The sequence below is a fragment of the Bacillus cereus group sp. BfR-BA-01379 genome (assembly GCF_022663605.1).
GTDB classification, from domain to species: Bacteria; Bacillota; Bacilli; order Bacillales; family Bacillaceae_G; genus Bacillus_A; species Bacillus_A mobilis.
Genome location: NZ_JAKUFT010000023.1, coordinates 1 through 57,671, shown reverse-complemented (window position 1 = coordinate 57,671; position 57,671 = coordinate 1). Strand labels below are relative to the sequence as shown.

Below are 57,671 nucleotides of genomic sequence, written 5' to 3'. Positions count from 1 at the left end.
TACTACATATTTATACGGTGTATTAGCCTTCAATTCCTTATCCATAAAGTTAGACTCTTTATTTTAATACTAGTAGAATCATTTCGTTCATAGAGACTATCTTCAATTAATATTAAAAGCTACTTTCTGGTTGCTGTTGTCCATCTTCACCTATACAGTTAGTTTGTAAGAACCCTCCTCTTAAGGAAGGCCCTATCTTTTATCAGAAGTAGAATTCAATTTAATGCTTAGGGCAAACATTTTATCGCAGACACTATCAAAGGTACATTGCATCATTTAACAAATATTTTAATCCTACCGCTAGACTTACAATAAGTATAGACAAATATCAATTTCCGCACCAATACTATTGATAAAACCAATAGTATGTTGATCAAAACATAAAGAAGGGACTTCATTATTTTCTATTTTTACAACAACAGATAATTTGCATTTTAGATTATGTTTACTTTGCATATTAATTATTTCATTTTTTTTATGTTCCAATATGGAAATTAACTTTTTTACAACCTCTTCTGCATTAAGAGATTCTTCATACCCTGTTTCAATACTCCAGTTTGTTTCTTCCCGAATAAATAACGAATTACCTCTAATAAAGTCACCTTTTTTATAAGTCATCGTTGGTTCTAAATTAAATTGTTTAGTTAGCTCTTCTGGATTAAATATTTCTCCGAAAATGGCTAGTTCTACATTTATTAATGTACTCAAATTATTTAACACATCCCTATTAATATTTGAAGTAAAGGATAATAAATTTTATCCTTTACTTCATACTTATAATTCATTATAACTAAAAATCTAAAGTCATTTTTTCACAAATGACTTTAGATTTTTTTATTTTATAAATGAATCAGTTGGTATCGGAGTTCCTTTTCCACCTTTTAGGTAAATCCAAAGTCTTCCTGTTTTCTTATCCACATAGATATCATATTTTGAAATACTAACACTTCTACCCAAGTAGTCTCTTTTTAATTCGTGAGCATCAATACCTTTTCTTTTAAGGAATTTATCATCAACCTTATTTATACTCTTGGGAACCTGTTTCATTGCTGAAGTTACTGCTTGTTTTCCATACTTTTTTATTGCATATTGTATACCATATCTAGCCACAGCCGCTACTACTACAGGCCAAATAGAAGCACTTGCTTTTAGGGTATTAACTTCATATTCTTTTCCTGTTTCTTGATCAACGAATGTAGCTATAAAGTCATTTCCTTCAACTTCTTGTACATAAACATCAAAGTTTTGTTGGGTTTCTTCACCATTTTCATCAACCGTCTTACCGAATACAGTAATTCCCCCTGTTTCAAGGTTCATGTCGATATCTGTTGAAACTGACAAATCTGTTGTGTCTAAAGTTGTATTAACTACGACCTTTTCGTCTGTTTCTTTTTCTATATTAATCTTTAATTCATTTGAAACTTCAATTCCTAATTCTTTATTTACTTCAGATTCCACTTTACTTACATCAACGGAAGTTACTTTATCTTGTATTCCTGTATCTGCTTTTACATATTGTATATTAGGAAGTAAAGTAAGTAACATAGAAAACACTAATATTTTAACAATTACGTTTTTCATTAATCGATCTCCTCTTTCAATCTATCATTATTAATCCAGAACCATATTCGGAATCATATCCTTTTTCACCTAGATCTTTAGTTTTATCATTTAAATAAGATTTAATATTCTGACCATTGAAAATTATATCTTTTTGTGCTAATAGGACTGCTACAGTACCCGTAACATACGCAGTAGCAAAAGAGGTACCACTATAATATGAATAGTCACCTTTATTATCAGTAGTTAAGATATTTATTCCGGGAGCTGCATAATCTATTTTCCCTTTTGCAGATACACCAGATCGTTTTAAATTTTCTTTTATTGCTGAAACAGATATTACATTTTCATATTTAGCTGGATAATCAACTGATAATCCTAATGTATTTCCTGAAGCTGCAACAATTATGATTCCCTTGTCTAATGCTTCATCTATAGCTTCTTTTAATTTCGGATTATCTGATTGTACACCGAAACTAATATTCATTATTTGCACATTTTCTTGAATGCACCATTGTATACCTTTAATTAATGTATCAATATCTGCTAAACCTTTGTCATCGAGAACTTTAACGTCATAAATCTCTGCATTAGGGGATATTCCAGTGAGACCTAAATCATCATCATGGGCGGCTATGATTCCAGCAACTGCAGTCCCATGTCCATAATTATCAACATTTTCGTTTCCTGGATTAATAGCATTATAATCTTTTACAATTTTTCCTTTTAAATCTTGATGATTTTTATTAATCCCACTATCCAATATTGCTACTTTGACTTTAGGTAATGACTTATAGTCATTAATCTTAGTCTCATCAGAATATATTGCTTTAAATCCCCAATTCTTTTGTTTAGTAATCTTTGCTTCGTCGCTCTTCTCTTTTTTAGATGCGGGTTTGCTGTTTGAGCTAAAACAAGAACATAAAAAAAAGAGACAAATTATACTGATGGAACAAACTTTTTTTATAAACATCACTCCTTTATCTTGTATGTCCCCAAATATTTTTTCTCCTAAAATGAAAGGGCATACATTTTGTAGTAAAGTTAAAGTTCTTATGACCCTTTAAATACTAAGGTCAATAGAAATTAATAACAAGCCTATTATTCTCTTTCTTTTTTTTGTATAATCAATATGAATAATCGGAATATTACACCTCGTTTAATATTGTTTAATTTAAATATACAGTTTTTAATTATTTGTAAATGTACTATTTTCATATAGTCTTTAACATCAGAATTAATGAGAAATTTGCAACTATATATTATGCAACCTTTATTTTCCGACCATTTATGATGTGCTAAAAACCGAGTTTAATTTAACCTATTCCCCGAAAGAATTCTCCTTCCTCAAGGAACGCGAAATGGGTAAGTGGGAGATACAATGACTTCGGACATGTGATGAAATAAAGCCATTTTAGTTGTCCTCCATACATGGGGTACCGGCCCATTCCCATCAACCTAAGAAAACAAATGTGGGATACTTCAAAATATTAGCTTGATGCACATGGATCAGCACCCTAATAGGCTTGGATTAAAATCATAACAACCAGCTAAAAAAAGATTGCTGTAATAGAAGTTATGCATATAATCAAAAAAGGACAAACTATCCCAGATGAATAGTTTGTCCAAAACCAGAATCTCTTTGGTTTAACACTATATAATTTAGTTCCGCTAGGAATCTTTCATTCTCATTTCATATCCTATTATTTTTGCATCAGAACTAACTACAGTAAATTAGAATAATGACTTAATACTTGCTAGAACAGTAAGTATCCCTATAACAATTACAAATACATTACTCATTTTCCCTCTGTATTTTGCTAGTACTGGTACTTTACGAATCGCATACATCGGTAATAGACATAAGATAGCAGCGACTAACGGACCGCTAAGGGCATCAATGATTCCAAGAATACTTGGATTTGTATAAGCAACATACCAACATGTTAATACAACAAAAGTAAGAATCATTGTCTTAACTGTTTTTTCTCCTATATCTTTCCCACGTTTTTTACTGGACTTGATAATCATGTCACGCATTACCTCATACGCTCCTATATAATGGCCAAGTAAAGACTTTGTAATAGCCACAAATGCAATCATAGGAGCTGCAATAGTGATTACTGGCGAATTAAGCTCATTAGCAAGATATGATAGGATTGACAAGTTCTGTTCTTTTGCCACCTTAAGATCATCTGGAGTCAAACTTAAAGTACTGCTCCAAACAAAAAACATAACAACAGCGAATGTCATAATATAACAAACTTTTTGTATTTGAGCACACTTGGCATCAGTAGCGTCTATTCCATACGTAGCTCTCTGTTTCATAACAAATGACGAAATCATAGGAGAATGATTAAACGAGAATACGATGATTGGTAGTATCATCCAAACCGTTCCGAAATACCCTGTTCCAGCTGAAACAGTAGAAACACTTGAAAAACTTAGCATTGAAGTATTCCATTGTGGAATTAAAGATATTGCAATAAAAAGTAGAGAAGCAATGAAAGGATATACTAGCATGCTCATTATCTTTACAGTAATATCCTGACCAAAATTTAGTATAGTGATAAGACCGAGTACTAATACAAGTGATAAAATAGCCCTTGGAGGCTCCGGCATGTGCAATTGGTGTACAATAAAACTACTTGCCGTATTTGTAAGTGCGACCGAGTACATCAGCACGATCGTATAAATGGAGACGAAATATACGATGTTAAAAATGATACTTGCTTTATTTCCGAAATATTCTCTTATTGTACCTGTAATCCCCTCATCGGCAGAATTCGAAGCGTAAATCATTTTAGCAAGCGCCCTATGTGAGTAGTACATAACTGGATATGCAAGTATGGTAATTAACAGCAATGATAATAAACCACCTGAACCTGCATTAATCGGTAAAAAGAGTACCCCTGCTCCAATTGCTGTTCCAAAAAGGCTCAATGCCCAGGTAGTATCCTGTTTATGCCATTTTTTAGGGTCTAGGTATTTTTCATTTTTTACTGCCGTATTATCAGCTTGAAATTCTATGTTTTTTGCAGTATTCCCATTCATATATTAATTCCTCCTTGTTTCCTATTCTTACGTCTTTATTTAAGGTATAGGAATATAGACCGTTCTTTTTGTTTATAAAGTGCGCCACATCGTATATCCTTCTTCTAAGTTGATCAGACTCAAAAAATTAACGAAGCATCAACCTGACGAGTTTGTTACCACTTACAAAATGTTTCAATTATATAGTAGGATATTTTATTGATAATTCCCCCAATATCCAGAAATCCTTAAGCGAACAATAGAGAATAGATTGTTAACCTTTTCACAATGTAGACGTTAACTGTTCATTGATTTGATTGTTTCTCCCCAAATATTTTATTTTTAATGGCAATCCCTGTAGGTGTAGCCGCAATTCCACCTAAACCTGTCTCTCTTAATTCGCGAGGAATCTGTCTTCCAACTCTATACATCGCTTCAATAACTTCGTCAGCATTGATGATATTGTTTACGCCGGCTAATGCAATGTCCGCTGCTGCTAAAGCATTTGTCGCTCCAATGGCGTTTCTCTTTACACAAGGAATTTCTACCAAACCAGCGACCGGATCACAAACTAAACCGAGTAAATTTTGTAATGCAATCGAAAAAGCTTCAGAAGATTGCTGTGGCGTTCCACCTGCAGCTTCTACCGCAGCTGCAGCCGCCATTGCTGAGGCACTGCCTACTTCAGCTTGACATCCTCCATACGCTCCTGAAATACAAGCGTTGTTTGCTACTATCGTTCCAAATAACGCTGATGTGAATAGAAAATGTATCATATCTTCATGACTTAACTGCAACGTATCCTTAATACTAAATAGGACTCCCGGAATCGTCCCACTCGCACCCGCTGTTGGAGTTGCACAAATAGCTCCTAATGCAGCATTTACTTCATTAACACCGATAGCACTTTGAATCCCTAACACCATCAAATCTCCAGAAAGAGTTTTCCTATTTTCTCGATAGTTTTTAATTTTAACTGCATCACCTCCGGTTAAACCGGTTGGAGAAAATACACCGTCGCCCTCGATACTTTTATTTATAGCATTTTGCATAGTCGCTAAATTTTGTTCCATTTTACTCCAAACTTCTTCATAAGAAGTTTTAGTTTGTTCGATTTCCTGTTCAATTGCTAATTCATGAATTGTCTTTTGACTTTTATTAGCTGCATCCACAATTTCTTTTATGGCCATATACATATTTTTTCTCTCCTTAATGTAACTAAAGAATAATAAGATTAGCTATATTGCTTAAATTCCCTAACTCCTTCTGAGCATTACCAGGCAATAGCGAATCCAAAGCGAATGCATATAAATATTTTGTTTTATCTTTCAAACTATGAAAGTTGTTAATTTCAACATCATATTGTTTAAAGATCCTGCGTAAGACAAATTCAAAGTCAGCTCTTTCTGAAATTGCAATAACAACTGGCAATGGCCCCTGCAGTTCTAAGCTAAATCCGTCAATTTCAACATGTTTGACTTCGATCAATCCACCACCGACTGAAATACCCACCGTTCTAATACTTCGACTATCATCCTCTACATATACATCTGCCGTATTTGGATGACCGGCAGGACTATCACCTGATTTTTCAATAAAAGTAATGTCAATCCCTTTAGATTCTGCTATTTTAATAGCATCTGGCACTTTGCTGTCGTCGGCAGCAAAGCCTAATATACCAGCAATTATTGCAAAATCAGTTCCGTGACCTTTATGGGTTTCAGCAAATGATTCATAATACGTTACCACAACTTTTTTTGGAAGACCTTGAAATAATTTATTAGCAACTGTTCCAATAGACAAAGCACCTGCAGTATGTGAACTTGAAGGACCTATCATTATGGGCCCAATCACATCAAAACAACTTTTGTATTTAACAACCTTTTTTTCTTTAATAGATGCTACATTTATGTTCATATAAGCACCCCCATGGTTTATTATTTTTAATTGCTGTTGAATCTAAGTTATTAGCATAATCAATTTATAATAAGACCCTTTTTTGATAGCGCTTTCTTTCTTGGGTTGAATAAACTTTCCTTTTGTTCCACAACCCTCCATATAGTAATCATATCAGTATGTAAAATTTTAGAAAATTACTGGCAAGTTCTTTAGAATTTTCGAACCAAAACGAGGTTTAATATTTTCGCTAAAGGTCATATATTATCTCTCGACGCCCTCATTATAACTTGTATATTTATGAGTTCAATCTTTTTTTATTTTTAGAAAGATTGAATAGGCAGAATTTTGAATGGGTAATAAATTTCACTTAGTATGTAGCAATTATGTCCTTTGTTTGAAGCTGTATTAGTTAATAGAAAAGTAAAAATAACACAGAATTACTTTCATTAACACATTGATTATATTGAAAAATCATTATAAAGATACTTATATTGTCCTATGTTGGAACATCTTATTTTGGACGTTAAAGCTGTTGTAATAAATGATTATTGAAGATGGAAAGTAATAAGTTAATAAAATATAAAACCATTTTGTTTAATAATAAAATATCACGAATTTATATGCATTATTCAGAAAAAAAGAACTTTTCTTGATGAATCCTAAAGTACTAATTTATAACTATCCACTACTATAAAATAGGATGTTAACTCTTCTATATAGGTTATATATTATTTATCCCAAAACCCTAATGAAATTGGATATTTAGAAGTGTTATCTTCATAAATAGAAATTTCACTTGCTGTTTTAATAGTTGAATAGATCATTACAATTCAACTACCTTATATATTATTCCCTCATTTATTAATTCTCTCCCCACCTATCGATTTGAGGTAAAATAAGGGGATTATATATAAATAATATCATCATCAACGTGCAATTTATAAAAACAATTAAAAAAACAAATTCAAAACACCTTTCTTTAATGGTGAATGAAAGGTGTTTTGAATTTTAAAATATCATATATTATTTAGAATGATATACTAGCGAAAGAGATGCACTTACTTCTTCTGTGCCGGCAGATATCTCTTCTGTTAATGCAGAAACTTCTTGAATTTGACTTATTATTTTATCTAAATCTCTCATAATAGATGAGAATGTTAGATCCACTTTGTAGGCCGCTTCTTTTCCTTCTTCTACCGCAACTACTGCAAACGGTTCGCAAGGTTATTAAGTGCGAGTCGTTCAAACTTAGTGAGTTACCTCTTTTAAAATAGTAGAAATACTATCCTCTAACATTTCCAATCCTTTACTTAATCCTTCTAAGTCTATTGTTAAAGAAGGTAACAACTTAATAACTTCATCATTAGGTCCAGATGTTTCAATAATTAGACCATTTTCAAATGCAACTGAGCAAATCTTTTTAGCTATTCCAAAAGTATTACACGCTATGCCCTGCATAAAGCCTCTCCCTCGTACTTCTCCTTGAAGTTGGGGGTATTTCAAACAAATCTCATTAAGAAAGCTAGTGATTTTTTCACTTTTCCATTTTAAAGCATTAATAAACTCTATATCTTTCCAATAACTCAAAGCTTCTGTAGCTGCTAAAAATGCTAGATTATTCCCTCGAAACGTTCCATTATGTTCTCCTGGTTCCCACTTATCATATTCCGGTTTAATTAGTGTAATAGCCATCGGAAGGCCAATGCCACTTATAGATTTTGACAAACAAATTATGTCTGGTTTAATGCTCGCAGGTTCAAAGCTAAAAAATGTCCCCGTACGTCCGCACCCTGCTTGAATATCATCGACAATCAATAATATATTATATTTTTTACACAGTCTGTCAATTCCCTTTAACCATTGGGAACTAGCCGTATTTAAACCACCCTCACCTTGAACTGTTTCTAGAATAATTGCAGCAGGTAAATCCACTCCACTTCCACTATCGTCTAATACTTTTTCTAAATAGGATAAAGAATTAAGGGAATCTAAATAATTTTCATACGGCATGATAATACTATTATTTAGTGGTACTCCAGCCCCCTTTCTCTTAAAATGATTACTCGTTATCGAAAGTGATCCTAAACTCATTCCATGAAAAGCATTTGAAAAACTTATGATATTTGTTCGTCCAGTCACTTTTCGAGCAATTTTCAGTGCACTTTCAACAGAATTTGTACCTGTTGGACCAGGAAACATAATTTTATAGTTTAAATCACGTGGTTCCAAAATAATTTTGTTAAATTGCTTTAAAAAATTCACTTTAGCACTTGTTCCCATATCAAGACTATGAATAATACCATCTTCTAAAAGATAATCTATTAATACCTGTTTCATTTTATCATCATTATGTCCATAATTAAGAGCACCAGCACCTGAGAAAAAGTCAATATACTCTTTTCCATCTACATCCCATAATTTATATCCTTTAGACTTAGTGAAGATCGTTGGAAAGCTTCTGCTATAACTTCGAACTTGGGATTCTAGTTCATTAAATATATCCATTTTTGAACTAACTACCATAAAAGAGCACCTCCTAATTTTTCGTTTTTACTATACTCACAAAGAATAATGAAAAGTTATATAATTGCTATTGTAAATTTATACCGAATGCATATCTTTATAGCGATGAGCTGCTATTGCTGCTTGACCAAGAGAGATTCCCCCATCATTGGTAGGTACTTGTTTGTGCATGTAAACCTCGAATTTACAAGCCTTAAGTGACTTATAGGTTTCTACAAGTAAAAACTTATTTAAAAATACTCCCCCACTAAGAACTAGTTTATTAATCCCTGTTTCTTGACGAATTTGTTTACAGGTTTCTGTAATCATTTGAACCATTGTATAATGAAAACGATAGCTCAATTCACCCTTGGTATACTTATCTTTAAGTATCAAAGATACCAACTCTTTAAACATAGGTTTTATATCGATTTTTCTAATTCCATTCGAAGCAACTATTTCATATGATAATAAAGGATTGGAAGAATTATTGATATCAATCGCTTGCTCCAACTCAATAGCAGCCTGTCCTTCATATTGGACTGTTTCACGGACACCCAATAGTGCTGAAACAGCATCAAAAAGCCTTCCCATACTTGAAGTAAGAGGAGAATTAATTCCTTTTTGAATCATTTTTATAAGTACATCTAGTTCAAAACTATTTCGCTCTGAAATTATCTTTATTGGTAATTCTTTGACTTGTTCACCATATATTTGCGTCAATATTCCTAAAGCAATTCTATACGGTTCTTTAACAGCTTTATCACCGCCTGGCAGCTGAAAGTAATCGATATATGCCGCTCTTTGATAATTAAGAAAATCACCGATTAAAAACTCTCCACCCCAAATATTCCCATCATCACCATAACCCGTACCATCTAAAATAACTCCTAAAACAGGACCATCTAATTGATTATCAACCATACAAGAAGCCATGTGGGCATGATGATGCTGAACCTGTACAACTGGTAAAACTTTTTGATCAAATGCATATTTTGTACTATAAAAATCAGGATGAAGATCACTTGCAATTACAGAAGGACTAATTTCAAAGATTTTTTGTAAGTGAGCTATAGTATTTTTAAACGATTCATAAATTTTATAGTTTTTTAAATCACCAATATGATGACTAATAAAAGCTTTTTCGTCTTTAGTTAGGCAAATCGTATTCTTTAATTCTGCTCCTAAAGCAAGTACATTAGTTGATCCTTCTTTAAAATCAATTGGGTTTGGTACATAACCTCTAGCGCGACGAATTATTTGTAGTTTTATTACTTCATCATCTAAATCAATACCCCTAACAATAGAGTCATCTACTCTAGTGAATATCTCCCTATTGTGTACTAAATAATAATCTGCAATTCCCTTTAGCTGCTCAATTACATCTCCATCTTTATATACAATAGGTTCATCAGAAACATTGGCGCTCGTAGCTATTAATGCAATAAAATTCCCTCTTAAAATAAGATGATGAAGTGGTGTATATGCTAACATTACCCCATAATTATTATTATTTGGTGCAACATCTAAAGAAATAAACTCATTATCCTTTTTGTTCAATAACACAATTGGTCGTTCTTTAGAAACTAATAAAGTTTCTTCATTTTTTGTTATTTCAGCAAAATTTTTCACATCATCTAATTGAGATGACATTAAAGCAAAAGGTTTTTCATCCCGTTTTTTTCTTTTTCTTAATTCTTTTACAGCTTCATGATTCATTGGATCTACAACTAAGTGATATCCACCTAACCCTTTAATAGCTAGGATTTTCCCCTTTTTCAACAAATCAATTGTTTTTTCTATTGGATTATCAGTGGAGACATTTGTACCATCTGTTGTTTTCAATTGAACTTGTGGTCCACATTTCCAGCAAGCATTTGGTTGGGCATGGAATCTCCGATCCAATATGTCTTTGTATTCTTTATCACACTCTTTGCACATAGGAAATTTGGCCATTGTAGTATATGGTCTATCATAAGGAATATCTTTTATTATTGAATATCTAGGTCCACAATTTGTACAATTAATAAATGGATAACGAAACCTTCTATTCGTTGGATCAAATAATTCGTCTAAACATTCATTACATACATAAGTATCAGGAGATATTAAAGTTTGCCTACTACTATGTTTTTGGCTACTCAAAATATCAAAAGAGCTATAACGATTGTTGGATTCTTGTTCCTCTATTAATTTAACCTCTTGCACATAAGCCAATTCTGGGGAATTAAATTCAATATCATGAATAAAATGCGTAATATTATTTTGTTCCCCTTCTACTTCTATAAGCACTCCATTTGAATCATTTAACACCCATCCGTTTAGATGATACTTTTTTGCTATCCTATATACGAAAGGTCTAAAACCAACACCTTGCACAATGCCTTTAACTTGATACTTTTTTATAAACATATTTATTACTTTTTTCATAGATTGTCTCCTAACATAATCGAGGTAATTCTGCCCCATATAACAACTCAATGAGTTTCAATTCACCTGATTTTGCTTCCATGAGCACTTGTCTTTCTTTTGTTTGAGTAACTTTACCAATTACCGCAGCTTCTTTACCATATTTAGTATTTTTTAATACCCTCACGACTTCCTCACTTACCTCTGGAGACACAAACATACAAACATTGCCCTCATTAGCTAGATACATTGGATTAACACCTAACATGTCGGCAGCCATAATAGTTTCTGCTAACATAGGAATATCTCTTTCTTGTATTTTTATTCCAGTATTAATTGTTTCTGAGACTTCATTTAAAACTGTACCTAACCCGCCTCTTGTAATATCTCGCATACAATGTATAGAATCACCAAAATGATTTTTCAACTCTGATATCATATGATTTAATGGTGCACAATCACTATTTATTCTCTGTTCAAACCCTAATCCTTCTCTGATAGAAAGGATATGTATACTATGGTTTCCTAGTTGTCCTGTTATAATGATATCGTCACCTTCTTGAATAGAGTTTACCGAAAACGGTGATACATCTCCTTCAAAAACTCCTATTCCAGTTGTATTAATAAAGATTTTGTCTACTTCACCTTTTTTAACAACTTTTGTATCACCAGCAACAATATACACTCCACCTTCTTTCGCGGTCTCTCTTATAGAATCTAATATTTCTTCCAAATCTTTAATTGGAAAACCCTCTTCTAGTACTAATGCCAATGATAGATAAAGTGGTTTTGCACCACTAACCGCTAAATCATTAACCGTTCCACAAACTGCTACTTTACCTATATTCCCTTCACCAAAAAAGATAGGATCAATAACAAAAGAGTCTGTTGTCATCGCCAATCTTCTACTACTTACCTCAAGAATGGCACTATCCTCCATTTTTCCAAGGTGAACATCTTCTAGTTTTGCAGTAATAATTGAACTAATTAAATCCTGACTCAATAGTCCTCCTGTTCCATGGTCTAAAATTATATTTTCTAAATCTTTAGTTAATTTCATTTATTAAAACTCCTTTTCATTTTTATTTTTGAAAAATAATATCACTTGCTACATAGAACAAGTGATATTACAACGTATTTACTTACGGAATTGCAACTCCATCAAAAGAAATATCTTCATTTTTAGAAATTGAATTACAGATTTCCTCGATACTCATAATCTTTGCACAATATGAACCTAACCATTTTAAAGCTCGTTCCTTATCTTCAGCCTTTGCTGAAACAACTGCATCTTCTGGTACGATTACATTATAACCACGAAAAAATCCATCCGCTGCAGTTGTTTGGACACAAATTTGAGTTTGCATACCCGTAATAATAATTGTATCTACTCCTAATTTTTTTAAGGTTTCATCAAGATTTGTCTCAAAAAAGCCACTATCCTTATTTTTCTCCATAATAATATCTTTTTCATGAAGAAACTCAGGTAAGATTTCTGCACCTTTAGATCCCTTTGTGACTGGTAAAAAATCACCATATCGTTCAGCTTTCGGATCATCTTCTAAGTTAATTAACTGCAGGTGAATAATAGAAACATCATTTTCTCTCATAGTATCTAAGAAAGACACCATTTTAGGCGTAAACGCCTCCACAGCTGCAATTCTATCCTCATTTTTATTAACCAAATCGTACTGTAAATCATTTGTGAGCACTGCATATTTCATAATAATTCTACCTCCAATTAACTGAGAATTTAATTTTTCTAAAATACAATGTTCATTATTCCACCAGTAGTAAGAATATGTCAAATATTATTTTTTATCTAAATTTTCTAAATAATTTTCTGAAAATTAATACCTAATAGGACTCTATTTCCTATTAGGTATTAATTTAACGCTTTTTATTTTGAATAACCACTCATATGTAATTAAAGTTTTTCACTCTCTGTAAAAAATGATTTATGTTCTACTGGAGAAGAAAGCACTATTAAGGTTGTAGGCTTTCCATACTCTAAGCACAAATTAATATAGTCTTCGAGTGTATGTACAGATTCCGTGACTACCTTTGTTAGATAACTATACATACCGGCAATCCGGTGACATTCAACCACATCTGAATGTTCCATTGCAAACTTTTTATATTTATTGCAATCCCTTGGTTCCATCAAAACAAACGCAGTAATATGTTTTTTTAATTCTTTCGGATTAACAATCGTGCGATAACTTATAATTACCTCTTGTTCTTCTAGTCTTCTAACTCGCTCTGTAACAGAAGGAGAACTCAAACCTACCAGTTTTCCTATTTCAACCATACTTAAACGTGCATTTTCCTGAAGATGAGAAAGAATCTTTAAATCTGTATCGTCCATTGCTTGGCCTCCCCTTGATTAATTAAGAAAACATTTAATAATTCTTAAATTCTTTAAGAAAATTATAATTAATACATAAATTATAGCATGTTATCTTTTTTTTAAACTTTATATAATTAATATCAATTAACGAAAGAGAGGCTGAGAATCTTGACACAACAATCATTGAAACGTTCAATTAATTGGGTACAGGGGACCGCATTAACCATCGGAGCTGTGTTAGGTTGTGGAATCCTTATTTTACCTTCAATTACTGCGAATAGCGCTGGACCAGCTTCAATTTTATCTTGGGTTATCATGTCTATATTAGCTTTTCCTATTGTAGCGACTCTAGCGCGTCTTGCTAAAATGATTCCCAGTGCTGGAGGAATTACAGCTTATGTTCAAATGGCATTTAATGCAAATACAAGTGCCATCCTAGGCTGGATTATGTTAGGTTCTATTCCTATTGGAGTACCTATTATTGCTTTAACAGGTGCCCATTATATTGGATATGTTTTTCCAATAAGCAATCTTAGTGTTATAGGAATTGCAGCATTAATTTTAATTACCTCTTTACTCTTACATATAAAAGGGATCGAGCTATCATCAAAAGTTAGTGTGTTTGTAATTTGTATTATTTCACTTTTAATAGTTGTCGCTGTTATCGTTTCTATACCATATGTAAAATTAAGTTCTTTTACACCATTTGTACCAAACGGGTGGTCTTCCGTTGGCGCTTCTTCTGTAATTATCTTTTTCTCATTTGTAGGGTGGGAAATGATAACCCCATTAGCTGAAGAATTTAAAAGGCCCGCTAAGGATATTTCGATTAGTTTATTTTTAGGAGCAATTTGTATCTCCATTATGTACATTGCAATATCTTTTGTAACAATAGGGACCCACTCATATGGTGATAAAGATCAGATAGCTTCCCTTAGTATTCTAATATCAAAAGGATTAGGACCGATAGGTACATATATAACAACTATTTTAGCAATTTTCATTTCGTTTAGTGCTGTACATGCTAACATTGCAGGTTTTTCAAGAATGATTTACGCTCAAGCTAGAGAAGGACATTTCCCTTCCTTCTTTGCTAAGTTACACTCTCAATTTCAAACTCCAACTAGGGTATTACTAGTTCTAGGAGGCATTTTTAGTTGTATTTTAATTTTTTATGGTATGGCACGACCAAATTTAGAAATGCTTCTTAAAGGTCCTAGTGTAATATTTATTACTTCATATATTTTTACAATGCTAGCTGCTCTTAAATTATTAAAAGTGCGTGATATAGGTTGGTGGATGGCCTTCCTATCTCTAATTATATGTATTATTGTATACTCATTTAGTGGTTGGGCTATTTTCTATCCAGTTATCTTATCAGTTATTGGTTGGATTTATATAGTTATGAATAAGAAGTATAGTACTATAGCCAATCATTCAATAAATACATCAAATGAAAATTAGGTTCTACTCCTATAAACTAATACCACAACTTATATACTGTTATTAACACTATCCAAGTTGGAATAAGTACAGTTTCAGCTGACTTATAATTAGGTCAAAGTAATTTAATAAAATATGAATGATTAATAGAATTTATTTTTCAACTTTCAAATAAAAACCCTTTTTTATAACGTATCTCTGCAAAGAAATGTTATAAAAAAGGGTGATTGATTATGTGCAGACCCTCTTTCACCTTACTTCACATATACATAAGCTTCATTTGCAATTCCAAAGTAGGTTTTATCCTTATTGTTGTGTATTTTAACAATATAAATATAGGTTCTCGTGCAGCTTTTTTAAACTATAATAAACTCCGAAAAACCAACTAAGGAGCATAATAGATAAGATATGTTAAAGAAAAGTAGTTTGAAAAAGATAATATGTCTGAAATTCTAAAGGAACGTGGTATTCCAATTTATCCAACAATCATTATGCACTAAGTTCGTAAATATGAAAATTTTATCCGTTATTTTTGAAAAACAACAAAGCAAAAATACCTTTTTATCTTTATACTCAACATATTCTTTCCCCTCCACTACCGCTACCACTGCAAATTCATCATTTAAAACCAATGAACCCACATGTTTGCATTAACCACTCCACATATAGTGATATATTTTATGCTACCTAGCCTTATCTCCCCTTCATAACTTCTTTTTCAAGTTGATTCCTACATGTAAACATCGCAATAATCTTTGTGCGATTTTTTTCATCAGGCTCAAATTGTTCGATGGTTACGTCACAACGAATGGTTACTATTAATTGGTGACTTTCTATTAAATGAAAATCGCCTCTTATAGAGCGCAGTTTTACTTATATTCATTCTTATGCAAATTCTGAAGCATATTCTTCGTATGTCTTTAATGTATTAAGCAATCGAGCTGATTCAATCATGATTTCGTTCGATGAATCAGTTACACAAATGACAATAAATCGATTATCATTTCTGTCTCCAAACAATCCTTCTAATTCAAGTTCCATTAACACATTTAACGTTTCTTTCAACAGTGTATGTACTCGTATGTTAAAGTCATCTTCGACGATATTATGATATTTCTTAATAATTTTGTTCACTTCATCAAACATTCCAAAATCGTCCCATTCGCTCCACTCAATAGCTCCGTATCTATAATAATTGTATAAAGGGTCCGATTTATTAACTTTGATTAGTCTTTCTTCATTAGCCACTGGTCCAATGCTATTGACACAATCGTCTGTTAATATGGAGTACCCATATATTGTGTCAACACCGCATCTTGTTAAAAGTTCGTTATAATGACAACGAATTGCATTTTTCAATTCAACATAAAAACTTTTTTGCAGCTGTATTTTCATCGTATTTCCTCCGTTTTTTTGTAGCGACCTGTTGTTACATATTTCAATCTTAACATTAAAATCAACATGAAACGTTTACTGAGCCAAAATAAGAAAAACCGAAACTAAAAATCATTTCGGTTTTCCAAACTAAAGAAGTCTATCATTATTTTAAAGAATGTACAAACAACCCACTGCGCAGTTTCGGTTCAAACCACGTTGATTTTGGCGGCATAACTTCTCCGGCGTCTGCGATTGCTAATAAAGATTCCATCGATGTCGGATATAATGCGAATGCTGCTTTATATTCACCGCTCTTTACAAGGCGTTCTAGTTCTTCCAATCCGCGGATCCCTCCGACAAAATCGATGCGTGAATCAGATCGTGGATCGTGTATTTCAAGTACTTGGCTTAATAAATGATCTTGCAGAATAGATACATCTAAACCTTTCACAAGATCATTCGCATCAAACGTTTCCTCTTTCACTGTAAGCTTATACCACTTCTCATTTACATACATTCCAAAAGTTTTTGGCTCATTTGGTTTATACGGTGAAAGTGATGCTTCTTCTACATAAAAGTATTGCGTGATTTGTTTTAAAAACTGTTCTTCTGATAAGCCGTTTAAATCTTTTACAACTCGGTTATAGTCCCAAATAGATAACTCATCATGGGGGAATAAAACAGATAGGAAGAAATTAAACTCTTCTTCTCCTGTGTAATTCGGATATTGTTCTCTTCGCATTAGCCCAACTTTTGCCGCTGATGCTGAGCGGTGATGCCCATCTGCAATGTACAAATTAGGAATATCTTCAAATAAGTTTACTAAACTTGCAACTACTTCTTCATCAGCTATTTTCCACGCAACATGCCTAACGCCGTCTTCTGCTGTAAATGTATAGATTGGCGCATGTTCTTCTTTCCAGCTAGCAATGAAACGCTTTATCTCTTCTTTTGTACGATATGTTAAAAAGATAGGACCTGTATTCGCATCACACACATCTACGTGACGAATGCGATCTAGCTCTTTTTCATGACGCGTTCTTTCATGTTTTTTAATTGTATCATCTTCATACTCATCAATAGATGTACAAACGACAAGACCTGACTGCGTTCTCCCTTGCATCGTCAGTTCATAAATGTAGAGCGCTGGCTCTTCGTCTTGAATGAATACTTCTTCTCGTATAAATCGATTTAAATTTTCACCGGCTTTTTCATATACACGATCATCGTACGGCGAAAGTGCCGGATCTAAATCAATTTCTGCTTTATCAACGTGTAAGAAAGAATACGGATTCCCTTTTACAACCTCTCTTGCTTCTTCACTATTTAATACGTCATACGGTAAAGCTGCAACTTCCGCTGCTTTTTCTTCTACTGGACGAATGGCCCGAAACGGTCGGATTTTTGCCAAGTTTACCTCTCTCCTTTACACAATCATTCGAACGGCTACAACACCTGTAATTTTGCTTATATTTTCCACAATATTCTCTTTTATTATATCATCAATTCCGTTATCAATATCAATCATTGTGTACGCCCAAGAATGTTTACTGCGATTAATCATATCGGCAATATTAATATGATGCTCTGCTAAACATCCTGTAATTTGTCCTACCATGTTCGGAACGTTTTGATGCATAATCGTAATTCGTTTTTTCCCGATATACGGTAATTCTACGTTTGGATAGTTTACTGAATTACGAATATTTCCTGTCTCTAAATATTCACGTAATTGGCGTGCTGCCATGATTGCACAATTTTCTTCCGATTCAGATGTAGAGGCACCAAGGTGAGGCGTCGCTGTTACATTTTTCATCTTTATTACATTTTCATTCGGGAAGTCTGTTACGTAATGTGTAATAATATCTTCTTCTAACGCTGTTTGAAGAACTTTTTCATCTACAAGTTCTCCTCTAGAGAAATTGAATAAACGCATACCTTTTTTCATCTTTTCTACAGCGTGTTCACCAATAATCCCCTTCGTTTGATTCGTAAGTGGAATATGAAGTGTAATATAATCACACGTTGCGAAAATTTCATCTAAACTAAATGCCCTTTGCACATGTGTAGAAAGGCGCCATGCCGTTTCAACTGAAATGTAAGGATCATATCCGACAACGTCCATTCCTAAAGCTAACGCATCGTTCGCAACTAAAGCACCGATTGCGCCAAGGCCGATAACCCCTAGACGCTTCCCTGCAATTTCTGACCCAACAAATTGTTTCTTTCCAGATTCAACAAGCTGTGGTACTTCTTCACCTTCTAAATTTTTCGTCCAGCTTACGCCATTAATAATGTTACGTGAAGACATAATCAGGCTGGCGATAATAAGTTCCTTTACTGCATTAGCATTCGCTCCTGGTGTATTAAATACTACAATCCCTTTTTCCGTACATCGCTCAACAGGAATATTATTTACACCTGCACCAGCTCTTGCAATCGCCTTTAAGTCTTTTGAAAATTCTTCTTGGTGTAAAGAATAGCTGCGAAGTAAAATACCATCTGGGTGGTCCATTCTATCCCCTACTTCATAACGCTCTCCGTCAAGAACTTGCAAACCCTTTTCCGCAATTTGATTTAACGTTTGAACACGAAACATATCCCCATCTCCCTATCTATTCTCAAGCTCAAATTCCTTCATATAATTTACTAATTGCTGTACACCGTGTACTGGCATCGCATTGTAAATACTTGCACGCATACCACCGACTGAGCGATGTCCTTTTAACGTAACAAGACCGCGTTCTTTCGCTTTTTGTAAAAACTCATTGTTCAGCTCTTCTGACGGTGTTGTAAACGGAATGTTCATAAGTGATCGATACGTAGGATCAACTGGTGAAGTAAACAATTTTGATTCATCTAAGAAATTGTAAAGAAGTGAAGATTTCATTCTATTCTGTTCTTCAATCGCAGATACCCCACCTTGCTCTTTCAACCACTCTAGTACAAGTTTCGTTACATAAATACTAAAGGACGGCGGTGTATTATATAAGGAGTTATTTTTGCTGTAAGTTTCATAGTTTAACATCGTAGGACAAGAGCGATTTGCTCCCCCAATTAAATCTCTATTTATAATAACAATCGTTAAGCCCGCTGGCCCTAAATTCTTTTGCGCTCCCGCATATATAAGGCCAAACTTCGTAACATCATATTGTTCTGATAAAATATTTGAGGACATATCCGCAACGAGCGGTACTTTATCTAAATGTGGAATGTCCACATATTTCGTCCCCTCAATTGTATTGTTCGTTGTAATATGTACATAATCTAGTTTTTCATCGATCAGTAAACCATCCAGTTTAGGAATTGTAGTAAACTTCTCTTGTTCAGAGGAAGCAAGCACTTGTACTTCTCCTACTTTTTCAGCTTCTTGCATCGCCTTTTTAGACCATGAGCCAGTTAATACGTACCCTGCTTTTTTGTACGTATTCATTACATTTAACGGTATCATAGAGAATTGTAATGACGCACCGCCTTGTAAAAACAGTACTTCATACTCATCAGGAATGCTCATTAATTCACGAAGCAAGTTACTCGCTTCATCTATAATACTTTGAAAATAAGAAGATCGATGACTCATTTCCATAATAGACATGCCTGTCCCGTTATAATTTACAAGCTCCTTTTGCACTTTCTCTAAAACTGGCAAAGGGAGTATTGATGGTCCAGCTGAAAAATTATATACTCTCTCCATCACCCTGATAACCTCCCTATTTCTTATTTTTATTAATTTTTAAACTTTCTGAATTATAACCTAAAATATAATACGTGGTCAATTTGTTTTCTATTATTAAGGCGTAAGACGCAATGGAATCGCTCGCATGTGCAAACTGCTTTTTATGAACATACAAAAAAGTGTTAAGTACATAATCGTACTTAACACTCTAGTAATAAAGTATAATTGCTAATTGTTCGTGAAGAACCGATCAAAAATTTGATAAATAGCAGAAAGACCAATGAGCCAATAAATAGTGTCCACAAGCGCCGGCATTGAACCAAACCATTTCTCAACTACATTGTAATCTAACGCTACAAATAACCAATTCAAACCGCCAAGAATCACCAAAATTACTGTAAGGTAAGACAAAAATTTCATTATGATTGCCCCCTAGGTGATAAGATGGTGAAAGGCCTTTCACTAGAAATATATGTGGTAAAATTCAAAACTTACCTATTTAATAAAAATTATTTTCGGTACCAACCATTAATAACCGTTTCTGCTTCTTTACTATGTATTTGATACGCATGCGTACTATTATGTGAGCCAATAAACCAAATTGAAAAACCTTTAAAATATGGTTTCGGTTCTAATACATCTCGGTAAGCGCGCCATCCGTTTAATTGTATGTCTTTTGAAAACACATTTGAAACATCTGGATTCCACGGATTTTGTAGTCCAAGTTCACGCGCTGGAACGTTAAACCCACCAAAATAAACGGGCTTTCCTGTTGCTTTATGTAATTGTTCCAATTGCTGCACAACATTTTGCCCACGATTATAGACTGTCGTCGCAAATAAACTTTTCTTCACTTCTTCGTATGTTGGATTTCTATTTCCTGAAACTTCAAACCAACTATCAATACTTACAATATCCACCTTTTTTAAATACGGACGATTGATTTTCTCTTTAAACTTCGCTTCATAAGAAGGATCAAAGCTTGCTGTTAACCACCAATTCATTTGATACAATACATTTCCTTTATACTGCTTACGAACAAAATCAATCGTATCGCTCCAGTATCCCTCTGCGTATTCCATATTCACGAAATTAGAGGCAATCTTGATTCCGTACACATTGTATTTACTTGTAATGGAATTAAAAATATCTTGCAGAATAACCGTTTTCCAATTCCAGAAGAAATCATTAATATTACTTGGGTTCCATTCCGTTTCCCCAACATTGCCTTGCTGAATATACGGGAACGGTTCCACTATCACTTGAATATTACGCTTTAATAATTCTTGAATTAAAATAATAGCCTTTTTCTTTTGCGCCTGATTAATTACCATATTAGTAGAAGTAACATTCGGAATATCAACTTGAATCGGTACATTTACTGCATTTAAATTTAAACGCTCTACATCAGCCAACACTTTCGATACATTTCCAACTTCCCATACCGTTACGTTTCCTGATTTTATTTTTCCAGATTGAACAGTATTTACATCAGCCTGTACATTTCCTTGGAAACAAAAAGAAAACAACATCATACACACTCCTAAAAAACTTACTAAACTCTTATTTCTCTTCACATCTTTCCTCCTATTATTTTTGACATACTTGCTTATTTTATACAACGTTTCACATATATTCCATACAAAAAAGAGTGGGATTTCCATCCAAAAAAATGCTATTCATCCTTTATTCACACCTTATTCATACTAACCTCCTAAAAATAGTAAGGTAAATAAAAAAGGAGCTTATTTCCGCTCCTTTTTTGTCCTTATACAATTGAAATTGTCGCCTTCCTTCTAACGGCCTAATTAAATCATATTTTTCTTATAAATAAATTTTTATACTCATAAATGTATCAAAAAAATTTTATCTATATTCGCTTTTTGTTTGTATTACTTTTACATTTACTTCATTCGTAGTTCTTTCATTTCTTTGGATATTCATAATTGCACCTCAATCGTATTCACATATAACATCTACCTAATTATGAATGCATGAGTTAACTATATTTTTCTAATATTTTTAGGAGCATCTTATTTCGCCTCGCCATATTTCACTAATTGAATTTACAACACATCCATATGCTATTTCGTGAAATTTACTATTCGAGACGTAATTATTGCAGTAATTAATATAATAATAGCGGTTATCAAGCCAGATTCTCCAATCCAAATCTCAGTTTGATATCCTGTACTTGCACGTGCGAAAGGTCCTTGAATAATGGCATTCCAAGTAGCATGGATGATAACCGAAGGCCAAACGCTACCTGTGATAAGTCGTAAATAAGCTATAATATAACCGAATGGTACAATACAAAGATAGATACCAAGTACTGAAAGAACGACAGATGGTCCCGCTACATATAGACCAGCAATAACTATTGGAACATGCCACGTTGCCCAAATCAATCCACTAATAAGGATGGGCCGTGAAAACTCTGCATCGACTAGCCTTGTGAGCATATAACCTCGCCAACCCATTTCTTCTCCCAAAACTGGGATTAAGTTAAGCAAACTTCCGAAAATGCCGCTCAATACTACTAGATAAATGAAGCTGAATGGTGCCGTTACATACTGAAACCCAAGCATATTGTAGATCGGTTCTAACATCATACCACCTTCGGGATACTGAAACCCTGCAATTCCACTCAACCAGGCGATAGAATAAGTAATACCACAAATAATCATAGGGATTAGCAGAGCAAAACCGATCCCCTTCCATATCTTTAAGTTACCGAGACTAAAAGATACATCTTTAAACCCTTCTTTCAGTATTATGCGAGTCAAAATAGAAGATAATGCTGGGGTAAACATATATACCACAATAAGCGCCCTACTTTCCGTAATTATTACTCCTACATTTAAAATAATAGAAGTAATGATTAAGATACTCAGAAAGAGTTGAAGTCCTATTTTAGCACGTTGGATTTTATCTTTATTGTGGAACGATTTTGCGTGTAATATCATTGTAATCCGCCCTTCCCCTATAATTCACTTGTTTATCGAATTTACTTCTTGTCATTTCTACAGACACAACTTAGAATAAAAATATTTTTGTATACAGATTCATTCATCTTTAAAATCCCTCCCCAATTTATAGTCTAGTCTTACTTACGACTCATCCATGTAATTATTATTTATAAGTTGTCATAGCCGATAGTACAAAAGTGTAATGATTAGTCTATGACCTGTGTCAATTAACCTTATGACAATATGTAACTAGAAAATATGATATGGGATAGATAACAATTGAATTAAGGCAATTGATTCGTGCAAGTACATGAATCAATCTTGCTTTTACAAATAATTCAATTGAGGTGGAAAAAATGAATAAGAAAAGCATAATTGCAATGGTTAGTACAGCTTTATTAGTCACAGGATGTGTAGAAGTAGGAAAGGCTCAAACAGTAGCAGTCGAAAATTCAGGTCAATCAATCCAGAAAAATATAGTTAAATCCATACAATCACAGGCTTACCCATTAAAAACGATAGAGCCGTCAAAATCATTTGAGGATTTAAAACCACTTAAGAAAATGATTGGGAGCGCACAATATGTAGGATTAGGAGAGAATACTCATGGAAGCTCTGAAATTTTCACTATGAAGTTTCGCCTTGTGAAATATTTGGTTACTGAGATGGGTTTTACAAATTTCACAATGGAAGAAGATTGGGGAAACGGCTTAAAACTAAATGAATATATCCAAACAGGAAAAGGAAACCCTAGAGAATTTTTAAACTTGTTATATCCTACTGATGAAATTATAGCCATGATTGACTGGATGAAAGATTATAATGCTAATCCATCCAATAAAAAAAAGATCCAATTTATTGGGCTCGACTTAAAGGAGTTGGACCAAGGTTGCTTTAATAAAGTAATTGATTATGTAAGGCTACATCGACCAGATTCGCTGGCAGAAGTAGAAGAAAATTATAAAGAATTGTCGGCTTTTAATGGCAGTGTAAAGGAATATATGGACCTTGCTCCTGAAATAAAAGAAAAGTTCAAAGCAAACGCTGAGAGAGTAGCCCAATTACTAAAAGATGAGAATGGGCAAGCCAACACAGAAATGGCTTCATCCGAGTACATCTGGGCGAAAGCAACGGCAAGTGTAATAGAGAAATATACCACAATGCTAATTCCTAACGACTATCCAAGTGTGTTAAAGCTACATGAGCAATATTTGGCCGATCATGTAATGTGGGCACAAGAGACATTGGGTGGTAAAACGATGGTATGGGGACACAATATTCATATAGCTAAAGGAATTTTCGATGAGGAATTATACCCTTATGTTGCGGGGCAGAATTTGAAGGAACGTTTAGACAATAATTATGTCACAATTGGCAGTACAACTACGGAGGGGAATTTCACCTTATACAACGACACCGGAGATAAGATTATAACAAAGCCGATTCCACAAGATGTAAATAGTTTCAATTATACCCTTGGAAAAGTACCATATAAAATGTTTTTATTGGATAACCGTCACCTTAAAGGACCGGCAGAAAAATGGGTTAAAGCAAAAAGACCATTACTAAGTATAGGGGCACGACTCTTACCGAACCAATTGGCATACTTTGATACGTCATTGCTTGAGCAATTTGATATTATGTTTCATATTCGAAAAACAAGTCCATCTCATATTAAATAAAAGCACAAAACAATCCCGTTCTTGCATCTGCAAGAACGGGATTGTTTTATGGTGATTCATATAAGCATCTTTTTTAACCAGAAGTAGGTTACTCTCCCCTTTTTAGCATCATTTAAAAATGTCATATGACACTTTTACACTAGTGAGAATGACAAAAAAAGCAGTACAATTCGGTTATTACATAGATAGGAGCGAGAACTTTATGAAATCAAGATTCATCCAGAATGGTTATTTTTTATTGCTAACTTTCGTTACAGGATTGTTTTATTTTTGTTTTTATCTAATAGCTCTGCTATTCAGCTTCACCCTTTCATTTACGGTAATTGGGATTCCATTAGTTATACGCGTACTACAGACTACGACACCTTTTATCCAATTCGAGCGCATACAGACGAAAATTTATACAGATATTTCAACAGACCCTTATGATAGAAGTATAACAATAGATACATCGAACTGGGCTCAGGTGAAATTAGTGCTTACTGATCGTCGCACTTGGTCCGCTGTCTTTTGGTTAATGCAGAAATTAGTAATTGGGATTTTCAGTCTCATTAGTGCAATCATTTTTTATGTAATGCCACTTATGTTGCTGTTGGCACCACTACTGTATCTCTACATTGAAATGAATATTATATTCGTACAGATAGATACGTTTGCCAAGTCACTCTTTGTAATGTTTATGGGTATAGTATTTACCGCCATAAGTATTAGAATAGTAGATGGTTTGACAAAGAAAATTGGGGGCTATACACGTAGCATGATTCGGCAACTAAATCGATAGAAGTTTGCAATCTGTGAGTAGTATCGCAGTTTTAAATTTAAAAGTATAATAGGCATGAAGGATTAAATTATAATATATGAAGTAAAAAGGTAGGCTACTTAGGGGGTAAATGACTTGTTAGATATGGTTAAGTATTGGTTTTGGTACGATTGGATTATGTTAGGAGTCCGTATACTTGTTAGTGTCTCTATCGCCATAACCACATTCGATTTTCAGGATAGTTTAACATTGCCACTTTGGATTATTATTCTTTGGGAAATTATTGCCTTCTCTGTTCCATGGGTAGCCTTACTATTCAATTATAAATATTATTTGTTCACAGAAATACTGCTATATGGTGGACTGTGTATATATTTAACTTCTTTATTTCCGGGAGCTAACGTTACATTTCTTATATCGGCTTTTCTGATTGCTGCGAATAGTCAGCATTTGTCCTATTATTGGACAGCTCCAACAACAGTTTTTATAACAACTGGAATTTTCTATGCGGTTGCGCCAAGTAATAGCTATTGGGTTATGGTTACCAACTATGGACTTGCTTATGTAATGGGCTTCGCTTTCCATTTATTAATCGTCAATCATAAGCAAAATGAAGCGATTCGTAAACAAAACGCGGTACTTGAGCAATATATGTCTCAGATTGAACATATTACACTGGCAGAAGAACGGAACAGACTGTCAAGTGAGCTTCATGATACAGTTGGTCATGCTTATACTTCTATTATTATGGGGATGGAAACGTTGCGTACCGAACTTGCTACTGAGATGGGTATACAGAGGCTAGATTCTCTGCTTGACATGGGACGGAAAAGCATCGATGACGTGAGAGGTTACCTACATCAAATGGATTCCCCGTGTCAATCGCCTTCCTTAATTCAATCTCTACAAAATCTTGGAGCCGAATTTCAGGAGCACGCTCAGGTAAATGTAAGTTTTAAGACATTCGGGGAGGAATATCAACTATCTCGGCAAGCAAAGATCGCATTCATTCGTTGCTTACAAGAGTCCCTTACGAATGCAGTGCGTCATGGTCAAGGGACTGAAATTATAGTTTCATTGCAGTTTGACGAACAATATACGAGGTTAGAAGTTCAAGATAATGGAAAAGGAAATGTAGAATGGCAGGAAGGCTTCGGTATGAATGCGATGAAAGAACGGGCAATGAACCTGCAAGGTCATTTGTCTGTATATACAAAGCCAGAGGAAGGAATGCTTGTTACATGTACCATACCGCGACAAACTGAAATAAAAGATGGACTTATTCGTTTGTTAATTGTAGACGACCAGCCATTTGTTCGGGAAAGTTTGAGGACACTACTCGATAGATATGAAGATTTAAATGTAGTCGGTTTGGCTGAGGATGGCAATCAAGCCATCGATTTGTGCGGGCGCCTTCAACCCCATGTTATACTTATGGATTTAGATATGCAGCACATGGATGGAGTCGAAGCAACCAAAAAGATTAAGCAACAATGGCCACATATCCGCGTATTGATTTTTACAACGTTTCAGGATACCGAACAAGCGTTAGAATCGCTTCGCAACGGTGCGGATGGTTTTTTACTTAAATCTATTGAAACGTTGGAGCTAGCTAATACGATCCGACTTATTCACAAAGGTGGGACACTAATTGATCAAGGAATGTCTCACAAAATATTTGAGAAGTTTGATGAGCAAAAAGAGACACCACAATCAAAAGCAACCGCTTATGAGCTAACAGCTAGGGAGATAGAAATATTGCAACTAGTAGCAAAAGGACTTCGATACACTACCATAGCATCAAGGTTATATTTATCGAATGGTACGGTCAGAAATTATGCTTCCACAGCTTATACAAAGCTAGGCGTTCGTAACAAAGAAGAAGCTATTCAAAAGGCTCTAGAAATTGGAATTATTGAATAACAAAATGTTTTGCGATATATAAAAATGAGTAACAAAGAAACAGAACGCTTTGTGTGGTTTCTTTTGTAACAGAGTAAATAAGGCCCATTATCGTATAAGTAAATGTTAAAACATTTACTATTTCGCCATAATAAACTCATTGAATCTTATTCTCTAAAATACAATAGCCTACTATCAATTTAACTGATAGTAGGCTTTTAAAATTATTTAAGAACTTGGTTATGTTCTAATTTAACAGTTTTCATCAGTGGAAATATTATCACTTCGGCTGTAAAGTTAACACCTTCCCCTCTATCCCATCCGTATTCAATGTAGTCGTATGATACGTTCCGTTTACCCAATCATCTATTTGATCATGGTACCAATCACTTCTAAAATGTCCCGATTGTCCTGGCCCTACAATATGATAACCATTTGACATATCTTTCGTATCAATTACGAATCGCCAAGATGCTCCGTGATTGACAATACCGTCATCTCCGTAACTCGCTGCTTGAACGGTAACTTGGCTGCCGCCAATCGGAACTGGTTTTTCGCGATTAAATGCAAGTAGTGCTAACATACTAGATGATTTGGAGATTGGATGTGTGAACGCAAGCTGATGGTAATCGCCCCACTTCCACTCCGCAACATCGGGTCCATATTCCTTCTGTAATTTCTTCATTACATTTTCATACGATGTATGCACAACTTTTGTGAATCCTCCGTACTTCGTAAACCAAGCGCTATTTTCTCCTGCTACTTCTTTTCGAATCAATTCATCAACAACTTGTGACTTCCCTTCAAATAACTCCATCACATCTTTCGGTATTTCTTTTGAAAATAACGAATTCGAAATCTCTTTCATTAATAAATGGAATAGTAATGGTGCCGCTTCATCTTTACTATCATAAAAATTCCACTTTGTTAATTGTTTTACGCCTTCTTTCTCTACTTCATTTAAAGATACTTTATTTAACTCTTTTAACAATATTGGAGCAAATTCTTTCCCGTATAAATTTTTTTGATCCATCTGTAAGTCTTCTAAATCTTTCACCGTATATTTTTCCTTCTCTTGTAAAAACTCTTGAATACGCATTTGTCTATATGGCTGCGCCCACGTATTACTAATATGGTATGGATAATGATCATCCACAATTTTATTATTCGCCGTTGAAATAAACCCTTGTTTTGGATTAATTACTTTTGGAAGTTGATCGAACGGGATATACCCTTCCCATTCATATTCATCTGTCCATCCTGGTACAGGCAAACTACCATCACCTTTTTTACGAACTGGTATATTTCCATTCGCCTTATAAGCAATTGTGCCGTCGTTTGATGCAAACACAAAGTTTTGAGTTGGTGTATGAAAATCTTGAAGAGCCGTTTCAAACTCATTCCAATCTTTCGCCTTATTCATATTTAATACAGCCTTTAATTCAGCGGAAGGTTCCAAAGCAGTCCATTTCAACGCGAATACTGTTTTCGTTTTCTCTTTTCCTTTATCCGCAAACTCTGAAATGACTGGACCATGCCTCGTAATCGTCACATTATACGGAATTGTTTTCCCGCCTTTTACTTTAATCGATTCATCAACAACTGTAGCTTTTTCCCACTTATCGTTATACAAAAATTCATTTTCATTATTAGGATTTCTCTTCTCAATATATAAATCTTGTACATCAGGACCAGTATTCGTAACGCCCCATGCTATTTTGTCATTGTGACCTAATATAACACCTGGTACACCCGCGAAAATAACGCCACTCACATGTAAATCTTTCATTTCAAGTTGCGATTGATACCAAATAGAAGGCGTCGCAAGAGATAAATGAGGATCATCCGCTAAAATCGGCTTACCAGACGCACTCTTCTCTCCGCTTATGACCCAGTTATTACTACCGTTAAACTCAGGCGGAATGATCGTTTTTGCAAAACTTTGTGCTACGTCCACACTTGTATTTTCCAGTTCAGCTAGCAATCTAGGTGCATCTTTCGGATATGTAGGAAATAGCTCATTTGCTTGCTCTTTCGGTAAATTTTTCAGCGCCCAATATCGAAATGCCTGTCCGTTCCAATGTCCGCCTAAATCAAACGCCATATACTTTCCAATCGTTAAAGAATCCACGATTGACCACTCAGTAGGCTCATAACCTAATATAGTAAACTCAACTGGCAATTTCTTTTCCTCTTTCGCCTCGCGTATAAAAGCGTTCACCCCATCAGCAAATGACTGCAGGGTATACTTCGCTTCCCCTTCATATTGACTAACAGACGCTTCGGCTGCTCGCCGTAAACCGAGCGTTCGAAACAATTTATCTCTATCAAGAGCTGCTTCCCCTACCACTTCACTTAACATCCCAGAAGCTTGCCTTCTACTTAAATCCATTTGAAACAAACGATCTTGCGCTTGTACATACCCTTGCGAAAAATATAAATCATGTGCATTTTCCGCTTTAATATGCGGTACCCCTTTACTATCCCGCTTTACCTGAACAGCATGTTTTAAATCTTCTAGCTTAATCGTTCCATCTATCTTTGGTACAGATCTAAGCGTATATATGTTCAAGAAAATCACTGTACAAATAACGAACAAAAGAACGATACTACTACACCAAATGAAAATTCTCTTACCCCTAGTTCGTTTCTTCTTTATGACGACTTCCATATAACCCCTCCTTTCTCAAACAATTCGCTTTTATTTACGGAAGAACCTTTTAGAAAAGCTGAAAAACCCATACTTTCTCATACTATGGATCATGCAAACTACATACCTGACTCTTATGTAGGCCTCCCTTCCCTTCAATGAAATCTACTCTCCCTTTCTTACACCAATTCCTCAAAATTCCCTTCATATAAGCAAATGTTCGCTTATTCTGTTCAAACGCAATTTTAAGTGTCCCTAGTACTGTCTCTCCTGAAACTTTTTGTATCCACTCTTTCAATTCCTTCACGATATATGGGGATAGACTACTTATATGTTGTTCATAAAACTTATAAACTTTACTATGCGAAGTATCCTTTTCTATCCCTTCTTCCTTCTCCTCAGCAACTTCTTGTAAACTACTATTATCCTCTTCTGCCAGCATACCAAAATGCTGCAATAACAATGGAATATTCCATTCTTCTTCAAGACATGTACGTAAAAACATATGTATGAATTCTTTATTTTTTACAGTTTTCAACTCACGTAACACACACTTTTCTACATTCGTATTTACAATAGGGTTATAGTGTAGCCAATTTAGTATGTATAACTCTTTCGTTTCCGCATTGTATAAAATCTTGCCGTATGCAACAAACCTATTTAACAGCTTCTCAATAGTTTCCATACTGTAGCCTGTTTCCAGTTCTGCCACACGCTTCGGTAATACGTAAATTCCACATTGCTTCGTTTTCGTACCAGTTAACAAATATATGTAAAAATAACGCTCCTCTGGCGTTAAATCTAATATGAATCCATCTTGCCAAAAGTTCACCTGCACATTACGGTACACCGCCATATAGTTCCCTCCTCCTTTTATTCATAAAGTGAAACTTTAATCAGTGGGGGTTTTGTTCATCCCCCACTGATTATTAGTTGAACCAATCGGACATTTACGGACAGCCCGACTCCCACCTAACTTCTTTGCTCCAACTAAATTTTGAGGTGGGAGTTTTACTGTCCGTTAACGCGGGATAAAAAAGCAGAATTCAATCCTTCCATATACATATAGGAATAAGGGCTTTGTTTTTGCGTTTGAATTCCAAATTTTTTTAACTACTACAACGCCGGTTTTATTTTTTCGCGCTTTTTTGTTCTTGTAGTTGTTTTTGTTTTGTTTTTTCTTAGTGATTTATTACTTGGTAGGTGCTTATAAGGGGCTTGGAAGGGGCTTCATAGGGGCTAAAATAAAAAGGAGCTGTTCCAAATTCTCATTTTGGAAAGCTCCTTTACCATTCTTTCTATTTTTGACTTGCATCTAACATCTTCACTAAAAAGGCAGCTGCCTCACCACGAGTTGTTGTACCTTTAGGGTTAAACTCATTATTTCCAACACCAGTAACTACCTGTAAGCTGTATAATCGTTGAACAGGCTGTTTATATGTGATCAAATGTTTATCCCTAAATGGTAATGCGACTAATTCACCTGTAACACCTTTATACTGTAATGCATTGTCAATCATGATAGATGCTTCTTCACGAGTGATTGGCGCATTCGGGTCAAAAATCCCTCCGCCACGACCGCTAATAATTCCTGCACTTGCACTACGTTTAATACCGTCATGAAGTGATGGGTGCGCTTTGTTAATATCTACAAATGACTTATTTCCTTCTGGGAGTTTAAGAGCATTTGAGATTAATGTCGCAAACTCAGCTCTCGTTACATTACGATAAGGCGCAAACACACCATTTCCTTCTCCGTGCATAATACCTAGACTGTGAAGTTTACGAATATGTCCCTCAAACCATCCACCTGTAATATCATCTTTTGGCTTTTGTACTTCTTCTTTTGGTACATTGTAGTTAATTTTAATCCAACTTGGATTGTAGAAAATCCACTCTCCATTCCCTACTTTGTACCAACCGTTTTTAACTGCTAACACTTTGTAACGGTCACCTTTTGAAGCTTTACGAACAATATGATGCTCAAGGTCCGCACCACTACGTACGTTTATACCGTCACCATTCACTACAAGCTCCATGTTAGGTTCAGCTGGATTATATTCATTTGAATCAAATAGCTCGTTTCTTTCTTGTAAAGGCGAGTCAATTTGTGCGTTAACATTTGCATACCATTGAATACCTTGTACGAAGCCAGTCCAATTCCCACGAGAAATTAAAATATCAGGACAGTTTTTTCCGCTCCATTGTTGATGCCTATAAATGTGATCCGCGCTAATTCCTTCTTTATTCATTAAGTATCCTGCAAGTCGTTTTGCATTCTCTAACGCTTTATTATAATCTCCATCTTGGTTAACTGAAATTTCAATACCGATAGATTCTCTATTTCCTGAACCATCACCATCTCCTGCATGCCAACCGTTTTCATTTGTTGGTAAGTGCTGATAGATTTGTTTATCGTCTACAGTAAAATGCCATGAAGCTGTTCGGAACGTACCTTCCGTTGCTTGTTTATACAAATATTTCGCATGATTTTCAGCATTCGCACCGCGAGCTGTGTTTGCAGTCTCATGAATTGTAATATAACGTGCTTTCATCGGATTGGCTGGGCGAATATCAGGATTTCCTGCTGGAACAATCCACTCTACAAACGGGGCACCTGCAAGTGTTCCATATTTCTTTGTAGTCATCGATGCACTATACTGAATAGCTCTTGGCTTTTCAACCGGCTTCATTTCGCGAGTAGAACCATCATTTCGACCGTCTACATGTTCAAATGCCTTTTCAATGTTTGAAATAGCTTCATCTTCCGCTACTTGACCTGTTTTCGCTTCTTTCATTTTATGTAACTCTTCTGTTTCATCATGTTTATGTTTATATTCTTCTAAAAGAATTTTCTCGTTCTCTGATACTTCCGCTTCGTTAATTTGCATGTGATCTGGAGTTTCTAGATTGAAATCAGAATAACTTAATCCGCTCGTTCCACTCTCCCCTTGCGCGATACGAAGTTGATCAGTTTGAAGGTTTTTACTCTCTTCTGCTGATATCGCTAAAGGTGCGCTCCCTAACATTACTAGACTTGTTGATAGTGTGATTACTCGTTTTTTAATATTCATTGCTGTATGAAATACCTACACAGTTCGTATAAGTATCCTAACCTCCCTTAATTTTCTCATTCGTGAAAGACTATAAATCTACTATGTATGTATAAAACTATGTTTATTCCACCCTTATATACATACTTTCCCCAGCAGGTGAATGATAGTTTCTATAAAATTCCTTAACAGACATTATTTTAAAACCAATTGTAATTTCCGTCAAAAGCACTTATCCACCTTACACTCCACTACTTCTCAAAAAATAAATTAGGATACCTTTTACTAATTCTTCAACAAGAAGGACCTTTATAATTTTTCATAACTATTATGTATCTATTAATCAATCCTATTTCTGTATACTTTCCCATTTTTAAATATCAACATTTTCACATTGAAAGGAGTTATTATATGGAAAAGATCACTCATATTTTACTCACTAACATTGAAATACATTTCTGCAAAAGTCATTTTAGTAACGACACTATTATAGATACCGAATTATCTATAACGGAACGTTCTGGACGTGATTTCATTAACACTGTTAATCCAATTAAAGACGTGACTAATGTTTGTGCTACTGCTTTAGCGTTCAAATCACTTTGGAGTTCTCCTGATCGAATTCCTTTCGTAATTAATTCTTGAAAAATAACTGTAAGATACATTTGATGTTCTCTAGTCAGTACTTCAAATTTTTCATTATGAGGAGCAAGTTCAACCATTGTGTTAATACAAAAACAACCTTTACTGAACTCTTTTTTATATTCCTCTTCCACCATATTTTCAAAAAACGTCCGAATTGCTTCTTTTACAGATTGTTCGTTTTGAAGTTTTGTTCGTATATTAGCCGCATGTAAATTTGTGTATCTCCTTAATGCCGCTTCAAATAAACCCTCTTTATCACCAAAGGCTGAATATAAACTTGGCTTTTGTATTTCCATTTTAGCAGTTAAATCGCTTAATGAGGTAGCTGCGTATCCCTTCTCCCAAAAAAGTTGCATTGCAGCATCCAAAGCTTTTTCTTCATCAAATTCGCGTAGTCGTGCCATTTAAAACCATCTCCTTTCTACATCTAATTATTTAAATTACATATCACCGTTTATGTACCAATCAGTATATTATATATCGTATTAGATTATAATCGAAGTGTCAAAAAAATCATAATTAAATCAAAATAAACTTGACATATATATTTCTTCGAGATTATATTTTACTTACAAAATAACATACCGTTCGGTACGTTATTTCCAATAATACAAAAAGGAGCTGTTTTTTTATGAATAGTAAAGAAAAAATGATGGCCGCTCTAAAAGACAATCATACTCAGTTACATTCATCTGCTAGTCCAATCATGTCCCGCTATATGACTCTATTGTTCTCCATTGCTTGCGGGATGGCGGTAGCAAATATATACTTCGCTCATCCACTACTTGATTCTTTATCAAATGAATTTAAGATTAGCCATTCAACTATCGGTATTGTAATTACTATTACTCAAGTTTGTTATGCACTTGGATTACTTTTATTCGTTCCACTTGGTGACTTATTAAACCAAAAGAAACTTATTATTGCTCACATGCTTTTATCCGTTATCGCTTTAATAATAATTGGTGTCGCTCCCTCAACCATCGTACTTTTTATAGGTATGGCCTTAGTAGGAATTCTTGCAACTGTTACGCAAACACTTGTCGCATATGCATCAATTTTAGCTAATACAGCAGAACGTGGACGCATAGTAGGTTTCGTTACAAGTGGCGTTGTAATAGGTATACTCCTTGCTCGTACATTTGCAGGTATATTAACGGATTTAGCTGGATGGCGGTCCGTTTATCTCACCTCCGCTATCCTTTTACTCTTCGTAACTTTTTTGTTACACCGAAATTTGCCTACTCTTGAACATAACAAAGCGACAACTCTATCTTACCGAAAATTAATATACTCTGTTTTCTTATTATTTATAGAAGAAAGACTTTTACGCATTCGCGGAATATTAGCATTGCTTATTTTCACTTCATTCAGTATTTTATGGACTTCTTTAGTATTGCCTCTAAGTGCTACACCACATAACCTTTCGCATACAGCTATTGGTGCGTTCGGTCTTGCTGGAGTGGCGGGTGCATTAGCTGCTACTAAAGCTGGACGACTAGCTGATAAAGGATTAGGACAAAGAACAACTGGCATAGCCTTATCATTATTAGTACTTTCATGGCTCCTAATTAAATCTATTAACCACTCTCTATTATTACTAGTTTTCGGCATTATCCTTTTAGATTTAGCTGTGCAAGCTGTACATGTCACCAATCAAAGTATGCTGTTCACAGTGCGTCCCGAAGCAAGCAGTCGACTCACTGCCAGTTACATGATTTTTTATTCTATCGGTAGTGCAACAGGTGCAATTCTTTCAACAAATACGTATGCAAAATATGGTTGGGATGGAGTATGCATATTAGGTGTATCTGTTAGTGCTTGTGCTCTTTTATTTTGGATAATAACCTTACGGCGATCATAACAGCTGAAAGAGGAATAATTCATTTATGGTTACGTATTTTTCTACAAGACTATAGAATAGCATGTACTTCTCAAAATAAATCAACTGCATTTTCATATTAAAAATGCAGTTGATTCCAAGCTTTTATGTATGCGATTTATCATTTTTTAATAATATATCCTATACTATCGAAATACATCTATTACAAATTCACTTTAACATTTTCGACAATCTCATTTATCGTATTTCGATCAAACTTATCACTAATTTCATATGGCTCACGATCTCCTACTAGTTGTACGCCTACGATATCGTTGCGGTCCTTACCAAATTGCACTTCAATAATAGCTCCCCGCTCTACTTGTTTCCAAATGTAACCTGCTTCATCTTTATTATCTAAAATAATACAGTCCTCAATATTTTCATCAATCCCTATTAACTTGTTGTCATCTATAAATCCAACCTCGTATTGTTGACGTTCTTTCGCTTTGCTGCTTACTAATATACCTTTGCTACCATATGAATAATCCATATAGTCTTTTTTCTCAGATTGCACCGCTTTCGTCTCTTGTGCTTTAGTTTTTTCAGCATTCCCACAACCCATAATTAAACTGATTGGCATCACCGTAATTAGTACCACTCTAGTAAATCTCTTTATCATTTATAAGCAACTCCTCATACTTACATTTAAATTCCATTTATCCCCTTACCAAATAATAACATGATAATACCGAGAAAGAGCCAAAGATATCATCTCCTCATCCCAAAAATCTATGTAAAAAGCTATATCTCTGTATTTTCTTCCCGTTTACTTTCATATAATACCCTCAAAATTATAAAAAGCTAGACTTTCAAAATAACTAACTGAGTTATCAATAAATTACAGAAAGTAGACATCCTACTCACTTAAGATTTAAAATTAAAAAGTATGAAAGACATGATAAAAAACATAGGCTAGATACTCACAATTAAAATGGTCTTTATATTAAGAAAGGAAGTGCACAGCTATGGATTTTAAAACGGTTATGCAAGAACTTGAAGCCCTTGGTAAAGAAAGAACGAAAAAAATATACATATCTAACGGTGCGCACGAGCCAGTTTTCGGCGTAGCCACAGGTGCGATGAAACCAATCGCTAAAAAAATAAAGTTAAATCAAGAATTAGCTGAAGAACTTTATGCCACAGGTAACTACGATGCTATGTACTTTGCAGGCATTATCGCGGATCCGAAAGCTATGAGTGAATCGGATTTTAATCGCTGGATGGATGGGGCGTATTTTTATATGCTATCTGATTATGTAGTAGCAGTAACTTTATCCGAATCAAATATTGCACAAGATGTTGCTGATACATGGATTGCAAGTGGGGACGAGCTTAAAATGTCTGCAGGCTGGAGTTGCTACTGCTGGCTTTTAGGAAATCGAAAAGACAACGAATTTTCCGAAAGCAAAATTGCCACTATGCTTGAAATGGTGAAAAATACAATTCATGATTCACCAGAACGAACAAAATCCGCTATGAATAATTTCCTAAACACGGTAGCAATTTCATATGTACCACTACACGAAAAAGCAGTCGAGATTGCAAAAGAAGTTGGTATAGTTGAAATCAAACGTGATAATAAAAAAAGCAGTTTGTTAAATGCTACAGAGAGTATTCAGAAAGAACTTGATAGAGGCAGACTTGGTTTCAAACGTAAGTATGTAAGATGTTAGATTATCAAAAAAAGGTGTCAATCTAAGCAAGATTGACACCTTTTTGATAATCTAAATGAATGAACTCCCCTAGAAAATTTTTCATTTCCCCCTGTACACCTTATACGTTAAACATTTCTTTATTCAATTTATAAACCCTATCTCTTTTCTCATCACTTTTGACAAAAATAAGCTTTCCTTCTTTAACAAAACCTTCTAATAGTAAGCATACTTCTCCATATGCTTTAGGCTTATTCGTTGTGAATCTTTCATCTGATATTTTGCCAGATCGTATTAATTGTTCGCATAGCTCAAGAGCACTTATTTCTTCAGAATCCATTAATTCCAATATATCTTTTTGCAATGGCGATAAAGGTACTGGTATTTCAGCTACCTCCACCTTTTCTTTCTCGTTTTCTTCTTCAAATAAATCTTCAAATGAAATTTGATTCATTACTTCTTTTCCTTTCTAACGATCGATTTGTATAACATGAACTGAATCCTATAGCGTAGTTATTGCTATGTATTCCTTACCTTATTACATAAGTATCAAACTCATGTACATCGTTTCATATAGTATGTTTTGATTATACCAAATATACGTTCTGCCTTCTATCGTAGATTGAAAAAAGGAACGTTTTACTGTTCATAAATAACGAAAAGGTATTTAGATCATTTTTTCGAATGAATTTATGATTGCCATTTTTTAAATAGAGATGAATATTTATAGATATTATGGTGAAGTTTCATGTAGATTTTAAAAATAGATATTTATTCCATGGAAATTCACGGTAAAAATTTATCATTTATATGTTATAATCACGATATAAACATTTAATTATATTACATGTTTACTAAGGTTATGCAATACATTTACTATAACAAGGGGGCTCACAAATGAGCAGAAAAACAAGTAAAGTTAAAAAGTTTTTTGGATTCGTACTAACCGCAGCACTAGCAACTACAACGATGGTAGGCACAGTAAATGCAGAAACAAATACGAAAACAAACGGTAATGCAAATAGCTATAAGGTAGTTAGCAATACTGACACTGTATTTACAGATGTACCAAAGGACCACTGGTCAAAAGAAGCTATTGATTACTTAGCATCAGCAGGGATTTATAAAGGATATGGCAATGGAAAATTTGGTTTTGGAGACAATGTTACTAGAGGACAGGTAGCTTCTTTAGTCAATCGACATTTAGGTTTAATAGCAGACGATAAACAGGCGAATATGTTTAGTGACATTACAAATCATATGTTTGAAAAGGATATTAAAGCCATTGCGCAAGCTGGAATTATGACAGGTGATGGATCAGGTACATTTCGTCCAGATGATGTATTAACTCGATATGAAATGGCAGTAGTGTTACAAAAAGCATTTCATTTAGAATCAAGAGGACAAGAGAGCTTTAAAGATGTACCAAAAGGTCATTGGGCCTATGAATCTGTAAATGCAGTGCGTAGTAACCGTATAGCACAAGGTGACGAGTCAGGTAATTTCAATGGAAATATGATTGTGAAGCGTGAGCAGTATGCACAATTTTTCTATAATGCAATAGCAAAAAACAGAGATTATAATTTCAACATCAATTCAAAAGAAGAATTAAAACAAATGTTAACAACAGCTTTAGATAATGGAACGTTTGGTCCATTTAAATTAGATGTATTAGGTAAAGATCTATCTGACGTAAAAAAAGAATATGGAGCACCTGATGTTTGGAAGAAAGCACCATGTACAGAATGTGATGCACCTAATATAGCGGTATACGGCGATTATAATATTGACATGTATCCTTTGGACGCTAGATATATATCAGTGAAAATGGATATCACTATTAACGAATTAAAAGAGTGGTTTGGTGAACCAGATGGAATCGGAGAAGATATGACTAGTGAAGGCTTCATATATAATCGAGGAAGCTATTCTCTTTATTTCAGCTTCTCTGATGGTTATATTCAACGCGCTGAAATATCTAAAAATAAATTTAATTAATAAGTTACAAGCAATATAAAATATATAAAGCATAAAAAATCCTTCAAGAACATGCCTTTTCTTGAGGGATTTTTTATGCTTTATATCTATTGTAAAACTCCTAAAAGAATGCTAGCAAGGAGAAAATTGTTCAATCTTAAGAATATCTACTATTTCATTCAACCAATCTATTATATTTGGCATCTCATATTCTTCAGTTAAATCTAGTGAATCCATTTTCCCATGACCTGATGCATATAATACAATAAACCTGTATTCGTCTTTTAGTTTTTCAGCTCCTTCTATGAAGGTAAGACTAGGGATACCTAACCCATGTAAGCAAGTATTCCATATTACGAATGAAAAAGGATCTGATATGAATATCAGATCCTTTTTCACTGCTTCTTTTATAACTTTAAGTTCTTGATACATACATAGGTTCATACGTACTTACATTATCATACACAGTTTTCGCAATACTAAGAGGAAGATGGAGACATCCTTCAGATCCAACTTTTCCAGTAACAATGCATAATTTATCTCCTTTACTGAAGAGAAATATGTCTATTAACTTTTTAATAGAATCAAAGTGTACTTTTATTTGTCGGACTTAATTTTTTCGAAATACTCTTCTAAAGTTAATCTCTTTTCTTTTAGATATATAGCAACTTCTTTTCCTACATAACGATAGTGCCATGGCTCATACTTAATTCCAGTAATCCCCTCTTTATCTTTTGGATAGCGAAGAATAAAACCATACTCTGCAGCATTCTTATCTAACCATTTAAATGCATCGGTAGTTTCAAACTTTGCATTTAAGTCTTCTACAGTATTCTGCCATTCAACTGAAATAATGTCTAACGCTAATCCAGTATGATGTTCACTTGCGCCAGGATACTGAAGATATTCCAATGCCTTAGCACTAGCCTCTGTATCCGACAAACCTTGAGATTTATAGCTTTTAACTGAAGCATCATAATAAGTTTGTTGTAATTTTATAGCTCGATAACCTGACCTTAAATAAAGGTTAATGCCCTCTTTTTTTGCAGCTGTTACCATATCCTGATAGGAAGTTGCAATTCTGCTATCTATTTTCATATTTGGCTTAGCATTTTGGGTGATACTTGTTAATTCAATCCCTAGTTCCTTTGATAACATATGTTCTCTATTTACAAGAATAATTCTCCAATCATTAAGATCAGAAATAGGTAAAGCATCTTTTTTATTCGCTTTTATATCAACTTTATTTTTATCATTATGATTAGTAGTTTCCTGAGATGTTTGTTTTCCACTACAAGCAGCAAGGCTCGATCCCAATGCCAATACCAATGCTAAAATTATAATTTTTTTAATTGTATCTCATTCCCTTTTTGTTTATTAGTCTTTATACCAATTTCCCAACACTTCTTTAGGAATATCCTTAAAATCCTTCAAAGAAACAGGACCGACAAATTCTTTAACCCCATGTTTTTTAGAATTTTCATCTGAATAATCTTTTAAAAATTGAATTTTAAAATGCTTCTTATCATCAGCATAGTCGGTTACTGTCGGTACAACTGCAGCTTGTCGTATACCAAAAGTTTCATCTTCATACTTAACAAATTGTATATATGATAGTCCTCCAATCAATGTTTCTAATTTTTCTTGAGCAGAAATAAGATTTCCAAGAGAATAATAGATTAGCGTCTGATGTCCATCTTTATTTTCTTTCCACTCAATTGGTTGGATTACATGTGGATGATTTCCAATTACTACATCTACGCCTAAATCTGTTAAATATTGAGCAATTTCTTTTTGTTGCTTTGAAGGCGTAAAGGTATATTCTACTCCCCAATGCACCATAACAATCACCATATCAGAATTATTCTTTGCCTTTTCCACATCATTTTGTATCGCTTTTTTATCAATTAAATTTAATGCCCAAGACTTATCACCTGGAATTTTATTCCCATTCGTACCATATGTATAATTAAGTAGCCCAAAGCGAATACCATTTTTGGTAATCGTTTTTATTTCATTGCGTTCATTTTGACTCTCATTAATGCCTACTGGGATAACATCCTGATATTTCTTCCAGTATTCTCTTGTATTCATCACACCTTTAATACCCATATCCATAGTGTGATTTGTCGCTTGAGTCACTATATTGAATCCAGTGTCCACTAAAGATTGACCTACTTCTTCAGGTGTATTGAAAGTAGGATATCCCTGTACTTTTAGATGATTTCCTGCAATTGGAGTCTCCTGGTTCACAATAGCAAGATCACTTGATTGAACAGCTTTTTTTATATTTTTATAAATATAATTATAATCATATGAACCATCTTTTTGTTTGCCATCTTTAATTACTGCGTCATGATATAAATTATCACCCGTTGCTATTAAATTCACTACCGATTTTACTTTTTTATCTTCAATAAAATTAGGGGATTTTTGAATAGGACTTTTATCGACCCAATTGGGTGTTTTTAATGATTTATCTGCCTTTGATTGAGCCGGTGGTAATGAAGCTTTAGATGTCTTAATATCTGTATTGTCACAAGCGGTTAAAATCAATAAAAAAATAAAACATAATAAAAAAAACTTTTTATTTCTCTGTAAATTATCTAACATGTAATCCTCTTTTCTGTCTTATTACTAATAACCAATTCTAACAAATAACTTTTAAAACAGCGTATTTTGGTTTTACACTTAATTTTTGAAAACACTCTATTAAATTTGCTTCGGAATATACGGATAATCTTTTTCACTTTCTAACAATCTATTATTTCTATCAGCATGAATAGATAGCTATAAAAACATTATCCAATAGGATGTTGAATTTAATATACCAGTTCCAATTGTAATAGCTGGTTAATCTAAACAAGAGAGGCGAATAGTTCATGTATCCTCCCCTCTTACTTTACGTTTATGAGTGGTTCCAAAAATAAGGGATTGCTGCCGTCCCCTCTTTAGTTAGTGCGAAATCTGTGTAACTAATTTCTTTAAGTTGAGCGACAATTATTATACCGTTAACAACAAGTAAGCCCCAAGAACTTATTTTAGCAATATACGGAAAAAGTAGCAATCTTTTCTCCGTCCAATTTAAACAAACCCTCCAACTCAAACGATTTGGAGGGCTCTATACCACAAAGAAGAACTTTTATTAGATTACTTCAATTTCCCCTCAAAAACAATCTTTCTACCGCACGGTTCAACTTCTGTTTTGCCGTTTTTCTTCACTTCATGAAAGATTGGCTCTTCCATGCGACGTGATGGTGCGTAGCCTTCTTGTTCCATACGTGCTAAGCAGTCTGTAATTGTTTCATTTTCGAGTACTTCAAATTTCTTTTTATTAGGTTGTTTTGTCATGCCCTAACCTACTTTCTATTTTTCTTGATGCGAATTGATTCTTCATGTAGACCATATATACCATTGCGAGAATTCCCATTATAATCATAACCGCAATAAAAAAGCTTGTATACTGTATTTTTTCTATAAATACGCCTCCTAATACAGGCCCCAGTATACTTCCTAAACTAAAGGCGATTCCAGATAATATATTACCCGCTGGTAGTAAGTGTCTCGGTAATAAATCTGTCATAAATCCAAGACCTAATGAGAAGCACGATCCAATGACCATACCAGCTAACAGCATACAAGCAAAGACGATCCAGTAATATTGATCAAATACTGCTGCGAGTAGGAAAATGCCCGTACTTACGCTGAACGTCCACGTTAAAATACGATCTCTTCCGTATTTATCACTTAATATACCAAGTGGAATTTGTGTAATAATGCCCCCAACTGCAAACGCTGGTAATAAAAAGGATACATCTGAAACAGACCATCCTTTACGAAGCGCATATACTGGTAAGTTACTATTTAACATCGCTTCCAGTACGCCATATGCAAGTGGTCCTAGTAACGCAATCCATCCTAATCCAACAACTTGTTTATAACGAGAAAATGATGATTCACTCTTCACTTCTCTTTCATCTTGCGCTGGGAATGCATTTTTCGTTGGCAGTAGTAAAAGCCAACCTATTAAGCAAAGTATAGTAGATATAATAAATGGTGTTGCAAGACCGTACTGAACAGTGCTTGCTAAATACGGGCCAACAGCAAAACCAATTCCGAAGAATACACCGTATATCGATACTTGTCTACCAATTTTACTCGGGTCTGATGTTGTCGTAATCCATGTTTGTGTTCCGACATGAAGCATATGATCTCCGACTCCAACTAGAAATCTAAGAATAAACCATACCCAAAATGAAAAAGTTTGTGTAAAGAAGAATAATGAAATAATAACGAGAAACCCACCAATAACGATAATTGGCTTCATTCCAAACTTTTGCATCGGTTTTTCAAGAAACGGTGAAATAACTAATATCCCAATATATAATGCCGTCGCATGAATACCATTTATACTTGAACTAACCCCTTCTTGTTCAAAAATCATTGCAATGGCCGGTAATAGCATCCCTTGTGACAAACCTGAGATCGCTACAATTCCAACCATAATCCAAAAAGTAAAACGCATCGACATCCTCTTCCCTCTCCTTCTCGCACTTTCCCCTTTTCATTATAAACTGTTTCTTCAAATGCGTGTACGAATATTCACAATTAAAAAGAAGCTAAAAGAATGAATCTTTTAGCTTCTTATCCTTCCCAAACTTGTGCTTTCACATTGTGATGAAAGTGCTTATAATATGGATTCCCATAAAATGATGATCCATATAAGTATTGCTGTGCACTAGCAATTGGTGGCTGCGTATGTTGCATTTGTAAAGGAACTACAACTGGTGAAACTTGCATATACAGCGGATCTATCACCATTTTTGTATATGCATAATGATTATATGGCGAATACGCGACTAAAAATGGGTGATGCATTGACATTCTCCCCTTTTGCATACAAATGTTATAGTATATGCAAGACTTTTACTTTCGGGGATTATTTCTATTCTAACCAATCCTCAACATGTTTTATAAAAACATCTAAGCAATCTATAAACGGTGAGTGTCCGCAATCTTCTAATATCTTCAACTCCGCATTTGGCAAATGTTTTGCTAATTCCTCACCGACTACTTGTGGTACGACGTAATCTCTGTCGCCTTGTATGACGAGTGTTGGAGCTTTAATATGATGAATTTGTTTATTTCCCTCTATAACCCCGTTATGTTCATCCGAAATATTAAATGTAATGAGCGCATAATTTACATCTACGAAATTACGCTGCGTTAACATGTCGTCTAAATACTTTTCATAACGATCCGGTTCAGGTTGATTATGTGTATATATTAATAGATTCCATACTGTACGGTAATATAATTTATTCATATTTCTTATCGCATCTAGCACTGGAGCTATTTGTACGGGATCTTGTGCAACCTCTTCCTTCGTCTTTACTAAACTTGATACGATTGGCTGCCCGTTAATATCTTTTTTAAAAATTGGATATCCCTTCATACCTACTGATTCTACTAAAATTAACTTTTCGATAAACGTTGGATGATTCGCTGTAAATTGCATCGCAACGCCACCGCCCATTGACCAGCCCATTAATGAAAATTTCTCTAGTTTTAATTGATCAATAAATAGTTTTACATCTCTTGCAAAATCTTGTAATGAATCTATCGATTGATTATATGTTGATTGGCCAAATCCTCTTAAATCAAGAGCGTAAATATGGTATTGATCTTGCAGCTTTTCAATAACTAAATCCCAGTGTTGTGACGATGTCATGTTCCCGTGAATGAGTACAAGAATTTCTGTATTTTGCCTTCCAACTTCCTGATACGCAATCGTTTCTCCGTTTGATAGTGAAACAAACTCCATTGTTGCAGGCTTAATCATCACAAGTTCCCCCATTCTTTTTAATAGAAAGAAAATTCTTTACTTACTTAAAGAATAGCATACAGAATGTATGTTCTCAATATAAAGCTTATACGAAATTTTTACATAAATCAACATGTCTATTACTAGACAATTATAATAAAAAAGTATATAGTTAGCTAGGTAACTAATTTGAAAGGATCTAACTATATGGACGAAAAACAACATTTTTTTCACATTGTCAGCCAGACTTCTCGAAAATTCACAAAGAAATTTAATGAACGCGTATCTCCAACTGGGCTATTTAGTGCGCAATGGGCTGTTATTTTCCGCATTAATCAAACCGGTTCTTGTACGCAAACAGAATTATGTCAGTATTTAAATGTTGAATCACCAACGATGACTCGTACGTTAACACGTATGGAGACGATGGGGTGGATTATTCGTACTGAAGGAAAAGATCGCCGTGAGAAGCTCATTTCTTTATCAGAAACAGCGATAAAAATGATTCCGATATGGCAAGAAGAAGTTGATACTTTTGAAGAAAAGACACTAGAAAGTATTAACGAAGATGAGTTACATCAAGCATTTCAAGTGTTACAACAAATCATTAAAAACTTAGATTAAATTGGAGGGATGACGATGCAAAGTGCGAAACTTTGGACGAAGGATTTCCTCGGAACTTGTTTTAGTAGTCTATTTCTCTTCTTAACATTCTATATGCTTATGACTACTTTACCTATCTATGTAATAGACGGCCTAAAAGGAAAACCTGAGGAAATTGGTTTAGTTGCAACTGTTTTTCTTATTTCATCTGTTTTATGTAGACCATTTACAGGAAAATGGCTCGATGAATTAGGGAGAAAGAAAATTTTATTTATTTCACTTTCATTATTTTTAGCTGCTACCGTTATGTATTTCGGTGCGCAAAGTTTATTTTTATTACTTGCCCTTCGCTTCTTACATGGTATTGGGTTCGGTATGGCGACAACAGCCACAGGAACAATTGTAACTGATGTTGCACCAGCTCACAGACGAGGCGAAGCACTTGCCTATTTCGGCGTATTTATGAGTTTGCCGATGGTAATTGGTCCTTTTTTAGGTTTAACTATTATTTCACATTTTTCATTTACTGTACTATTTATCGTTTGTTCCGTATTTTCATTGCTTGCATTTTTATTAGGACTACTTGTAAATATTCCGCATGAAGTACCAGTGAGCAAACAAAAACGAGAAAAAATGAAATGGAAGGACTTAATTGAACCAGCCTCTATTCCGATCGCTCTAACAGGATTTGTTTTAGCCTTTTCTTATAGTGGTATTTTATCCTTTATTCCTATTTATGCGAAAGAGCTCGGCTTAGGAGAAGTTGCTAGTTACTTCTTTATTTTATATGCACTCGTTGTTGTAATTTCTCGTCCATTTACAGGAAAGATTTTTGATCGCTTCGGTGAAAATGTACTTGTTTACCCAGCTATTATTATTTTCACAATTGGGATGTTCATTTTAAGCCAAGCGCAAACTCCGTTTTGGTTCCTTGGTGCAGGTATGTTAATCGGTTTAGGTTATGGAACATTAATTCCAAGTTTCCAAACGATTGCGATCTCTGCCGCTGCAAACCATCGACGTGGTTCTGCGACAGCTACGTACTTCTCATTCTTTGATAGTGGTCTCGGTTTTGGTTCTTTCATTTTAGGTATCGTCGCAGCGAAATCAAGTTACCATAATATGTATTTTATCGCAGCTATTATCGTTGCATTCACTTTACTTCTCTATTATGGATTACACGGACGAAAACAAAAATACAAGAAACAACATACAGATGGAAAAGTTTCCGCTTAACATGAATAAGGAAAGTAAACTTCCCCGTTTACTTTCCTTATTTTGTATTTCTTTCAACAGACGCGTATACTAATAGTAGAAATAAAAAGGAGGGACCTCTATGAAACTTAAAAAATCTCCCCTACTCTTACTCATAATCACATTTATATTTGTAATTACAGGGCTCGGTTTTACATACTTCAAACATAATAAAACAATCCCATCGAAAAATAACGTGACGAAGAAAAATTGGTTAGATGACCCGTACTTACGTTGGTCGTATACACATATGAAAGAATTCACTTTAATTAACGAGGTGAAAAATAACCCGGATCAAGTATCCCACTTCTCTACTGCATTGCAAAACTTAGACGATTTTGCTGTAGAGCGTAGATTTGGAACGACTCCTCTAAAAAAACTTTTAGACGATAATAAAACGGATGCTTTTGTCGTTGTACACAATGGACAACTTGTATATGAACGATATTTCAATGGATATAAAGAGAGCGAACCTCATGGCATGGCATCATTAGCGAAGGTCTTTACCGGGGCAATGATACAATCTCTCGCTGAAGAAAAACGTATTGACTTAGAAAAAACAGCTGACACATATATAAAAGAATTAAAAAATACACCGTTCGGTAATGCCACACTACAGCAATTAATGGACATGCAAGTTTCTGTAGAATATCCTACTCACGGATATGAACATCCAGCGTTAGAAAATCAAGATGCACAACTATATTTAGCGAGCAATATTTTGCCTCGAGGTAAAAACTACGACGGCCCGATGAAAATTTATGATATGTTACGAGAAGTAGAAGAAACTGCACCGCCTGGTTCCGATTTTTCTTACGATAACGGATCAGCTGAAACACTCGCTTGGGTGATTCGATCGATCACTGGTAAATCATTGGCGGAAAATGTTAGCGAACGAATATGGTCTCAAATTGGTATGGAAGAAAACGCGTATTACGTTACAGATGAAACAAAAGTAGAACAAGCAAGCGCAGGCTTAAATGCAACTGCTAGAGATATGGCGAGATTCGGGCAATTACTATTAAACAACGGGGAATATAACGGAAAACAAATTCTCCCTTCTTCTATTTCTGAAGATATAAAAAATGTTCAAGAAGGTGAACTTGCAGTTGGCCCTGGAGCTTCCATTTCTTATCATAATCAATGGTGGATTCCGCACAATGAACAAGATGCTTTTGAAGTGTTAGGTAGTTACGGACAAACCCTTTACATCGATCCGACAGCAAATTTGATCATTGTCCACTTCTCTTCTAACGCTACACCAAGTAATGAAATCCATTCAGTTTACTCAAATATGTATATTGATATTGCACATCATTTAGAGAAGCTTCCACAGTAGTGGAAGCTTTTTCTTGTTGGGGTGTTTTATTTGAATCAATTATATTACTCCAGATTTGAAAATCCCCTCGCCTCATCACAATTGTTCAAAAGTACCCTTTTTAGTAACAACTCTTATTCCCTCTATCCAACTTCGTATAATACCTATCTACAAATGAAAACCACTTTAAATATCTGAATTTTCTATATTTTGAAGGTAATCCAAAAAACAACCTCGAATAATTGTAATACATATACATAAGGAGGTTGGTTTATTTTGTTTCGTTCTTTTACAAATGGTTGCGTCGCCTTAGTGCAACGCTTCTTGCCAGAACCGTTTATTTTATCATGTTTATTAACTGTTTTTGTTATTTTCTTCGGCATGTTTGCAACGCACCAAACACCTGTGGAAATGATTAATCACTGGGGTAATGGAATTTGGGGACTACTCGCCTTTTCTATGCAAATGGCACTTGTACTCGTGACAGGCTCTGCTTTAGCAAACGCACCTCTTATTAAAAAAGGATTAACGAAAGCTGCACGGTTACCGAAAACGAATGGACAAGGTATTATTGCTATTTCAATCGTAAGTTTACTAGGAGCATACATAAACTGGGGATTTGGTATTGTTGTATCTGTTTTATATGCAAAAGAAGTGGCAAGGCAGCTGGAAGGATTAGATTATAGACTTGCAATTGCTTCTTCTTACTCTGGATTTCTCATTTGGCATGCGGGGCTTTCTGCTTCTATTCCGCTTACGTTAGCAACTGGCGGCGAAACGTTAATTAAAACGACAGCAGGAAGTATTAAAGAAGCGATTCCAATAACAGAAACGCTATTCTCACCATACGCACTTGTACCAGTTATTATTTTTCTCGTTACAATGCCTCTCATTAATAAAGCGATGCACCCAGATGAAAAACATACGATAACGGTAGATCCTAGCGTATTTCATGAAGAAGCTGCCGCTCAAGAAATAGGAAACAATACATTCGCTGAGAAAATGGAAAATAGCATCATTATTACACTTTGTGTTGGATTGTTAGGTCTCATTTATATTTTCAATTACTTTTATACAAAAGGCTTTAACCTTACGCTAGACATCGTTATTTTTATGCTATTAATTGCTGGACTTATTTTCCACCGTACTCCGATTCAATATATTCGTGCTTTTTCAGACTCTACGAAAAGTGCTTCTGGCATTTTACTTCAATTTCCGTTTTATGCTGGAATTATGGGGATGATGATTGGAGCAAATAGTGAAGGACTTTCACTTGGAGGAGCTATTTCGAATTTCTTTATTAGCATTTCAAACGAAACGACTTTCCCGCTCTTTACTTTTTTAAGTGCTGGCATCGTTAATATTTTCGTTCCATCTGGTGGTGGCCAATGGGCTGTACAAGCACCCATTATGATTCCAGCTGGCGCTGAACTTGGTGTACCTGCTGCAAAAACAGCAATGGCAATTGCGTGGGGTGATGCTTGGACAAATTTAATTCAGCCTTTCTGGGCATTACCGGCATTAGCGATAGCTGGTTTAGGTGCTCGTGATATTATGGGATTTTGCGTTGTTAACTTACTATATGCAGGATTCATCATTAGTCTATGTTTCTTATTTATTTAAACGAAAAGCTAGTTTTATACTAGCTTTTTTACATAATAAATTATTTATTTCCCATGCAATTTATAACCCTTGCCCACTCTATCTCCGTAAGATGTAATACCTCAAATGAAAAAAAATCTACACATACTTTTTCAATTAAATGTGGATTGTTTTTAAGGAAATTCCACTGTAACGCTTTGGGAAGAAAATACGTTTCGTATTCTTTACTTCCTCTTATTACCCCATCAACTTCTCTTTCACAGATTCCTCTTATTAAATAATCATTTCTTAATTGAATCTGTATTTGTTGAAACATTTCACTACATTTCTTCAATTGGATTAAACAATTAATATATGTACGAAAAAGTTCGTTATCATAATTGCAACACTTTATTATATGTTCCATTTCATTCATAACGTACGAGCCTTTTCTTCTATTTGTAATAACCACTTTTCCCGCTTCTCTCGTTTACTCGTTTTCACAGATTGAAAAACAGATCGTTTTATATCACGAATGCCGCAAAAACGTAAAACCCCTCTTTTCATCATAATCCAATCTGCTGATCGATATAATAATGCGACGTACCATAACGGTGAATCTAACGTATTAATTACCCATGCCTTCTTACCTTTCAATAAGCCTTTCGGCAGAGCCCCTTCATATTTATAAGCAAAACCAGCAACGAAAATGCGATCAATAAACCCTTTTAAAATAGCAGGCATCCCCCACCACCATACTGGATATATAAAGAGAAGCGTATCTGCTTCTTCCACTAACATTCTGTACCGAGCTGTTTCTTCTTCATTTACTAAATCACGTCTTTTCTTCTCTTCATTAAATACAAGGACTGGATCAAATTGCTCCTTATATAAATCAAGTACCGTAACCGAATGATTAGTTTCTTGTAATCCTTTTTGCACATGCTTTAAAATCGCCGCGTTAAAACTGGAAGGATTAGGATGAGCGTATACAATTAGTATATTCACTACAAAACAACTCCCTCTATAGTTAAAGTTTCTCCTTCTTTAACATCTTCTCTACAATTTGCACGTTTTTCGAACTTTGTAATAAACGATTTAATACGGTAAGTAACTCTTCCTTGTCTAAATCTTTCAGTTTCTCTTTCACCGTACTTTCACCAGCACCTTGAATATCATAAACAACTGCGGCCATATGCTTACAATAGTTTTCATATGGACATTCGCAGCTACTTTCTGTAAAATCTTCAAGATCAATAATCACTTCATAGTTTCCTGCATTTCCAGTAACGAAAGCAAATATTTTCTTGTCTTGTATTTCAACATCTTCTACATGTCCCTCTTCATAATATTCATAACCTTTATCCAAAATGTACTTAGGAATCCATTTCGTTATATCATGTAATAAGTAAGCGTACATAACAACACCTCTTCCTTTAATTCCCTTTTGACTTCCAAACCTGCGCATGTTATTCTAATAACTGTCAAATAGCAAGTCTATATGACAAAACGACTGACACCTATTCGGCGGAGGTGTCTCTTTTCATTTGCAGCCGATATGAAGTGCCTCTTTCAGGCACATTCAATCTTTGACACTACACACTCAACACCATTCCCTTGTATCAGGCTGCTTAAGCAGTCTTTTACTCTACATACTTCAAAAAAAAGAGAGCTTAGCTCCCTTTTCCCGCCTTATAAAATACCCCTTTTTCAGTATAGAGATATTCATCAGCTAATGTAATTTTCCCATCCAGTTTCAGTTCATCTAATAGTCTTGATAAGTAAAATTGATGTAACATCTTTTTCGTGAATTTTCCTTCATGATGCGAAACGATATGTTCTTGAATATCTAACAATGATATTGGCTTATCTTGCTCTATCATATATTCATAAACTGTACTACGCAGTTTTACGTATTTTTCGAGTGTCACAGTACTTCGCAACCCCTTTCTTCTTAATATAAATTTTCGTAATCGGTTTTTTTGCAACAAAAAAACCTCTCCGATAAGAAGAAGTTACGTATATATCTTCGTCTTATCTCCCAGAACAAATATGTTCTGCTGGAATTAGCACCTGCATCGCGGTTGCTGGGTTTCATCGGGCCAGTCCCTCCACCTCTCTGGATAAGAAAATATTCACTTAATTCTTACTATACGTAATTTCATTTTAATTGTCAAACAAATATAACAAATAATATTTTCTTCTTTACTGCTCATACTATACATATATGAATATGCAAGGAGGATTATGAAATGCACGAAAATGCTCGCGGATATGTACAAGATTCATTTCAATCATTACAAGAAGCAAAACATTGTTTAGAAGCAGCACTACAGACTGTGGAAAAAGATTTTAATCGCGCACGTATTGAACAATCCCTTTATGCGATCGAACAAGCTATTCAACGTTGTGATTACACGGTTCACATTTTAGAACAAGATTGAAAAAGCTTCCCATCCTAAGGTGGGAAGCTTTTTCAAATGGCATACTTCATAATTATTACCGTTATAATTAAAAAATATACAGAATTAGCAATTTCTAAAATACCTACTTTTATAATAGAAATCTTTTTACCATACAACATAATTGCCCGAATGACACTCGGTATAAAAATAAGAGAGCACCACGGATTGATAGCAAATACGATGATTGTTAATAGAATATGATACCCCCATGATATGAAACGATACTTTGGGTTATTTTTCTCACGTATCATCGTTTTCACATAAAATGTACTTCCTAAAAAATATAAAAATGAAATAAGCGCAATAAATAATGCTGTTTTATCTATAAGTTTCATTGAAAAATAATAACTAACTAAACCGCCAATACAGAAAACAATAATCGCACTCATGTCATTTAGTAATGCTCTTTCATTTTTTTGACGAGCGTAATACATATTTACTATAAATAATGGAATCATTACTGCTACGAATAAAAGAATACGCCATTCATATAATAGAGAAATCATCCCAAATACGAAAGCTATGATAAAGTATACAATTGCAGCATGTAAAAACTCTTTTTTTCGCCTTTGCTTTATGTACGTGAGAAATGGATACGTAGCTAAATAGATAAAGAACCAAGCTAAAAACAATGGAATATGATACATAGTAGGTTTCCCAAGTATGACACTTAATAGAAATGGTATAACGAGCATGGCCCATGCACCGTGTTGCTTCGGAATAACTAACTTCATTAACTATACACCTCCCTTTTGAAAATAGTTCTCACATACTATTATACAAATAATTTTATATAATAGCCGACGTATATTGAATCGATTTTTTGACAATAAAAAATGCTCCTTACAATATGTAAGAAGCATGAAAGAGGCAAACGAATATGTAAGTCGCGACCCTACCTTATATAAATATGCTTTTCTATGCCATGTTATGCTTATCTAATATGCCATATTTCTTTTTGAATCTCGTAAGTATCGTAACCCAAGATGTACTAAATAGTAGTAAGAAAATAACATTCGAAATTGCATGGCTCAAATCGAAATAAAAACTTGCAACATAGTACGCGACAACTGTTTCCCACGTTGCTTCCTGTATAAAACCGAGAAGCCCCCAGAAGTTCATAATCCAGCCAAATAAAAATCCAACAACGAATCCATATAGCAGTCTGCCCCATAGCTTTTTCATTAAAAATGTATTCCGTAATAACCCTGCTATAAAACCAATCATCCCCCATGAAAACATTTGCCACGGCGTCCACGGACCTTGTCCTAAAAAGATGTTAGATACGATAGCCGCTGTTGCACCGATCATAAAACCAGTTTCACTCCCAAACACGATCGCAGAAACGATAATGACAAAAGAAGTCGGTTGTACACTTGGTAAAAGAGAAAAAGGTACACGGCTAACTGCTGCAATTGCTGCTAACACAGCAACGAGAACAATTTCACGTGAAACAAACGCCTTTCTTTCAAAGCGGATATAGAAAGGTAACATAATAACAACTAATAAAAACAAACTACTTAACATGTAATAACCATCCATGATAAGTGTAGTAAAGAGTAATGTGCCTATAATAACTGCAAAAATACCTATTATGAATGCAACATATCGTTTGGACACGCTTCGTACACATCCTCCCACGTTAATGCATATGGCAGCTCTTTTCGAATGAATCGATTGATAGATGTTGTATAAAAGAAGTTTCCACTAAAAAACTCTTTCGGTGCATCGTTCATAATAACTGCTCCGTCAAATAACATCATACATTGATCAACGTATTTCGCTGCAAATTCAATATCATGCGTTGCCATTACAATTGTTGTACCTTCTTTTTGCAATTTCCTAAATAGCTCTCCTACTCTTTCCTTCTTCCACGGATCTAGTCCCTTTGTCGGTTCATCAAGTAATAATAAAGTCGGCTTTGATAATAACGTTGTACATAACGCAAGTAGTTGTTGCTCTCCCCCGCTACAATCATGCGGATGGCGTTCTTTAAGCGAATACAACCAAAACCGTTTTAGCATATCTTCTGCTACTTCTCTTCCTTGTTCTCCGTATAATTCACGTGCACGTTCATACACTTCTTCCCACACGGTATCAAATGTAAAATGATAATACGGATGCTGCGATACATACCCGATCCTTTTAAATCGTTCTTTCGAATCAATTTTATGTATCACTTTCCCATTCCACTTTACTTTCCCTCTTCTCGCTTTTTGCAATCCCGCTAAAATCGTTAACAGTGTAGATTTACCTGTACCATTTTTTCCAACGAGAGCTACCCATTTTCCTTTTTCAATCGATACGGTTAAATCTCGTAAAATAAGTGGACTATTTTTTTCATATTGAAACGAAATATGCTCTGCACTTAAAATAACTTCGTGCTTTTCACTTTGTTTGATTGGCTCATTCACATATGATATCGCTGACAAGTTATTCAGTTTCATTTGCGCTTCTCGCACTGTAAATGGAATATCTCTTACATTCCACTCTAAAAACAATCTTGGAATTTGCGGAATAAATGGACGGAACTTTTCAACTTCCCACATGTTCGCAATAACCATTTTAGGATTTCCATCATACACGATTTGGCCATTATTCATACAAATAACGCGCGTAGCAAGTGGTATCACTTCATCTAAACGATGTTCACTTAAAACGATCGTAATGCCAAGTTCTTCGTTAATACGTTTTAACAATCCTAAAAATTCTTTCGCTGCAATTGGATCTAACTGCGCCGTTGGTTCATCCAATAATAATAATTTCGGCTGCATAACTAGTACAGCCGCTAAATTGACAAGCTGCTTTTGCCCGCCAGATAACGTATGAACAGATTGGTGCAATAAATCCTGAAATCCTAAGAAACTAATGAGCTCTGCTATTCGTTTTTGAATAATATGTGATGGTAATCCAACATTCTCTAAAGAAAATGCTAATTCTTGAATCACTGTATCCATTACGAGCTGATTTTCCGGATTTTGAAATACCATACCAATTTCTTGTGCAGATAATAGATCTGGTACTTCCTCTAATAAAACGTCATCATAAAAAATTTCTCCTGAACGTGTACCGATCGGAAGTAACTCTTTTTTAAAATGTTTTAATAAAGTCGTCTTCCCAGAACCTGATCCTCCAGCAAGTGTAATAAACTCTCCTTTTTGAATAGAAAGAGAAATATGCTGTAACGCATATTCGTTTTCATCAGCATATACAAATGATAAATTGTTTATTTCTGCATGCGCCACCATATCCACTCCCTTCCTTCCATTATAATTGGTAAACTAATAAACATCGTAAATACTCCGAACATCATTCCATCGTATTGCTGAAATAGAATAGATTCGACTTTCGGATAAATGATTAACTTTCCTCCGCCATACGTACTACATACAATAGCAATGATAAGTAGAATGCTTAAATAACTGAGCGTATACCAATCTCGTCTTTCCATTCTATACCGAATATATGTCGTACGCTTCGTCACACCAAATCCACGAGCTTGCATAGAATCTGCTGTTTGCAGCGCATCTTCTAACGAACAAATTAATAATACTTGCAGCAATTGCATACCATTTTTCACTCGTTCCACAATTGAACCTGCATCTACTTGTACACCTTTCGTTTTTTGGACGAGTGTTATTTTCTGTAATCGCCTCATAAACAAAGGAACAAACCTCACTGTAATCATCGTTAACAATGCTACTTTCGGTGAAATTCTAGAAAACAAATATAAAAATTTATGACTTGAAATAATATCATTATACGAAGCAAACGTAAACATAATCGCAACTAGTAATAACCCCATTACTACTCCAAACATAATCGCCTCAAGCTTAATACGGCTATCACCTAACCAAAATAACGTAGTTCGACCTCTATGCGTTAATAACGAATTAAATAAAATGACCATAAAAAAGAAAACGATTGTGCTCGGTAACATCTTTCTAATCTTTTCGCTATTCCCTTGCATTATATTTATTATAACGATTAATAGTATTGCTCCAATTAAAAAAAGAGGATGAAGACACATCATACAAAGTATCATCACCCCGATATAATAGAAAAAATTCACAAAAGGATGTAAAGAAGAAAAATTTATTTTCATAGTCCTTTACCGAATGCCTTTCTTAATTTAATACATACACCCACTCGATTGTATCTCCTGGTTTAATTGTTACTACACCTGCACTATGATTTGGAAACGAACCGTTCACACGATATTTCCATCCACTAGTAGCTGTAACATCTTTTTCATATAAATCATTAATCCCTTTTACGTAAATATCACCTTTAGAGCCACTCGCATCCACATCTAATCCGGTACGTTGTAATACTTTATAAACTGTATCGCCTTCTTGTACATCAACCTTTTTCGCACCTAATAAGTATCCTTCATTACCTTTTACTGAGATAGTAACTTGTTTTGGTTTTGGTATTACTGGATCTGGCACTGGCGGTACTGGATCTGGTACCGGTGTTGGTGGCGTTGGTACAGTTGCTTGTTGCTCTTTGTTCGGATCAACCTTCTGCTCCTGCTTCGGTGTTTCTTTCGGCTGATTCACAACCTTCGCTTCTTCTTTTACTTCTTGCGTTTTTAGTTGCTCTTGTTGTTTCTCTTCTTGTGCTTTTTGTTGTTCTGGTTGTTTATTAACAGCAGGCTGTTCCTGAGGTTTCTCTTCTTTCTTTACTTCCGGTTGTGCCTGTGGCTTTTCTTCTTTTGGCTTCTCTTCTACTTTTTGTTCTTGCTTCTCTTTCTGCTTTTGCTCTTGTTCAGCCGGTTTTTCTTCCGGCTTTTCTTCCGGTTTCACTTCATCTTTTTTCTCTTCTTGCTTTGCTACCTCTTCTTGCTTTGGTTCTACTTTCTTCTCAGGCTTTACAGCTGCCTCTTCACATCCGGCAAGTAGCCCAAGTGAAAGCATGAAAGAAATAAACCACTTCATCTTACCCATGTTGTCTCTCACCTTTCATATTAAAAATTAGGAGCAAATGATTGCTCCTAATTTTTGTTAAGCTGCTTTACGTCTCCATAATACATATGCAGAAGCAATACATAATACACCCATACCTACTTCTGTAGCTGCACTATGAGAAGATGCTCCTGTTTGTGGTAACGTGCTACCGTTTCCGGATTTTTTATTTTTAACCGGTTCATTATCGACAACAACTTTTAGCGTGTCATCTTTCGTTTCTTCTTGTACTTGT

At 34.6% G+C, this 57,671-nt stretch carries 53 protein-coding genes, 3 pseudogenes and 1 riboswitch (1 of these 57 running past the window's edge); of the genes and pseudogenes, 12 read left to right on the top strand and 44 right to left on the bottom strand.

Translation table 11 applies throughout. From position 1 onward, the window contains the following. The 13 genes and pseudogenes from MR113_RS11395 to MR113_RS11335 all read right to left on the bottom strand — a co-directional run. Positions 1-54: pseudogene (locus MR113_RS11395) on the bottom strand (carbohydrate-binding protein) (its annotated part extends 231 nt beyond the left edge of the window); the annotation flags it as partial. Between the two features lie 252 nt (positions 55-306). Continuing rightward, positions 307-708 (bottom strand): DUF4279 domain-containing protein, encoded by a 402-nt coding sequence (locus tag MR113_RS11390; RefSeq protein WP_000105602.1) that lies wholly within the window; start codon positions 706-708, stop codon positions 307-309. Between the two features lie 126 nt (positions 709-834). Next, complete coding sequence (locus MR113_RS11385; protein ID WP_000800054.1) at positions 835-1,581, bottom strand: SAR2788 family putative toxin; 747 nt, start codon at positions 1,579-1,581, stop codon at positions 835-837. 16 nt (positions 1,582-1,597) lie between these two features. Then, positions 1,598-2,533 carry a S8 family peptidase gene (locus MR113_RS11380; RefSeq protein WP_242254284.1) on the bottom strand — a complete coding sequence of 312 codons (936 nt, stop codon included), beginning with the start codon at positions 2,531-2,533 and terminating at the stop codon, positions 1,598-1,600. Between the two features lie 761 nt (positions 2,534-3,294). Further along, on the bottom strand, positions 3,295-4,614 hold the full coding sequence (locus MR113_RS11375; RefSeq protein ID WP_242254282.1) for an aromatic amino acid transport family protein: 1,320 nt from the start codon (positions 4,612-4,614) through the stop codon (positions 3,295-3,297). Between the two features lie 284 nt (positions 4,615-4,898). Further along, positions 4,899-5,789 carry an L-serine ammonia-lyase, iron-sulfur-dependent, subunit alpha gene (gene sdaAA, locus MR113_RS11370; RefSeq protein WP_098320638.1) on the bottom strand — a complete coding sequence of 297 codons (891 nt, stop codon included), beginning with the start codon at positions 5,787-5,789 and terminating at the stop codon, positions 4,899-4,901. 22 nt (positions 5,790-5,811) lie between these two features. Beyond that, positions 5,812-6,510, bottom strand: coding sequence for an L-serine ammonia-lyase, iron-sulfur-dependent subunit beta (gene sdaAB, locus MR113_RS11365; RefSeq protein ID WP_098320637.1), 699 nt, complete (start codon positions 6,508-6,510; stop codon positions 5,812-5,814). A gap of 1,005 nt (positions 6,511-7,515) precedes the next feature. After that, positions 7,516-7,659, bottom strand: coding sequence for a hypothetical protein (locus tag MR113_RS11360; RefSeq protein WP_000366276.1), 144 nt, complete (start codon positions 7,657-7,659; stop codon positions 7,516-7,518). Between the two features lie 81 nt (positions 7,660-7,740). Continuing rightward, a complete protein-coding gene (gene ectB, locus MR113_RS11355) occupies positions 7,741-9,015 on the bottom strand; it encodes a diaminobutyrate--2-oxoglutarate transaminase (RefSeq protein WP_098320635.1) in 1,275 nt (424 codons plus the stop codon). Between the two features lie 78 nt (positions 9,016-9,093). Then, positions 9,094-11,424 carry a carbamoyltransferase HypF gene (gene hypF, locus MR113_RS11350; protein ID WP_242254280.1) on the bottom strand — a complete coding sequence of 777 codons (2,331 nt, stop codon included), beginning with the start codon at positions 11,422-11,424 and terminating at the stop codon, positions 9,094-9,096. 10 nt (positions 11,425-11,434) lie between these two features. After that, the gene (hypE, locus tag MR113_RS11345) at positions 11,435-12,463 is read right to left on the bottom strand and encodes a hydrogenase expression/formation protein HypE (RefSeq protein WP_242254276.1); all 1,029 of its coding nucleotides are present in this window, start codon (positions 12,461-12,463) and stop codon (positions 11,435-11,437) included. Positions 12,464-12,545: 82 nt separating this feature from the next. Continuing rightward, on the bottom strand, positions 12,546-13,127 hold the full coding sequence (locus MR113_RS11340) for a cysteine hydrolase family protein (protein WP_000872526.1): 582 nt from the start codon (positions 13,125-13,127) through the stop codon (positions 12,546-12,548). Positions 13,128-13,330: 203 nt separating this feature from the next. Next, on the bottom strand, positions 13,331-13,771 hold the full coding sequence (locus MR113_RS11335; protein WP_000342842.1) for an Lrp/AsnC family transcriptional regulator: 441 nt from the start codon (positions 13,769-13,771) through the stop codon (positions 13,331-13,333). Between the two features lie 150 nt (positions 13,772-13,921). Here MR113_RS11335 and MR113_RS11330 point away from each other — a divergent pair, with 150 nt between their 5' ends. Then, entirely contained in the window at positions 13,922-15,217 is a 1,296-nt protein-coding gene (locus MR113_RS11330) for an APC family permease (RefSeq protein WP_098320634.1), read from the top strand. Between the two features lie 672 nt (positions 15,218-15,889). Here the strand turns inward: MR113_RS11330 and MR113_RS11325 are convergent. The 8 genes and pseudogenes from MR113_RS11325 to MR113_RS11290 form a co-directional block, all read right to left on the bottom strand. Then, a pseudogene (locus MR113_RS11325) lies at positions 15,890-16,009 on the bottom strand (enoyl-CoA hydratase); the annotation flags it as partial. A 72-nt stretch (positions 16,010-16,081) separates the two neighbouring features. Then, the gene (locus tag MR113_RS11320; protein WP_000701635.1) at positions 16,082-16,591 is read right to left on the bottom strand and encodes a DUF4303 domain-containing protein; all 510 of its coding nucleotides are present in this window, start codon (positions 16,589-16,591) and stop codon (positions 16,082-16,084) included. A gap of 145 nt (positions 16,592-16,736) precedes the next feature. After that, complete coding sequence (locus MR113_RS11315) at positions 16,737-17,984, bottom strand: DUF1015 domain-containing protein (protein ID WP_242254274.1); 1,248 nt, start codon at positions 17,982-17,984, stop codon at positions 16,737-16,739. Positions 17,985-17,999: 15 nt separating this feature from the next. After that, the gene (locus MR113_RS11310) at positions 18,000-19,172 is read right to left on the bottom strand and encodes a 3-phosphoglycerate dehydrogenase family protein (protein WP_242254273.1); all 1,173 of its coding nucleotides are present in this window, start codon (positions 19,170-19,172) and stop codon (positions 18,000-18,002) included. A 12-nt stretch (positions 19,173-19,184) separates the two neighbouring features. After that, complete coding sequence (serC, locus tag MR113_RS11305) at positions 19,185-20,267, bottom strand: 3-phosphoserine/phosphohydroxythreonine transaminase (protein ID WP_242254272.1); 1,083 nt, start codon at positions 20,265-20,267, stop codon at positions 19,185-19,187. 210 nt (positions 20,268-20,477) lie between these two features. Next, positions 20,478-20,669, bottom strand: a complete 192-nt coding sequence (locus tag MR113_RS11300; RefSeq protein WP_062822221.1) for a DUF378 domain-containing protein — start codon at positions 20,667-20,669, stop codon at positions 20,478-20,480. An 89-nt stretch (positions 20,670-20,758) separates the two neighbouring features. Then, positions 20,759-21,826 carry a glycoside hydrolase family 113 gene (locus MR113_RS11295; protein ID WP_242254270.1) on the bottom strand — a complete coding sequence of 356 codons (1,068 nt, stop codon included), beginning with the start codon at positions 21,824-21,826 and terminating at the stop codon, positions 20,759-20,761. A gap of 507 nt (positions 21,827-22,333) precedes the next feature. Continuing rightward, entirely contained in the window at positions 22,334-23,215 is an 882-nt protein-coding gene (locus MR113_RS11290; protein ID WP_242254268.1) for a CPBP family intramembrane glutamic endopeptidase, read from the bottom strand. 359 nt (positions 23,216-23,574) lie between these two features. Between MR113_RS11290 and MR113_RS11285 the strand changes: the two genes are divergently transcribed. The 3 genes from MR113_RS11285 (at position 23,575) to MR113_RS11275 (ending at position 27,583) form a co-directional block, all read left to right on the top strand. Further along, positions 23,575-24,900 (top strand): erythromycin esterase family protein, encoded by a 1,326-nt coding sequence (locus MR113_RS11285; protein WP_242254266.1) that lies wholly within the window; start codon positions 23,575-23,577, stop codon positions 24,898-24,900. A gap of 202 nt (positions 24,901-25,102) precedes the next feature. After that, positions 25,103-25,681: a sensor domain-containing protein gene (locus MR113_RS11280; RefSeq protein WP_242254263.1), complete on the top strand. Its 579-nt coding sequence runs from the start codon at positions 25,103-25,105 to the stop codon at positions 25,679-25,681. A gap of 114 nt (positions 25,682-25,795) precedes the next feature. Continuing rightward, positions 25,796-27,583 (top strand): helix-turn-helix transcriptional regulator, encoded by a 1,788-nt coding sequence (locus tag MR113_RS11275; protein WP_242254259.1) that lies wholly within the window; start codon positions 25,796-25,798, stop codon positions 27,581-27,583. A 259-nt stretch (positions 27,584-27,842) separates the two neighbouring features. On the opposite strand, the gene MR113_RS11270 is transcribed toward MR113_RS11275, so the two are convergent. From MR113_RS11270 to MR113_RS11255, 4 genes are all read right to left on the bottom strand, one after another. Further along, positions 27,843-30,233: a penicillin acylase family protein gene (locus MR113_RS11270; RefSeq protein ID WP_242254258.1), complete on the bottom strand. Its 2,391-nt coding sequence runs from the start codon at positions 30,231-30,233 to the stop codon at positions 27,843-27,845. A gap of 82 nt (positions 30,234-30,315) precedes the next feature. Further along, entirely contained in the window at positions 30,316-31,068 is a 753-nt protein-coding gene (locus MR113_RS11265; RefSeq protein ID WP_242254256.1) for a DnaD domain-containing protein, read from the bottom strand. A gap of 442 nt (positions 31,069-31,510) precedes the next feature. After that, positions 31,511-33,286, bottom strand: a complete 1,776-nt coding sequence (locus tag MR113_RS11260) for an S-layer homology domain-containing protein (protein WP_242254254.1) — start codon at positions 33,284-33,286, stop codon at positions 31,511-31,513. 446 nt (positions 33,287-33,732) lie between these two features. Next, positions 33,733-34,314 (bottom strand): TetR/AcrR family transcriptional regulator, encoded by a 582-nt coding sequence (locus MR113_RS11255; RefSeq protein WP_242254252.1) that lies wholly within the window; start codon positions 34,312-34,314, stop codon positions 33,733-33,735. A gap of 227 nt (positions 34,315-34,541) precedes the next feature. Here MR113_RS11255 and MR113_RS11250 point away from each other — a divergent pair, with 227 nt between their 5' ends. Further along, positions 34,542-35,774 (top strand): MFS transporter, encoded by a 1,233-nt coding sequence (locus MR113_RS11250; protein WP_242254250.1) that lies wholly within the window; start codon positions 34,542-34,544, stop codon positions 35,772-35,774. A 181-nt stretch (positions 35,775-35,955) separates the two neighbouring features. Here MR113_RS11250 and MR113_RS11245 read toward each other — a convergent pair whose 3' ends face one another. Further along, positions 35,956-36,414 (bottom strand): hypothetical protein, encoded by a 459-nt coding sequence (locus MR113_RS11245; protein WP_242254248.1) that lies wholly within the window; start codon positions 36,412-36,414, stop codon positions 35,956-35,958. A 346-nt stretch (positions 36,415-36,760) separates the two neighbouring features. On the opposite strand from MR113_RS11245, the gene MR113_RS11240 reads away from it, so the two are divergent. Continuing rightward, positions 36,761-37,468: a DNA alkylation repair protein gene (locus MR113_RS11240; protein ID WP_242254246.1), complete on the top strand. Its 708-nt coding sequence runs from the start codon at positions 36,761-36,763 to the stop codon at positions 37,466-37,468. 100 nt (positions 37,469-37,568) lie between these two features. On the opposite strand, the gene MR113_RS11235 is transcribed toward MR113_RS11240, so the two are convergent. Beyond that, on the bottom strand, positions 37,569-37,901 hold the full coding sequence (locus MR113_RS11235) for a DUF3895 domain-containing protein (protein ID WP_242254244.1): 333 nt from the start codon (positions 37,899-37,901) through the stop codon (positions 37,569-37,571). Between the two features lie 443 nt (positions 37,902-38,344). Here MR113_RS11235 and MR113_RS11230 point away from each other — a divergent pair, with 443 nt between their 5' ends. Further along, positions 38,345-39,445: an S-layer homology domain-containing protein gene (locus MR113_RS11230; protein ID WP_242254242.1), complete on the top strand. Its 1,101-nt coding sequence runs from the start codon at positions 38,345-38,347 to the stop codon at positions 39,443-39,445. A gap of 123 nt (positions 39,446-39,568) precedes the next feature. On the opposite strand, the pseudogene MR113_RS11225 reads toward MR113_RS11230, so the two are convergent. The 7 genes and pseudogenes from MR113_RS11225 to phaZ all read right to left on the bottom strand — a co-directional run. Beyond that, a pseudogene (locus MR113_RS11225) lies at positions 39,569-39,766 on the bottom strand (alpha/beta fold hydrolase); the annotation flags it as partial. Positions 39,767-40,021: 255 nt separating this feature from the next. Further along, on the bottom strand, positions 40,022-40,753 hold the full coding sequence (locus MR113_RS11220; RefSeq protein WP_242254238.1) for a M15 family metallopeptidase: 732 nt from the start codon (positions 40,751-40,753) through the stop codon (positions 40,022-40,024). A gap of 48 nt (positions 40,754-40,801) precedes the next feature. After that, the gene (locus MR113_RS11215) at positions 40,802-42,037 is read right to left on the bottom strand and encodes a CapA family protein (RefSeq protein WP_242254236.1); all 1,236 of its coding nucleotides are present in this window, start codon (positions 42,035-42,037) and stop codon (positions 40,802-40,804) included. 537 nt (positions 42,038-42,574) lie between these two features. Beyond that, positions 42,575-42,775: an NETI motif-containing protein gene (locus MR113_RS11210; RefSeq protein ID WP_000166305.1), complete on the bottom strand. Its 201-nt coding sequence runs from the start codon at positions 42,773-42,775 to the stop codon at positions 42,575-42,577. Continuing rightward, a complete protein-coding gene (locus tag MR113_RS11205) occupies positions 42,759-43,955 on the bottom strand; it encodes an MFS transporter (protein WP_242254235.1) in 1,197 nt (398 codons plus the stop codon). The genes MR113_RS11210 and MR113_RS11205 overlap by 17 nt, the downstream gene beginning before the upstream one ends. Before the next feature lie 113 nt (positions 43,956-44,068). Beyond that, on the bottom strand, positions 44,069-44,302 hold the full coding sequence (locus MR113_RS11200; RefSeq protein ID WP_242254233.1) for a hypothetical protein: 234 nt from the start codon (positions 44,300-44,302) through the stop codon (positions 44,069-44,071). Positions 44,303-44,369: 67 nt separating this feature from the next. Further along, entirely contained in the window at positions 44,370-45,281 is a 912-nt protein-coding gene (gene phaZ, locus MR113_RS11195; protein WP_242254231.1) for an intracellular short-chain-length polyhydroxyalkanoate depolymerase, read from the bottom strand. Between the two features lie 174 nt (positions 45,282-45,455). Between phaZ and MR113_RS11190 the strand changes: the two genes are divergently transcribed. From MR113_RS11190 to MR113_RS11175, 4 genes are all read left to right on the top strand, one after another. After that, positions 45,456-45,872, top strand: coding sequence for a MarR family winged helix-turn-helix transcriptional regulator (locus tag MR113_RS11190; protein WP_242254229.1), 417 nt, complete (start codon positions 45,456-45,458; stop codon positions 45,870-45,872). A 15-nt stretch (positions 45,873-45,887) separates the two neighbouring features. Beyond that, a complete protein-coding gene (locus MR113_RS11185; RefSeq protein ID WP_242254227.1) occupies positions 45,888-47,087 on the top strand; it encodes an MFS transporter in 1,200 nt (399 codons plus the stop codon). A gap of 100 nt (positions 47,088-47,187) precedes the next feature. After that, positions 47,188-48,444, top strand: a complete 1,257-nt coding sequence (locus tag MR113_RS11180) for a serine hydrolase domain-containing protein (protein WP_242254225.1) — start codon at positions 47,188-47,190, stop codon at positions 48,442-48,444. Positions 48,445-48,699: 255 nt separating this feature from the next. Further along, a complete protein-coding gene (locus MR113_RS11175) occupies positions 48,700-50,046 on the top strand; it encodes a short-chain fatty acid transporter (RefSeq protein WP_242254223.1) in 1,347 nt (448 codons plus the stop codon). A 40-nt stretch (positions 50,047-50,086) separates the two neighbouring features. Here MR113_RS11175 and MR113_RS11170 read toward each other — a convergent pair whose 3' ends face one another. The 4 genes from MR113_RS11170 to MR113_RS11155 all read right to left on the bottom strand — a co-directional run bounded on the left by MR113_RS11170 (position 50,087) and on the right by MR113_RS11155 (position 51,995). After that, positions 50,087-50,440 (bottom strand): group-specific protein, encoded by a 354-nt coding sequence (locus MR113_RS11170; RefSeq protein ID WP_242254222.1) that lies wholly within the window; start codon positions 50,438-50,440, stop codon positions 50,087-50,089. Then, positions 50,437-51,012, bottom strand: a complete 576-nt coding sequence (locus tag MR113_RS11165) for an NAD(P)H-dependent oxidoreductase (RefSeq protein WP_242254221.1) — start codon at positions 51,010-51,012, stop codon at positions 50,437-50,439. The genes MR113_RS11170 and MR113_RS11165 overlap by 4 nt, the downstream gene beginning before the upstream one ends. 22 nt (positions 51,013-51,034) lie before the next feature. Beyond that, positions 51,035-51,424 (bottom strand): SWIM zinc finger family protein, encoded by a 390-nt coding sequence (locus MR113_RS11160; protein ID WP_242254220.1) that lies wholly within the window; start codon positions 51,422-51,424, stop codon positions 51,035-51,037. 253 nt (positions 51,425-51,677) lie between these two features. Further along, positions 51,678-51,995, bottom strand: coding sequence for a hypothetical protein (locus tag MR113_RS11155; RefSeq protein WP_002096439.1), 318 nt, complete (start codon positions 51,993-51,995; stop codon positions 51,678-51,680). Positions 51,996-52,035: 40 nt separating this feature from the next. Next, positions 52,036-52,134: riboswitch (SAM riboswitch) on the bottom strand. A gap of 122 nt (positions 52,135-52,256) precedes the next feature. On the opposite strand from MR113_RS11155, the gene MR113_RS11150 reads away from it, so the two are divergent. Further along, positions 52,257-52,448, top strand: a complete 192-nt coding sequence (locus MR113_RS11150; RefSeq protein ID WP_000544998.1) for a hypothetical protein — start codon at positions 52,257-52,259, stop codon at positions 52,446-52,448. A gap of 32 nt (positions 52,449-52,480) precedes the next feature. Here MR113_RS11150 and MR113_RS11145 read toward each other — a convergent pair whose 3' ends face one another. From MR113_RS11145 to MR113_RS11120, 6 genes are all read right to left on the bottom strand, one after another. Next, positions 52,481-53,203, bottom strand: coding sequence for a YwiC-like family protein (locus tag MR113_RS11145; RefSeq protein ID WP_242254219.1), 723 nt, complete (start codon positions 53,201-53,203; stop codon positions 52,481-52,483). A gap of 184 nt (positions 53,204-53,387) precedes the next feature. Next, positions 53,388-54,089 carry an ECF transporter S component gene (locus MR113_RS11140; RefSeq protein ID WP_242254218.1) on the bottom strand — a complete coding sequence of 234 codons (702 nt, stop codon included), beginning with the start codon at positions 54,087-54,089 and terminating at the stop codon, positions 53,388-53,390. After that, on the bottom strand, positions 54,062-55,723 hold the full coding sequence (locus MR113_RS11135; RefSeq protein ID WP_242254217.1) for an ABC transporter ATP-binding protein: 1,662 nt from the start codon (positions 55,721-55,723) through the stop codon (positions 54,062-54,064). The genes MR113_RS11140 and MR113_RS11135 overlap by 28 nt, the downstream gene beginning before the upstream one ends. Then, entirely contained in the window at positions 55,696-56,574 is an 879-nt protein-coding gene (locus MR113_RS11130) for an energy-coupling factor transporter transmembrane component T (protein ID WP_242254216.1), read from the bottom strand. The genes MR113_RS11135 and MR113_RS11130 overlap by 28 nt, the downstream gene beginning before the upstream one ends. Positions 56,575-56,596: 22 nt before the next feature. Continuing rightward, positions 56,597-57,418 carry a DUF4430 domain-containing protein gene (locus tag MR113_RS11125; protein WP_242254215.1) on the bottom strand — a complete coding sequence of 274 codons (822 nt, stop codon included), beginning with the start codon at positions 57,416-57,418 and terminating at the stop codon, positions 56,597-56,599. Between the two features lie 57 nt (positions 57,419-57,475). Next, the coding region (locus MR113_RS11120; RefSeq protein ID WP_242254213.1) for an LPXTG cell wall anchor domain-containing protein at positions 57,476-57,671 on the bottom strand (196 nt) is incomplete at its 5' end.

Bases quoted from the DNA above. Each gene is read 5' to 3' on its own strand.
- MR113_RS11385 (WP_000800054.1), bottom strand. From the start codon at position 1,581: ATGAAAAACGTAATTGTTAAAATATTAGTGTTTTCTATGTTACTTACT.
- MR113_RS11380 (WP_242254284.1), bottom strand. From the start codon at position 2,533: ATGTTTATAAAAAAAGTTTGTTCCATCAGTATAATTTGTCTCTTTTTT.
- MR113_RS11375 (WP_242254282.1), bottom strand. From the start codon at position 4,614: ATGAATGGGAATACTGCAAAAAACATAGAATTTCAAGCTGATAATACG.
- sdaAA (WP_098320638.1), bottom strand. From the start codon at position 5,789: ATGTATATGGCCATAAAAGAAATTGTGGATGCAGCTAATAAAAGTCAA.
- sdaAB (WP_098320637.1), bottom strand. From the start codon at position 6,510: ATGAACATAAATGTAGCATCTATTAAAGAAAAAAAGGTTGTTAAATAC.
- ectB (WP_098320635.1), bottom strand. From the start codon at position 9,015: ATGGTAGTTAGTTCAAAAATGGATATATTTAATGAACTAGAATCCCAA.
- hypF (WP_242254280.1), bottom strand. From the start codon at position 11,424: ATGAAAAAAGTAATAAATATGTTTATAAAAAAGTATCAAGTTAAAGGC.
- hypE (WP_242254276.1), bottom strand. From the start codon at position 12,463: ATGAAATTAACTAAAGATTTAGAAAATATAATTTTAGACCATGGAACA.
- MR113_RS11340 (WP_000872526.1), bottom strand. From the start codon at position 13,127: ATGAAATATGCAGTGCTCACAAATGATTTACAGTACGATTTGGTTAAT.
- MR113_RS11335 (WP_000342842.1), bottom strand. From the start codon at position 13,771: ATGGACGATACAGATTTAAAGATTCTTTCTCATCTTCAGGAAAATGCA.
- MR113_RS11320 (WP_000701635.1), bottom strand. From the start codon at position 16,591: ATGAAAATACAGCTGCAAAAAAGTTTTTATGTTGAATTGAAAAATGCA.
- MR113_RS11310 (WP_242254273.1), bottom strand. From the start codon at position 19,172: ATGTTTCGTGTTCAAACGTTAAATCAAATTGCGGAAAAGGGTTTGCAA.
- serC (WP_242254272.1), bottom strand. From the start codon at position 20,267: ATGGAGAGAGTATATAATTTTTCAGCTGGACCATCAATACTCCCTTTG.
- MR113_RS11300 (WP_062822221.1), bottom strand. From the start codon at position 20,669: ATGAAATTTTTGTCTTACCTTACAGTAATTTTGGTGATTCTTGGCGGT.
- MR113_RS11290 (WP_242254268.1), bottom strand. From the start codon at position 23,215: ATGATATTACACGCAAAATCGTTCCACAATAAAGATAAAATCCAACGT.
- MR113_RS11285 (WP_242254266.1), top strand. From the start codon at position 23,575: ATGAATAAGAAAAGCATAATTGCAATGGTTAGTACAGCTTTATTAGTC.
- MR113_RS11280 (WP_242254263.1), top strand. From the start codon at position 25,103: ATGAAATCAAGATTCATCCAGAATGGTTATTTTTTATTGCTAACTTTC.
- MR113_RS11270 (WP_242254258.1), bottom strand. From the start codon at position 30,233: ATGGAAGTCGTCATAAAGAAGAAACGAACTAGGGGTAAGAGAATTTTC.
- MR113_RS11265 (WP_242254256.1), bottom strand. From the start codon at position 31,068: ATGGCGGTGTACCGTAATGTGCAGGTGAACTTTTGGCAAGATGGATTC.
- MR113_RS11260 (WP_242254254.1), bottom strand. From the start codon at position 33,286: ATGAATATTAAAAAACGAGTAATCACACTATCAACAAGTCTAGTAATG.
- MR113_RS11255 (WP_242254252.1), bottom strand. From the start codon at position 34,314: ATGGCACGACTACGCGAATTTGATGAAGAAAAAGCTTTGGATGCTGCA.
- MR113_RS11250 (WP_242254250.1), top strand. From the start codon at position 34,542: ATGAATAGTAAAGAAAAAATGATGGCCGCTCTAAAAGACAATCATACT.
- MR113_RS11245 (WP_242254248.1), bottom strand. From the start codon at position 36,414: ATGATAAAGAGATTTACTAGAGTGGTACTAATTACGGTGATGCCAATC.
- MR113_RS11240 (WP_242254246.1), top strand. From the start codon at position 36,761: ATGGATTTTAAAACGGTTATGCAAGAACTTGAAGCCCTTGGTAAAGAA.
- MR113_RS11235 (WP_242254244.1), bottom strand. From the start codon at position 37,901: ATGAATCAAATTTCATTTGAAGATTTATTTGAAGAAGAAAACGAGAAA.
- MR113_RS11230 (WP_242254242.1), top strand. From the start codon at position 38,345: ATGAGCAGAAAAACAAGTAAAGTTAAAAAGTTTTTTGGATTCGTACTA.
- MR113_RS11215 (WP_242254236.1), bottom strand. From the start codon at position 42,037: ATGTTAGATAATTTACAGAGAAATAAAAAGTTTTTTTTATTATGTTTT.
- MR113_RS11210 (WP_000166305.1), bottom strand. From the start codon at position 42,775: ATGACAAAACAACCTAATAAAAAGAAATTTGAAGTACTCGAAAATGAA.
- MR113_RS11205 (WP_242254235.1), bottom strand. From the start codon at position 43,955: ATGTCGATGCGTTTTACTTTTTGGATTATGGTTGGAATTGTAGCGATC.
- MR113_RS11200 (WP_242254233.1), bottom strand. From the start codon at position 44,302: ATGCATCACCCATTTTTAGTCGCGTATTCGCCATATAATCATTATGCA.
- phaZ (WP_242254231.1), bottom strand. From the start codon at position 45,281: ATGGGGGAACTTGTGATGATTAAGCCTGCAACAATGGAGTTTGTTTCA.
- MR113_RS11190 (WP_242254229.1), top strand. From the start codon at position 45,456: ATGGACGAAAAACAACATTTTTTTCACATTGTCAGCCAGACTTCTCGA.
- MR113_RS11185 (WP_242254227.1), top strand. From the start codon at position 45,888: ATGCAAAGTGCGAAACTTTGGACGAAGGATTTCCTCGGAACTTGTTTT.
- MR113_RS11180 (WP_242254225.1), top strand. From the start codon at position 47,188: ATGAAACTTAAAAAATCTCCCCTACTCTTACTCATAATCACATTTATA.
- MR113_RS11170 (WP_242254222.1), bottom strand. From the start codon at position 50,440: ATGAATGAAATGGAACATATAATAAAGTGTTGCAATTATGATAACGAA.
- MR113_RS11160 (WP_242254220.1), bottom strand. From the start codon at position 51,424: ATGTACGCTTACTTATTACATGATATAACGAAATGGATTCCTAAGTAC.
- MR113_RS11150 (WP_000544998.1), top strand. From the start codon at position 52,257: ATGCACGAAAATGCTCGCGGATATGTACAAGATTCATTTCAATCATTA.
- MR113_RS11145 (WP_242254219.1), bottom strand. From the start codon at position 53,203: ATGAAGTTAGTTATTCCGAAGCAACACGGTGCATGGGCCATGCTCGTT.
- MR113_RS11130 (WP_242254216.1), bottom strand. From the start codon at position 56,574: ATGAAAATAAATTTTTCTTCTTTACATCCTTTTGTGAATTTTTTCTAT.
- MR113_RS11125 (WP_242254215.1), bottom strand. From the start codon at position 57,418: ATGGGTAAGATGAAGTGGTTTATTTCTTTCATGCTTTCACTTGGGCTA.